Below are 57671 nucleotides of genomic sequence, written 5' to 3' on the forward strand. Positions count from 1 at the left end.
CGCTAAGACTAAACCTGCGAAGGCCGAGGCAGCGCAGGGTGAACCCGCAGAGTCAACGGCTGTCGAGCCTACCCGCGCTCAGCGGGGGAAAAAAGCTACGCTTCTACTGAGCGATGAGCAGCTCCGCACCACCGCCGAGCTGACCGTGCGTGATCTTGCCGCCTACGCCCGCGGCGAGGTGAGCCGCGCCGAACTGAGCGAACGCGCGGCACAGCGCGCCAGCGCACCCTACCGTAAGGCGCTCAAGACGCTCAAACATTCGCTGGGCCCCGCCGCGCACACCATGACCGACGACGCTCTCTACGAGCTGGTCGATATTGCGTTGGCGGCGCGGCAGGCAACTCAGGCGGAGGAGCCCGCACGGAAGAAGGCAACCCGCAAGGCACCCGCTCAGAAGAAGACGGTTCAGAAGGCACCTGCCCAGAAAGAACTAGTTCAGAACGAACCGAGCCCGCAGGAGAGTGAAACTGCCGCGCGGGATATTCCGGCGCGCCCGCAAAAGGTAACGAAGGCAAGCGAAGAGGTCGAGCAGGAGCCTGCGCCGAAGAAGAGTGCGCCCGAGATAGAAGCTGAAAAGTCCGCGACCAAAAAGTCTGCACCCAAAAAGGCTGTAGCGAAGAAGACTGTGCCCGCAGAGAAAGCTCCTGCTTCCAAAGCCTCGACATCGAGAACCCCGGCATCGAAAACCCCGACAAAGCCTAAAACCGCTACGCCGAAAACCGCCTCCAAGAAGGCAACGCCTGCACAGAAAACCCCCGCGCCGAAGAAAGCGTCCGCCCAGAAAGCTTCCGCGAAGAAGACAGCTACTAAGCAAGCTACTACTAAGACAGTTGCGGCTGAGAAGCCCGCATCAGCCGTCGCGGAGGCTAAGAGCCGTGCTCTGGCACGCTACGCCTCCGAAGATCGCATCGAAAATGCGCCGCTCAAAAAGTACCTGCCCGCGCCCAGCGCCAAGGCAATCTCCACGCACCTGGACCTGCACACCGTCGGGGAGATGCTCGAATACTTCCCGCGCAAATACCTGCCGCGCGGCGAGCTCAGCTCCTTCGCCGAACTCGTTGAAGGCCAGGACGTCACCATCATCGCCCGCGTGGTGCACGTGAGCACTCGAACCATGGCGGCGCGCCGCGGCAAAATCACGGAAGTGACCATCACCGACCGGCTCTCCGACGCCACCGGGCAGGACGCACCCGCAGGTTTTGGGGCTGCCGGTTTTGGTGCCACTGGTTTTGGGGCTGGCGGTCCTGTATCCGTGGTGCCCGGGCGCGCTAACCGCCCCGGCGTATCCGGCGTATCCGGTGCATCCAGCGTATCCAGAGTATCCGGTGCGCCCGCGCAGAACTGGCAGGCAACCGGGATGCACAACCCGCGCATTAACGCGCTCGCTAACTCCAGGCAGAACCCAGCTGCCCAGATTCCCCGCGCTCAGAACCCGGCACAGGGCAGGGGAGCGCAACCCGCCTCCTACAGCGGCTACGCAGATAGCTACGGCCAAGATTCGTTCGCGCAGGACAGTTTTGCGCAGGATAGTTTCGCGCAGGGAGGCCTCTTTGGCGTGCCCGCGCCCAGCATGACGAACCCCGGTGCGCTTATTGGCTCGCAGATGAAGCTTTCCTTCTTCAACGCCTGGACCGCCGCCCGAGAAATCCACGAGGGCGAAACCATGATGTTCTCGGGCAGGGTCGACATCTACCGCGGCGAATACACCCTCACCAACCCGCACTACGCCCTGCTCTCGAAGGATGCCTCCGGCGCGGACGTCACCGACGCCGCCACCGCCCCCGTGCCCGTCTACCGCGCCCCCGTGAAGCTGCCCACCGACCGCATCAGCGGCTACATGGTGCAGCTGCTCGAAAAGGTGCCGCTCAAAGAACTCGAAGACCCGGTACCCTACACGATTCGTCGCGCCCGCAAGGTGCCCTCCCTGGAGTGGACGTACCGCGCCCTGCACACCCCCGATTCGGAGGACACCTGGCGTGCCGCGCAGGCGCAGATGCGTTACCGCGAGGCATTCGTGTTGCAGAGCGCGCTCGCCCGCCTGCATTCGGCGCGTGCCGCGCACCTGACTCAGCCGCGCCCCGCCGTGGAGGGTGGACTCGCCGATCAGCTGCTTCAGGTTCTGCCCTACGAGCTAACCGAGGGGCAGCAGAAGGTGGGCGCTGAGATTGCCGCCGATCTGTCGAGCGAATCGCCCATGAACCGCCTGCTACAGGGTGATGTGGGTTCCGGTAAGACCGTGGTGGCTCTGCGCGCCATGCTGCAGGTGGCCGATGCGGGCGGCCAGTCCGCGATGCTCGCCCCGACCGAGGTGCTTGCCGAGCAGCATTTGCGTTCGGTGCTGGACATCCTGGGGGATATGGCGGCGCCCGAAGACTCTGACGATTCAGCCGCCGGTTCTGCCGAGGAAACTCCCTCGAGGAGCGGGGATGAACCCCGCCGTGTGCGCGTGCGCCTGCTGACCGCCTCCATGGGTACCCGCGCCAAGCGCAAGGTTCTGCAGGAGCTCGCCGACGGCACCGCCCAGATTGTGATTGGCACCCACGCCCTGCTCTCCGATGAGGTGAGCTTCCACGATTTGGGTCTGGTCGTCGTGGACGAGCAGCACCGCTTCGGCGTGGAACAGCGCGACGGCCTGCGCGGCACCGACGGCGTTCTGCCGCACCGCCTGGTCATGACCGCAACGCCCATTCCGCGTACCGTCGCCATGACCGTGTTCGGTGACCTGGACGTGTCCGTGCTCGACACCCTGCCCGCCGGTCGCCAGAAAATCTCAACGCACGTGGTACCCCTTGCCGAGAAGCCCGCCTGGGCGTCCCGGCTGTGGAGGCGCGCCCGCGAAGAAATCGATGCGGGCCACCAGGTGTATGTTGTCGTACCCAAAATCGGGGAGGATGGCGACGGCATGGAGGAAGGCGCCGCGTTCTTTGGCGCATCCAGCCTGAACGGTGCGGGTGCGGGCGCGGGCAACTCTGCCCAGGGCTATTTCGGGCAGGGCGGTAGCGCCAGTAGCGACGGCAAGGTTCAATTGACCTCGGTCGCCTCAATGTACTCGTACCTGAGCGCTGAGGACGCCCTCGTCGGCGTGCGTATCGGCACCCTGCACGGCCGCATGGACCCGGCGGAGAAGACCGCCGTCATGACCGCTTTCGAGCGCGGAGAGATTGACCTGCTCATCAGCACCACCGTCATTGAGGTGGGCGTGAACGTCCCGAACGCCACGCTCATGATCATCATGGATGCCGACCGTTTCGGCATCTCGGGCCTGCACCAGCTGCGCGGTCGTGTGGGCCGCGGCGGCTACGCGGGCACCTGCCTGCTCGTCACCCGCCAGGAGGAGGGCGGCGTGTCCCGCGAGCGCCTGGATGCGGTTGCCTCCACCACGGACGGCTTTGAGCTTTCCCGCATCGACCTGGCGCAGCGCCGTGAGGGTGATATTCTGGGTGCTGCACAATCGGGCTCGAAGAGCACCCTGCGGTTCTTGCGGGCGCTCGCCGATGCTGACATTATTGAGCGTGCCCGCGAGGATGCCCGCTCGGTGGTGGAGAAGGACCCGACGCTGGCTAAGCATCCGTCGTTGGCGCGTACGATTGACCGCGCTCTGGACGCTGACCGTGAGGCGTTCCTCGGCAGGGGATAAGCGCCCCACAGGGCAGAACGCTCTGCCAGTTGTGCCCACCAATCTGCCTTGCCCGCCACCGACTGAAACCGTGACTTCAACACACCGCACTAGTTAAGAGGAGAGACCCTATGAGCCGTATTATTTCCGGTGCCGCCGGAGGCGTTCGCCTTGCCTCGGTTCCGGGGGATAATACTCGCCCCACCACCGACCGGGTGAAGGAATCCCTCTTCTCCAAGCTGGAGAGCTACGACATTATTCGTGGCGCTCGCGTGCTGGACGCCTTTGGCGGCTCGGGCGCGCTCGGCTGCGAGGCGCTCTCGCGCGGTGCGGCCTCCGTGACTCTGCTGGACACCTACCCGAAGGCTGTTGCGGTGATTCGCAAGAACGTTGCCGCGGTGGAGAAGGCGATGGGGCGCACCGGCTCTGGTTCTTCTGGCGCTACCGGTTCTGCGGCGCGCGTGCAGCAGTCTCAGGCGCTGACCTACGTAAAATCCGCCTCCGGTCCGTGGGACCTGGTGTTTGTTGACCCGCCCTACGCCATGCCGAACGAGCAGGTCAGCGAGCTGCTGGAGGCGCTCACCCCCAAGCTTGCCGAGGGTGCCGTGGTCGTGGTGGAGCGTTCTTCGCGCGATGCGGAGCCGGTGTGGGGCGAGGGCCTGTACTGTTTTTCGACCCGTCAGCACGGCGAGACGGTGCTCTACTACGTGGAGCCTGACGAGGCGGAGGAGCAGGCGGGCGACGAGTCCGGCGAGAATACTGAGCCCGGCGAGGACGCTGAAGAGCTCGCAGCCTAAGCCCGCGCTCGCGCAACCCTGCGCTCGCGCATCCCCCGCGAGCTCAACCCCTCTAACCCACCCGCCCCCAGCCATTCCAACCTCTGATATTTATTCGTGAAGGGACCGCCATGATTGCCCTCTGCCCCGGATCTTTTGACCCCGTGCACCACGGCCACCTGGAAATCATTGCCCGCGCCGCTCAGCTCTTTGACGAGGTGATCGTGGGCGTGGCGCACAATAACTCCAAGAAGTACCGTTTCTCCCTGGAGGAGCGCGTGCAGCTGGTGCGTGAATCCCTGCAGGAGCTCGGCATTGAGGGCGTGAGCGTGGAGCCGATTCCGCCAGGCGTGCTGCTTGCCGAGTACGCGGCGGAGCGTGGTGCGAAGGTGCTGGTGAAGGGTCTGCGTTCTGCGACGGACTATAGCTATGAGGCTCCGATGGCGAGCATGAACCGTCACCTGGCGCAGGTTGAGACGGTGTTCTTGGCCGGTGAGGACCGCTACGGTGCGGTGTCGTCCACGATTATTCGTGAGGTGGCGTCGCTGGGGGGTGACGTGACTCCCTTCGTGCCGGAGGCGGTTGCCCGCGCCCTGAAGAGCGCCTAGGAAAACGCCTCATCAACCCGGGCACCCCGGGCAACCCATGTGTGCACCCACCCGACACGCCCGACATGCCCACCGGCAGGGCTCCGGTAGAATAACTTGCACCACCGGCCGGGCACTTAAAATCCCCCAGTAGTAGCCCCGACCGGCCGATTAAATGCCGCGCGGCGCCTCCTTAAGGGGATATTTAAGAGGTGAGCGCCACTTAAAGAGATTTAAAAGGCGCTTAATCTTGATTAACGGTGCGAATGACCCCTAAAATGGGACTTTGGTTTATACATTTCGTAAGGAGAAACGCCATTTCACGTGCAGACGCATCGCCGCTGGTGGTATCGGTCACTAACCTGATTCACCGCCCCGGCACCATGGAAACTCTCACTGAGGTTCTGCCCGCACCGGCAGACCTGGGTAACACGCTCATCGGCGTGGAAGAGGGTTCGGATATTGACCTCGATATTCGTATGGAGTCTGTTGTTGATGGTATCCTAGTAACCGGCTCCGTCGTTGTGGATGTACACGGCGAGTGTAGCCTCTGCTTGGATCCGATTGATTACGAGATGTCGGCCAATATTCAAGAGCTTTTCGTCTTTGAGAAGGCCCCGGCTGGCGGCCCCGAAGACGAAGTAGATGAGCAGTACGCCGTTGAGGATGATTCCATCGACCTTGAACCGGCTCTGCGGGACGCAGTAATCCTTCAACTGCCGTTCCAGCCTGTTTGTAGGGACACCTGCCAGGGTCTGTGCGCCGATTGCGGTGCGCGCCTGGAGGATGACCCCGGGCATCATCACGAGGTGTTGGATCCGCGCTGGTCGGCCCTACAGGGCCTGCTCGGTGCAGATACCGAAAACTAAATTGTTGTTACTAGAGATTGTGAGATAGCTGTGGCTGTTCCCAAGCGCAAGATGTCCCGCGCTAACACCCGCGCACGCCGTTCCCAGTGGAAGGCATCCGTGCCCCAGCTGGTTAAGACCGTTGAAAACGGTCGCGTGACCTACAGCCTGCCCCACCAGGCAAAGGTTGTAACCGACGCTGCAGGCAACGCCCTGTTCCTGGAGTACAAGGGCCGTAAGGTTGCAGACGCCTAAGAAGCGGTGAATCCTTATGACTGAATTTCCTAGTGTTGATACTAGGGAATTGCGTAAACGTCTCGGAGTCGATATCGACGCCGAGACGTTTTTGCTATCCCTAACCCACCGCTCCTACGCCTTCGAGAACCCCGGAGTGGAGCATAACGAGCGCCTGGAGTTCCTGGGCGATTCGGTGCTTTCCCTGGCGATCGCTGAAGAAGTGTACCGACGCTACCCCGACCTGCCCGAGGGCGAGCTCGTGAAGCTGCACCACGTGGTGGTGTCTACGGTGGCGTTGGCGAAGGTGGCACGCGACCTGGATCTGGGCCGGTACATCCTGCTCGGTAAGGGCGAGATTCACACCGGCGGCGCCGATAAGGACTCGATCCTTGCCGACACCATGGAGGCAATCTTCGGCCTGACCTACCTGGAGTGCGGTCGCGAGGCGGCTCGTGACCTGGTGCTGCGCCTGATTGCCCCGCTGCTCGATGATGAGAAGGTCCTGAACTCTGGACGCGACTGGAAGACCGAGCTGCTGAACCTCGCCACCGCCCGCGGTTGGGGAGACGTGCGCTACGAGGTGACCGGCGAGGGCCCCGACCACGCGCGCGTGTACACTGCGGTTGCTATTGTGGCGAACCAGCAGGCCGGTACCGGTGTGGGTCCGAGCAAGAAGGAGGCGGAGCGCCTTGCCGCTGAGCAGGCGTACCGCGTTCTGATTTAGGCTCATTCAAGCATCCTGCAGGCCTGTTAGCTCTGCGGGCTCTTGATTCTGTAGCCCCGCTGATTGGAGGGAACCATGCCCGAACTGCCCGAGGTGGAAACCGTTCGCGCAGGTCTAGCCGACCATTCGTTGGGTCGGCCCGTGCAGGCGGTGCGCGTGGTCGATGCCCGTTCGCTACGTAGACACCTGCCCGGTCCCGCCCACTTTGAGGCGGCACTCACCGGAAGGGCGCTGCGCGGCGCCTACCGCCGCGGCAAGTATCTGTGGCTGACCCTGAGCGAGGCGGACGGCACGCTTGCCGACGAGGCGCTCGTGGTGCATCTGGGCATGAGCGGTCAGCTGCTCGTCCGCGATGAGCCGGGCAGCGAATCTGGCAATGAATTGGATGGTGACTCGGGTAATGATGCGGAGGCTCGCGCGGCCTTTGACGAACAGCCGCGGCACCTGCGCGTGGCGCTCGAGCTAGGACCGGCGGGAGCTACCCGTGGCGCGGCGAGCACCAGTCGGGAGAGCACCGGGCAGCGGTTGCTCTTCGTGGACCAGCGCATCTTCGGCGGCATGTTCCTCAGCCCGCTGGTACCGGACGTACCCGCAGCGGTTGCAACGAATAAAGTAGCGCCGGGTGAAGTACCGGAGCGTTTTCTGGTACCTGAAGCGGTCAAGCACATTGCCCGCGACCCGCTGGACGAATTCTTCGACCCCGCGGCGGTGCGCCGAAAGTTCCTGCGCACCTCCAGCGGCATTAAGAAGGTGCTGCTGGACCAGTCGGTCATCTCCGGCGTGGGCAATATCTACGCCGACGAGGCGCTGTGGCGTGCGCGGCTGCACTACGCGAAGCCCGCACGCACCCTCAGCGCCGCCCAAACCCGCGAACTGCTGGAGGCGGTCACGCAGGTGCTGCGCGAGTCCCTGGCGGCGGGCGGCACAAGCTTCGACGCCCTGTACGTGAACGTGCTGGGCGAGTCGGGCTACTTTGAGCGCTCGCTGAACGCCTACGGCCGGGCCGGGGAGCCTTGCCACCGTTGCGCGGAGGCGGGCCGCACAACCCTGATGGTGCGCGAACCGTTCCAGAACCGTTCGTCCTACCGTTGCCCGCACTGCCAGCGGGCGCCGCGTTCTCGCTAGATAAAGGCTCATGCTAGGTGAAGGCTTACGATAGGTACAAGCTCACGCTAGATATGCGAATGACGGCGTAGCTACGTTCCTCCCGTACGGGGGATGTAGCTACGCCGTCATTCGTTTAAAGCTGGGTTGAGAAAGGGGCTGGGGGAACCGACCCAAAAAGAAGCGACTTAGCGGCTGTACCTATCCCCGTAGAACAGGCCCAGACGCTCGTAACCCTCCTCAATCGACACGGCGGGCTCCCACTGCAGAAGCTCGCGAGTGCGGCGCTGATCAAACCAGTGCGCGGTCGACAGCTGCTCGGCGAGGAACTCCGTCATCGGCGGCTCATCACCGGCGGTTACGTTCTTCGGCAGACGCTCCCAGACGCGCTCAATGACCTTACCCGCCAGAGCCGCAACCTTCGCCGGAACCGAGAAACGCGGGGCGGGAGCGCCCACCGCCTCACAGAAACCACCCAGTAGTTCAGCGATAGTGCGCGGCTGACCGTTCGTCACCACCAGCGCCCGGCCCGCAAAAGCGTCGAGGCGCTGATAGCCGCGCACCACGGCATCCGCGGCGTTATCAATGTAGAGCGTGTCAATCAGGCCCGTACCGCCAGAGAGCAGCGGCAGACGGCCCGCGGCGGAACGCTCCAGAATACGCTCGACCAGCTGGGTATCGCCCGGACCCCACATCAGGTGAGGACGCAACGCACCCACGCGCAAAACCCCGCCACCGGGCAGGGCAGCGCCGTTCGCCTCCAGCGCCAAAAGCTCAGCGGCAGCCTTCGAACGCGCATAGTTACCGCGCGCATGCTCCGGGGACGCCACGCCGGCACCATCACCCACAATCGCCGCACCGGCATGAGCCACCGACGGCGACGAAATGTACAGGAACGAACCCACCGAGTGGTTCAGCGCCGCCTGCAACAGGGTGCGGGTGCCCTCAATGTTGATGCGCTCATAGTCAGCCCACTCGCCGCTGACCGAAACCTTCGCCGCGGCATGCACCACGCCGTTCACGCCGGTCATCGCCAGATCCACAGCCTGCGCGTTCGTAATATCGCCGCGCACCTGCTCAAAACGCGGGCGAATCGAATCGGGCAGAAGCGCCGCAATGCCCGAATCACCACGCTGAAAAACGCGCACATCATAGCCTGCACGCAGCAACGCCAGAACGCTCTCACGACCCAGCAGGCCGCTCGCACCGGTAAAGAGGATGCGCTCGCCAATACGCGGCGCGAAATCGGGCTCCTCAATCGGGCGCAGCGAACGCGGGGCGGGGTCGGTGTAGCGTGCCGCCAAAGGCTGCGCAGGCTTGCGGAACCGCGCCGTCGGGGAAGTCACCGCATGCGAAGTTGACAGGCGGGACCCAGACGGGCGGGACGCAGACTGGCGGGGTGCGGGCTCGTGGGAAGAGGACTCACGCGAAGAATGAGGGGACATCATACTCCTTAGACTTAGGGATCCGGCAGGTGCTTACGCCCCCGCAAGGACCTTCGACGCCCACTCACCCAGGGCGGGGCGGTCAATCTTCGAATTGTGGCGAATATCGGTCGGATGCTCGTGCACCACCAGCACCGCGGCAAGCTCCACGCCGGTATCTTCGGCAACCTTCTGACGCACCAGCTGCGAGAGCTCGAAGGGCGCCACGCCCTCCGCAATGGGGAAGCGGCGAGCGCCGGGCACGCGATCGAGCAGGGCACGCTTGAGACCCGATGCCGACTGGCGCGCCTCCAACGCGGCAGTATTCGCGGACGCCTCAATGACCAGCACCGGTGCCGCAGTACCGGCAGGACCCACCGCCACCAGGGCGGCGCGGCGCACCTCGGGCAGGGACTCGGCGGACTGCTCAGCCGCAACCGGGGTCAGTACGCCCTGCGAAGTCAGCAGCACGTGCGCGAGGCGACCCTCAACCCACAGGCGACCCGAAGCGTCCAAGTGTCCGACGTCACCGGTATGATGCCAACCCGGGGTGCTAATGGACTGCTCCTCAGTCACCCACAGGGTGTCGTAGCGGTCCTTCACATGCGGCGCCGACACCAGAATCTCACCGGTCACACCCGGCTCATGGGTTAGCTCATCCGCCACCGAACCGTCCTGCAGCAGCGGCGCAATAGCCACCGCCGCACCGTACACCGCGAAACCAACGCACACGCCGTCACGGGCGAACGGGTCAAGCACCTCACCGGCAGCATTCGGGGTGCCCTCAGCAATCGCCTGGCGAATCATCTCGAAAGACACATCGGTCACCGGCAGACCCTCGGTCATGCCGTACGGGGTGTGCAGGGAGGCGTTCGGCACCAGGGCGGAGAGCGCCTCCAGCAGCGGCACGGGAATCGGCGCGCCAGCACTCAGCACGGTCTGAACCTTAGCCAACGCCGCACGCTGCTCAGCGTTCAGCTCATCGGCGGTCGCCACCACATTCACCAGGGCGGCAGGAGAAGCAAACACAACCGTCGCATCAATAGCCGCCGCAGCCGACGCCAGAGCAGAAGCCGTCAGGGTCTTCGGGCGGGTCACATCCATCGTCGGGGTCACACTGGTAGCACCCAGCGCCGGGCCCAACAGCGCAAACGGCGCGAAGCCAGCCACCAGGCCGCTACCGGGCGCAAAACCGTACGTATTAGCAATGGCATCGCGCATACCCGCCAGCTGACGCTGCGTGTACACCACACCCTTAGCCGGGCCGGTCGAACCGGAGGTGTACAGCACCGCCGCATCAGCATCCGGCACGGGGGAGGGGAACTCCACCACGGTCGGGGTGGGCACCGGCGCACCCGGAGTACCGTCAGCGGCGGGCGCGGTAAACACCGAACCGGCAACGCCCAACAGCTTCTCCTGCACCGAACCCAGCGGCTCCACAGAAATACGCACACCCGGCCACAGCAGGGTACGGGCGGCACTGAGCGCGGCGGGAATACCCACCAGGAAGCTCGGGTTAGCGCCCTTCAATGCGCGAGTCAGACCCGGAATACCCAGGCCGGTATCAGCCACCACAATGACAGCGCCCAGCTTCATGCAGGCGTAAATCAGGGTGGTCAGGCGGGCACCTGGAGGCACCATCAGGTTCACGCGGTCGCCCGGACGCACACCCAGGGCGTGCAGGCGGGTCGCGGCGGCGTTGACCTGCTGGTTCAGCTCAGCCCAGGTCAGGGTTACAGACACGGAGGTGCCGTCGCCCTTGGGGTCCATGTCCACCACGGCGGTGGAGGCGTCATCGGCGCGTTCGGTGAGGGCTGCGAGCATGGGGCGGAACGCCGCGGGAACAGCGCCCTCAGCGGTAGCGCCCTCGCCGGTAGTCAGACTGTGGCGGCGCGCGCGGGCGGCACGATGCTCCGCCTCAACGTTGTGCGGGGGCACCAGAGCGCCATCCTCCCTTGTGCCGAAGGTCTGCGCAAGCCACGAAATCATGGGGGAGGCAATATCGTAATCCTCGATGACCAGGTGCGACGCCTTCTCGTAGCGGTGCACCTTCGCCTGCGGCATGCGCTCCATCAGGTCGAACAGGTAGCGGCGCTGGAACACCGGGTCCTTCGTACCCCACTGGAAGAACGCGGGCACATCCAGACCGCGAATCTGCTCGGCAATACGCTGCATGGGCGCATAGGAGGGAACGTCGGCGCCGGTCGGAATATCGCCCACAAAATTACGCACACCCTCACGCCACGCCGAATGAGCGTACGGCGCACGGTACGTACGGTAAATCGCCTCGTTCAGAGGGCTCGGGTACAGGCGCTTGGGCTGCTGACCCACCGGCTGCGGCAGGGCACCATCAAGCGCCCCGGCACCGGCAGAACCCGGCGCGGGCAGGCGACCCTCATTCTGAGCCAAACCCAAGGTCACATCAATAAATGCGGTCGAATCGTGAGTACCCCACTCGTGCACACCCAACGCCAGGCGCAGGGCGGCAGGGATATTCTCAATGCCGTCATGGTAGACCGCGGTGTTCGTCAGCATCACGCCCGAAAGAATCTCACGATGCTCCAGCGCCCAACCGAAGGACACCAGGCCACCCCAGTCGTGAGCGAGGGTCACGACCGGCTTGTCGGTCTCATCCAGACCGAGCGCCTTCGTGAAATCACCCAGGTCAGCGATACGGTCCTCCAGGCTGCGGCGCTCACCCTCCAAATCCAGGTGAGTGCGCTCCGAATAGCCCATATCAATCTGATCAACCGCAACCACACGCCACGGGGCGCGCTCATTCACGCCCGCATCCAGCACGGTACGCCACAGGTACGACCAGGTCGGGTTACCGTGCACGCACAGAATCGTGCCAATCGGCTCCAAACCCTGCTCGACCAGCACCGGAAGGTTATCCAGGTAGTGCCAACGGCGCGCGCCAGCCTGCTGCGCCCGCTGCTCAATGGGGGCGGAGGTGGGCACCTCCAGAAGGTGGGAGTAGCGCGGGTTCACGCCCGCCCATTCCTCCGGGTTATACGGGGGCTGAGCCTTAGGGAAGTTCAAATGGCGCATGCTGGGGGAATCCTTCCGGATCGAATCGGTGAATGTCTACCGCAAAAGCTAACGGGTTACCGGCTAAAGGTTGCTGGCTAACGGGTTACCACTGAATCTCAAGCAGGGCAGTGTTCAGGCCAGAACCCACACCCATGCACAGAATACGGTCGCCCTCCTTGTAGGTCGGCGCGCACTCGGCGAGAGTCATCGGCAGAGCCGCCGCAGCCACATTGCCCCACTTCGGGAAGGTCATGGGGATGCGCTCACGCTCAATACCGACCGCCTCAATAATGGCGTTTGTGTGGGCGTTAGAAATCTGATGGGTCACGTAGGAGGTCATATCGTTCCACTCCCAGCCGTCCTGATGCGCCTGCTCCCACGCCTGCGCCACCAGCTCCAGGCCGTGCTTGAGCAGGCCCTCGGCGTCAGTGTTCATGCCCTGATCCGCCTCGCCACCGATGCACAGGTTGCGGTGCTCAGTGCCCGCGCGGGACACCGAACCGACGATGCGGTGGCCTTCCGGGTGGCGGTCAGCGCGACCAATCACAGCCGCTGCCGCACCCGAACCGAGGGTCAGGGTCGCGAACTGAGCCAGCACATCCTCGCGGGTCGAATCGGGGTTGTTCAGGATGCGCACCGCGGTACGGTGCCACGGGGAGGGGTCCTCGCCAGCGACAATCAGGGCGTAGTCGATAGCGCCCGCATCAATCATGGTGGAGGCGACAGTCATCGCGTTCACAAAGCCCAGGCAGGCGTTCGTAATATCGAAGTTCAGGGCGTGACGCGGCAGGTCCAGACGGTCGTGCACACCCACCGAAACGGCGGGCTCAAAGTTATCGCGAGTCACCGAAGCGTTAATCAGCAGGCCAATCTGGGAGCGGTCAATACCCGCCTGCTCGATAGCCTTCTCGGCTGCGGCAACAACGCCGTCCTCGAAGGTCTGGCCCTCAGCCCAACCGCGGCGAGTGCTAATACCGGCAAGGCGCTCCAGCAGGCCCTTCGGCATGCGCAGACGCTTATAGGTTTGGGCCAGCTGCTCATCGAAGTAGTCGCTCGTGACGACCTCCGGAGGCAGCTCATGGGTAATAGACAGCAGAGCTGCATTAGCGTGGCGAATGTCAGAGTTCGTGCCGACCTTATCGGCGGATGCATTCATCAATGGTGTGGCCCTTGAAAATAGAAGTCAGTGGGATACATAGAAAAACGCGGGGATGCGAACAGCGGCCCCGCAGAATTCGTGATGCTCATTCCAATCTACCGCACTGACCGGGCGAACCCGTATCCGTAGACCCAATATGAACGCGCCCGTTCACCCCGCGCGTAAGATGATGCAGAATGAGGAACTTTGAACCCCCTTCACCCCGTGCACGTTCACGCCGCCCGCCCGCCGCACCGCGTACACTAGAGGGATGCCGCCACGTACCACAGAACGTGCCCGGCACACACCAGTTCTTCTGCAGAAAGGCCCCTTGTGCACCTGATGTCTCTGACCCTGCGCGGGTTCAAGTCTTTCGCCTCCGCAACCACTTTTGAGTTCACCCCCGGCATTAATGCGGTGGTCGGCCCCAACGGCTCCGGCAAGTCCAATGTGCTGGATGCGCTCGCCTGGGTTATGGGCGAGCAGGGCGCTAAGAGCCTGCGCGGCGGCAGCATGAAGGACGTTATCTTCGCGGGCTCCGGCGAAGCGGGTTCGGGCGACGGCGCCCAGCGTGCACCCCTGGGCCGCGCCAAAGTCACCCTGACTTTCGATAATTCTGACGGCACCCTCAGCATTCCCGCTGATCGGGTGCAGATTTCGCGCACCATGTTCCGCTCCGGCGGCAGCGAGTACGAGATTAACGGTTCCCCGGCGCGCCTTGCCGACATTCAGGACCTGCTCTCGGAGGCGGGTCTGGGTCAGCAGATGCACGTGCTCGTCGGCCAGGGTCAGCTGGATGCGGTCCTGCACGCCACCGCGCAGCAGCGCCGCGACATGATCGAGCAGGCGGCGGGCGTGGTCAAGTACCGCCGCCGCCAGGAGAAGACCAGCCGCAAGCTGGAATCTGTGGCATCGAACGTTACCCGCCTGAGCGACCTGGTTGCCGAGCTGGATTCGCAGCTGCAGCCGCTGAGCGAGCAGGCAGAATCCGCCGCGACTGCACGCCAGCTGCAGGCGCGCATCCGCCAGCTGGAGGCGGTGCTTTTGGCTCGTCAGCTGGGTGTTCTGCAGGCTGAGCAGGCGCAGGCTCTCGCCTCCGAGGCGGAAGGCACCCGCCGCGCCGAAACCCTGAAAGAACAGTTGGAGGCGGCACGTGCAGCATCCGCGAAGCATCAGCAGGAGCAGAACCGCCTGAACGCGGAGGTCACCGCCTGTCAGAAGGCCGTGTCGACCCTGCGCGAGTCCGCCGCGCGCGTGCGCACCGTGCAGTCCATCGCCGCTGAGCGCGTGCGCACCTACCGCGTGGAACTGACCGAGGCGACCGCCGCCGCCCGCGCCGGATACGAACGCGCCCTGGAACTGCTGGAGGAACGCCGCGAAGAGGCAGAGCGCGCGGTGGAAAGCTACGCCAGCTTTGAGGAGCGCTACGATGCGGCGCTGAAGAACGTTGAGAAGGCGGCGTCCGAGGTGGCGCAGACTGAGCGCGCCTCGGGTGAGGCGGCGCAGTCTCGTGCCCGCGCGCAGGCCCAGCTGGATGCCGCCCGCGCCGCTGCGGTGGAGGCGACCCGCGCCTACGCGGCGGCGGCTGAGCGTGCCGCAACCCTGCGTGAGGCGCTGGGCCAGAGCCTGGGTGAAGCATCCGCCGAACTGGACACTGAATCTGCCGAGGCGGTGTTCGACCCCGAGACCGGTGAGCTCGTGGAGCCTTCGAGCGAGAGCGCGAGCCTGCTGCGCGTGCTGGACGCCGTGCAGATTGACCCCGAGTATGCGCGCGCGGCGTCTGCGGCGCTGACCTCGCTGGCGACCGCGGCGTTGAGCGTGCCGGTTGAGGGCGCCGAGGTGTCGCAGCTACGCGGTGATAAGGGTGATGAAAGCAGCGAATCTGCCGCGAAGGAACTTTCAACAGAACTGCCCAAAACCACCCTGCCCGAATCCTGTGCCACCGAGCTGCGCGAGCTGGGTATCCGCCCCGCCACCGAGATGATTGAACCGCTCAGCGAGGACGCCGCCGCGCTCGCCGGCATCGACGAGCACGCCCTGGCGCGCGTCACCGCGGCGCTGGGTGAGCGCCTGGCGGGTGTGCTGTTCGCGCCGGATGCCGCCGCCGCAGAGCAAGCCCTGCACCTGCTCGCAGAGAGTACCCTCGCAGGTCAGCGCACTATGTGGCGTATTTTTGACCCCGCAGGCACCGAGCACACCCGCTACAGCCTGCTCTACCCGGCTGAGGGTGCCAGCCCCCTGGAACTTGCCGCCGCATACCGCGCCGCCTCCCAGGTCGTGACCCTCACCCGCGCCGAACTGGACGAAGCCGAACAGACCGTTCAGCAGGCTCAGACCGCGGCAGAATCGGCGGTCGAAGCAGAACGCGAGGCAGCGAAGGCAGCGGGCGTGGCGAGCGCCGAGCATGCCCGCGCCCGCGCCCAGGCGGAGTCCCTGGAAGCCTCCGCGCAGAACATTCAGAATGAGCGCGCCCGCCTGAACGAGCGCCTCACCGCCGCGGAGGAGTCCGTAGCCGAAGCGCGCACCGCCTACGAGTCGGCGCGCACCCGCGAGGATTCCTACCTGGCGGGCACGGGGGAGCAGGCTCCCGCGGCGACAATTGAGCGCCGCGCCCAGCGTTTGGGTGAGGTGCTTGCCGAGCAGGTGGGCGAGGGTGAGCAGCAGCTGCACGAGCTGAGCGGCGCCCTGAAGAACGCCCAGGAGGGCTTGACCAGCACAAATGATGAGGTGCAGGATTTGCAGGCGGCGCACGCGGCGGCGCTGACCCTGCTGGCGCGCACCCAGACGGAGGCGGCACGCGTGCAGGAGCGTGTGCAGGCGCTGGCTGAGCGTGCCCGCCTGGTGACCGGTTTGACCCTGGAGCAGCTGGAGGAGGAATACTCCGAACAGCTGCCGGTTGACGTGCCCGCAGATGAGGCTTCCGAAAACACCGCTTCCGAAAATACTGCTACCGAAACGGCATCAGAGACTACCGAAGCCTCCACCGAGAGCGTGCGCGCTCGCCTCAAGGCAACCCGCGCCGAATTGGAGGCGCTGGGCGCCATTAACCCGCTGGCGCTGGAGGAGTACGAGGCGCTGTCTGAACGCCACGCCTACCTGAACCAGCAGATTGAGGATTTGAAGGCGACCCGCCGCGACCTGAACACGGTCATGGACGAGGTTAGCAGTCACATTGCGGAGGTGTTCACCGCCGCAATGGAGGACATTAACACCCACTACCGCCGCATCTTTGAGACCCTGTTCCCGGGAGGCGAGGGCCACCTTGAGCTGGACGACCCGTCCGATCCGCTGAATTCGGGTGTGGAGATTCACGCGCGCCCGGCGGGTAAGAAGGTTAAGCGCCTGTCGCTGCTTTCCGGAGGTGAGCGTTCGCTCGCTTCGCTGGCGCTGTTGATTGCGATTTATATGTCTCGCCCGTCGCCGTTCTACGCCCTCGATGAGGTTGAGGCGGCGCTGGATGACCGCAACCTCTCGCGCCTGCTGCAGGTAATTGGTGAGTTGGGGGAGCGTTCGCAGCTGATTGTGGTGACGCATCAGAAGCGCACGATGCAGATTGCGGAGACCTTGTACGGGGTGTCGATGCGCGGTGGTGTGTCGATGGTGCTTTCTCAGCAGATGGAGGAGTTGCGCGAGCTGCTGTAGCCCGCCGCGTGCCCACCCCGGCGAACGTCACATGTCCTAGGAATGGTCATGTGCACCCCGGGGTACTGTTCACTGCCCGTGCCCGGGTACTATAGGGGGATATGTGCGAACACCGCCCACCTATTCGCGGTTGGCGTGGTGTTTCGCTGTGATCAGGCCTGATGCCCCGCCCTACCCGCGGTGCGCATCCGGCGGCAACCATCCAGGGAAGGAATAGTGATGAGCGAGAACCTGGCAGATGCTTTCCTCAACGGCGAGTCGTTGAAGAATGCCCCCGGCCCCTATTTTGGTGAGTACGGCGGGCGGTGGATGCCCGAGTCGCTGATTGCCGCCATGGATGAGCTGGAGGCAACCTTTAATGAGGCGAAGAACGACCCCGAGTTCATTGCCGAGTTCCAGCGTCTTTCTGCTGAGTATTCGAACCGTCCGTCGCTGCTGACTGAGGTTCCGAAGTTCTCTGAGCATGCTGGTGCGCGTGTGTTCCTCAAGCGTGAGGACCTGAATCACACGGGTAGCCACAAGATTAATAACGTGATTGGTCAGGCTCTGCTGGCTAAGCGCATGGGTAAGACCCGCCTGATTGCTGAGACCGGTGCGGGTCAGCACGGTGTTGCGACTGCGACCGCTGCGGCCCTGTTCGGCATGGAGTGCGTGGTCTACATGGGCGAGGAAGACACCGAGCGTCAGTCGCTGAACGTGGCTCGTATGCAGCTGCTGGGCGCGAAGGTGATTGCGGTTCAGAACGGTTCCCGCACCCTGAAGGACGCCATTAATGAGGCGCTGCGCGACTGGGTTTCGAACGTTGAGAACACCCACTACCTGCTGGGTACCGCTGCGGGTGCGCACCCGTTCCCGGCGATGGTGCGTTTCTTCCACGACGCTATTGGTTCTGAGGCGCGCGAGCAGATTCTGGCTGAGACCGGCCGCCTGCCCGATGGTATTGCTGCCTGCGTGGGTGGCGGTTCGAACGCGATCGGTCTGTTCCACGCGTTCTTGGACGATGCAACGGTTGAGATTTACGGTTTTGAGGCTGGCGGCGACGGCGTGGAGACCGGCCGTCACGCGGCGACCATTACTCTGGGCCGCCCGGGCATGCTGCACGGCGCGATGACCTACCTGATGCAGGACGAGGACGGACAGACCATTGAGTCCCACTCGATTTCGGCTGGTCTGGACTACCCTGGCGTGGGTCCGGAGCACTCCTACCTGTCCGATATTGGTCGCGTGACCTACGAGCCGGTGACTGACACCGAGGCGATGGACGCTCTGCGTCTGCTCTGCCGCACCGAGGGTATTATCCCGGCGATTGAGTCCTCGCACGCCCTTGCCGGTGCGCTGCGCGTGTGCCAGCGTTGGGCTGCTGAGGATCCGGAGGCGGCACGTGAGAAGACGATGATTGTCTGCCTGTCGGGTCGTGGCGATAAGGACATGGAGACCGCGCTGAAGTGGTTCGGTCTGGGTAAGGCGATTCCGTCCTCGACCCTGATGACCGGTAATAAGGAAGCTGCCGCATCCGCTGCACAGAACGCACAGGCTGAAAGTGAGGCTAAGTAATGAGCTACCAGGACGCTATTTCTCAGGCGGCACCTTTTACGGTGCTGGATGGTTCTTTCCCCGCTCCGAATGCGCAGTCGCCTCTGGCGGCTCGTCTGGCTGAGTGCGAGAAGCAGGGCCGTGCGGCGCTGATTGGCTACCTGCCGGTGGGCTTCCCGACCCTGGACGAGTCGATTGACGCGGCGATTGCTCTGGGCAATAACGGCGCGGACATTATTGAGCTGGGCGTGCCTTATTCTGATCCGGTCATGGATGGCCCGGTGATTCAGAAGGCTACCGGCGTGGCGCTGGAGAACGGTTTCAAGCTTCCTCAGCTGTTTGAGGCGGTCCGCCGCATTACCGAGGCGACCGACGCGGTGGTTGTCGTGATGACGTACTGGAACCCGGTTCTGGCGTACGGTGTGAAGAATTTTGCGCGTGATTTGGCGGCTGCCGGCGGTGCGGGCATGATTACCCCGGACCTGGTGCCTGATGAGGCGTCGTCGTGGTTTGAAGCTTCTGATGAGTACGGTCTGGACCGTATTTTCTTGGCTGCTCTGTCTTCTTCGCCGGAGCGTCTGGCGACTATTGCGAAGGCGTCGAGCGGCTTCGTGTACGCCGTGTCGGTGATGGGCGTGACCGGTGCCCGCACCTCCGTGTCGGAGGCGGCTCGCACCCTGGTTGCGGACATTAAGGCTGCCGGTGCGCCTCGTGCGTGCGTGGGTCTGGGCGTTTCGACTCGTGCCCACGTTGAGGAGATTGGCGAGTATGCGGACGGCGTGATTGTCGGTACTGCGCTAGTGAAGGCTTTGGCTTCTGGCGGTGTTGAGGCGGTGGCTAAGCTGACCCGTGAGCTGGCGGGGCGTGAAGGCTAATGTCTGATGTGCTGTCGCTGGCGAGCGTGCCGGTAGCTAACGTGCTGGCTTCGATTCCCTCTCCGAGCGTTTCGTACCTGCAGTTGGGCCCGTTCCGTGTGCATTTCTATGCCCTGTGTATTCTTGCGGGTATGGCGGTGTGCTTGTGGCTGGGTTCTCGCCGTTGGAAGGCGGCGGGTGGTACCCCTGAGCGCGTTTTTGACGTGGCGATGTGGGCTATTCCGGCGGGTATTATTGGTGCCCGCGCCTACCATGTGCTGATTACTGACCCGGGTAGCTATTTCGGTCCGAATGTTGCTGATCCGTGGGCTTTCCTGAAGATTTGGGAGGGCGGCATCGGCATTATGGGTGCCGTGTCGGTCGGTGCGTTGGGCGCCTGGTATGGTTGCCGCCGCTATGGCATGAATTTCCCTGCTTTTGCGGATGCGGTAGCGCCGGGTATTCTGCTGGCTCAGGCGTTTGGCCGCTGGGGTAACTGGTTCAACCAGGAGCTGTTCGGCAAGCCGACGACTCTGCCGTGGGGCTTGGAGATTAGCGCGTCGAGCGGTAATTTCCCGACCCAGTATCCGGCGGGTACGCTGTTCCATCCGACGTTCCTGTACGAGTCGCTGTGGAACCTGCTGGGTGTGGCGTTGCTGCTGTGGCTGGGCCGTAAGGGCGTGCTGAAGCTGGGTCAGACCCTGTGGCTGTACGTGTTCTACTACGGTGTGGGTCGCCTCTTCATTGAGATGTTCTTGCGTATTGATACCTCGGAGATGCTCTGGGGCGTTCGTATTCACGTGTGGACTGCTCTGCTGCTGGTTCTGCTGGGTGCTGCTGGTTTTGTGGTGGCTGGTCGTCGTGCTGCGGCGAAGGCTGCTGCGGGTATTGAGCCTGCACCTGCCGAGTTCGCTCCGAAGCCTGCCGCAGATGAGTCTGCAGAGGGCGCTGAGGAGAAAGCAACTGAGAAGGCATCCAAGAAGGCAGAGCCCGCGGAAGGATCTGACTCTTCTGAGTCTTCAACTAAGAGTTCCTAACTCAATCTAAATTTCATAGAAAACCGCCGGATGGGGGAGTGCCCCCGTCCGGCGGTTTTTTATGCCCGCTATTTGTGCTTGCTGTCTGCTTCTTGCTGGTGGATGTTCTCATGGTGGCATGCGCCGGGACCCTGTACGGATTTGGGCTGTTGAGAAGGCATAATAGAGGTATTGCGTGTGGCGGGCACCCGCGTAAGGGGCATGAGGCTCCGTGTAAGGAGTATGAGGCTCTTTGAGTGCCCGTCGCGTCTGCGTTTAGAAACACCCACTCAACGTACAGGATTTTTATCGTGAGCTCTTCTGCCGGCGATTCTTCGCGCCCCGTTTCTCCTTCTTCTCGTCCGGGTCTGACCCGTCGTCGTCTTGTGGCTGGTGCGGCGTGGGCTGCCCCGGTTGTTGTGGCGTCGTCGGTGATTCCGGCGTATGCGGCTTCTGATGAGGAAGGCGAGTGCACCGGACCTTACGAGGATTCGACGATGATCACTGCCGGTGACGGCGTAAAGAAGGTTGCCGTGCTGACGGTTCCTGCGGGCGCTAAGCGTATGCGTTTTACCGCTGTGGGCGGTGCCGGTGGCACGAACTACACTGTGGCTGATGCCGGTTCCGGTGCCATGGTGGAGGGTTCTATGGCTGTGCGCGGCGGCCAGACTATTACTCTGACTGCCGGTTCGGGTGGTATCGGTAATGGTGAGCTGAAGCCCGCTGAGGGCGGCGACGGCTACGGTGTGGGCGGCTCCTCGAAGGCTTCTTCGCCGGTTCCCGCGAATGTTGTTTCTGCGATTAATGCTTTGACCCGCATTTCTGGCGGTGTGACCGGTCGCGGCGGCATGAGCGCTGTGCTGTATTCGGCGTCCGGCGGTGGTTCGTCCGCTATTGAGGTGGATGGCGTGCCGATGATTGTTGCCGGCGGCGGCGGCGGTGCCGGTGTGCTGGCGTCGTATGCGACGGTTCTGCCGAACCCCGCGAATGCGGGTGCTGTGCGCCCAACTGCGCACTATTCGCTTGATAGCTCCGGTGGCGAGCACCAGTTCAGCACCGGTGGTGGCGCTGGTTCGGGTGACGGCGACGGTTCGCCCGGTTTTGTTGGTTTCACCTCGTATGAGGCGCAGTCTGAGCCGATTCTGACGGTGAACCCGGGTTCGGGTGCCGCCGGTGGTGTGGGCGGTGCTGGCGGTGAGAAGCTGAACCCGCCGACTGTTGATGGTTCGGTGATTGGTTTTTCGAGCACCTCCACCCAGAAGCTGGTGAGCACTGCGACTGCCGGTGCGGCGGGTGCGAGCGGTTTCCGCGCGAAGGGCGCCGATGGTGTGGCGAGCTATTCGTACCAGTGGGATCAGACTCCGGAGGGTACCGATAACCGCCCGTCGAACGCTGGCGAGCTGTTTAACGGCTACCAGTCTGTGGTTTCTGGAGGCGGTGGCGCCGGTTATGGCGGCGGCGGCTCCGGTGCTGCGTTGAGCGTTTCGGCTCGTGTGGTGTCGCAGAAGTGGAATAACGATTCGGCTCGTGCCCGCTATGCGGTGGGTTCGGTACAGCTGGCTGGCGGTGGCGCTGGCGGTGGTACGTTCATGGATTCTACGGTGCGCATCATGGATTTGGGTTGGGCGTTGAATGCTCCGAACGGTCCGGGTGAGCGCGGTGCCGGCTATATTGAGGTTGCTTTCTGCTTCTAGGCGGCGGCTGAAATCCACCGTGAATCGTATAGGTGCAGATTGAACCCTTTCTTTAGGGTGGTATGCGCCTCAAACTTAATATTTAAATTTTTTTATGAATGCCCCCAGGCCGCTGGTTTGGGAGGCATTCTCATCTTCTGTGTCGGTTCGTCATAGAGTCATATCAACCTTTAGCGGTTTTTAGCGGTTTAGCGCATTGATTGAAATAGATCTTATCGAAAGCTCATCCTCGCTCGCGTGCCGACCCCTAAATAACCTCTCTGTCATATTCGGGGGTAAACCTTTAGACTGGCAGCTCATCATTGTACTGTGGAAATGTAAAGAATATGCGCGCCCACCCCGCTAGGTTGCAAAGCGCAGATTGCAGATTGCAGCTTGCAGCTTGCGGCTTGAGTGCGGCTACCAATGACAAAGGAGTTTAGATCATGTGCAAGGAAACCATGAAGGCTGTTGTTGTCCCTGAGAAGGTTGACGGTTCGGTTGTTGTCCGTGAGGTCCCCGTTCCGGAGGTTGGTCACGGCCAGGCGCTCGTGAAGATTGAGTACTCGGGCGTGTGCCACACTGACCTGCACGTGGCTGCCGGTGATTTCGGTGAGCTTCCGGGCCGTATTCTGGGCCACGAGGGCGTTGGTCGTGTCGTCAAGGTCGGCGAGGGTGTTGAGTCCCTGAAGGAAGGCGACCGCGTGTCGGTGGCTTGGTTCTTTGAGGGCTGCGGCCACTGCGAGTACTGCACCTCGGGTCGTGAGACCCTGTGCCGTTCGGTCAAGAACGCCGGCTACACCGTCGACGGCGCCATGAGCGAGTACACCCTGGTGCCCGCTGATTATGCTGTGAAGGTTCCCGAGGGCCTTGACCCGGCGCAGGCTAGCTCCATTACCTGCGCTGGTGTGACCACCTACAAGGCAACCAAGGAGTCGCTGGTTCGCCCGGGTCAGTGGCTGGTCGCTTACGGCGCTGGCGGTCTGGGCAACCTGGCTGTTCAGTACGCTAAGAAGGTTTTCGGTGCCAAGGTTATCGCTGTTGATATCAACGACGACAAGCTGGCTCTGGCTCGTAAGGTCGGTGCTGATCACGTCATCAACGGCCGTGAGGTTGAGGACGTTCCGGCTCGTATTCGCGAGCTGACCGGCGGCGGCGCTCACGCTGCTGTGGTGACCGCTGTGTCGAAGGTTGCGTTCAACCAGGCTATCGAGTCGGTTCGTGCGGGCGGTTCCGTGGTGGCTGTTGGTCTGCCTTCGGAGATGATGGAGCTGTCCATTGTGAAGATCGTTCTGGACGGTATCCGCGTGGTGGGTTCCCTGGTGGGCACCCGTCAGGATTTGGCGGAGGCGTTCCAGTTCGGTGCTGACGGCCTCGTGGTTCCGGTGGTTCAGTTGCGTGAGGTTGACGAGGCACCGGCTGTCTTCGAGGAAATGACTGCTGGTAAGATTACCGGCCGTATGGTTCTGGACTTCGCTAGCCTCTAAGCTGGCGGATGGTTCGAGGCGCCCGGTAGGGCTTCAAGGTCTCACTCGACTGGGGTCTTGCCGGTAGTTTCGATGGTTATAGCGCCTAGGGCGCATCCCGTGTGGCGGGGGAGTATGGGTACTCTTTCTGCTGTGCATACGACGCGGGGTGCGCCTTAGTGTTTTAACTAGTGTTTTTTAACTAGATGTTTTAGTGCCGGGTTTTTGAGAGCCGTTATCGTATGGAGCCGAAAATCTCTGTGAGTACTAGGCACCTAAACGTAATATACGCAGGAATTTATTTTTGAAATATTCGGGGAATATCTCAAAATTCTCACTAAATTAGTTCAATAGAGTATCTTGTTTGACATCTATAGGCCTCAAAATGCATACTTGTATTGTAAACATTCAACCACTGGTTGAGGCGTAATATTTGCCGAAGAGATAGGTTTCGCGTGCGCCTACACCTACCCTAGATGTAACGGGATATGACGTGTGAAGGTTTCGGCCCTCCTAGATATCGATTCCTTCTCCCGGAACGCCATACCCGGGTGAATTTCAGCATCTTCGTACCGTGCCGTTATTCACCGTTGAGTCCTTAATTCCGGCCAGGCGCCCCTTTAGACACCTTCGGATTGAGGTCTCACCAACGATTAGTGTGGGCCCCACGGACATAGTCAATGGGGACTATGTCCGCCACACTAATCCGGGGCTTTTAGGACATTGCATGACTTCGAGGCGGCACGCCCGCCACGCCATAAATTTACCTGCCGGCACGGGTAACATAGCCGGGTTCTCTACTCACTCGGTAACCCACCCGCTGCAGAACGCATCTTGATTTTTGTGTTGTTCAGAAGATGCTTCCTGTAGCAAAAGAACGAGGGGCACCTCTGCCAGGTGCCCCTCGTTTTTATATGCACGTTGTAGTGTTTATTAGCTGCCGTGCTGTTGAGTAGATTCCACGCTGTTTAGTAGATTCCACGCTGTTTAGTAGATTCCACGCTGCGCGGTCCAGCGGATCGTGCCGCGCTCAAAGTCCATGTAGTACACGCCGTTCACGTAGGATTCGTCACCGCGTGCCGCACCGTAACGGGCGGTATTCTTCTCCCAGTGCTTGAAGATTGCGCCGTTACCGTTGGTCTCGTACGCACCGTACGCATCCGACCAGAGCAGCACCTTGCCGGAGGCGAATCGCACCTGAGCACCCGTGGAGGTGGCGGTTTCGTCGGTCACCGGTGCACCCCAGGTGCCGCGGTGCTGCAGGAAGCGGTGGTAGAACGCGCCGCCGGTGTGCAGGCGGTGGGTGCCGGTCTGTGCGGACCACACGTAGGTGGTGCTGCCGGTGAATTCCTGCTTGATGAGGCCGTTGCCCAGGCTCTGCTCATCGGTGGTGGGCACGCCCCTCATGCCAGCAGCACGCCAGGTCGCATAGATGGAGCCACGCTCATTGATGATGTGGGTGCCGTACGCGTTGGACCAGTAGCCACCCTCACCGTTAGCGAAGGAGACTGCGATGGTGTCGGAGCGGGTTTCCTCGTTGGTGGTCAGGCCGCGGAATCGTGCCACGTCCGAGCGGAACTTATGATCCAGACCGCCGTTGGTGACCAGCCAGTGCGAACCGTGAGAGTTCGTCCAGTAGATGGTCTTACCGTTGGTGAACTTCTGCGCATACACGCCGTGACCCAGAGAGTACTCGGTGCCAATCGGGTTGCCGTAGAAGGAACGATTCTTATTCCAGAAGTTACCGATGCCGGTGCGAATATCAATGGAGCCGGTCGCGGTGGTCACCACGTTCGAATCCTGAGCGGCGCGATCTTTTGCCGCACGCTCCTCAACCGTGCGGTCCTGGCCGTTCGACCAGTTGCGGTGCACAGCCTTCGGGTTCTTCGCCAGAACCTTCAGATCGTTCACGGTGCCGGGGAAGAAGTTCGAGTCACCCACGAACGGGCCCGAATCGGTGAACTGCCAAATGTCGTAGCCGCTCCAACCCGCCGGAATTGCACCGACCACGGTCGAGTAGCTTGCCAGGTGCAGTGGCAGAACGCCGAACTGCTGCGAACCCACGCACTGCGACCACCAGGAGGTTGCGGTGTACACCATCGGGTCGCGACCGGTCAGCGAACGGTAGGTGTCCACGAAGTCGCGGGTCCAGGCGGTCAGCTGCGCCGGGGTCATGTTGAAGCAGGTGTTGCCGTAGGCGGGGTAGGGATTGAACTCGATGTCCAGCAGGCCGGGCAGGGTCTTGCCGTCGGCAGTCCACGCGCCACCATTCTGCACGAAGTAGCGTGCCTGATCGGCACCCGAGGAGGTGCGGGGGTTTGCGAAGTGGTAGGCGCCACGCACCATGCCGACCTGTGCCGAACCGTTGTACTGCTGACCGAAGTAGGGGTTGGTGTAGTAGCCGCCCTCGGTCGCCTTCACGTAGGCGAAGCGGGAACCTGCGGCGTAGGCGCTCGCCCAGTCCACGTTCTGCTGGTGCGAGGAGACGTCCATACCGAGGGTGCCGCCGGAGGGGGTCCACGCGGAGCGGCCCTGAGCCAGGGACTGACCGGCTGCCGGAGCTCGACCAGCCGCCAGACCCTGCGCGGAGCTCTGGGTCGCGGAAATACCGCTCAGGGTCGCGGTAGAAGCGGGGGAGGTGGCGCCGGTTCGCGCGTTGGCGGTGCCCAGGCGTTCGCGCTCGCCCGCACCCATGGCGGGGTTTGAGCGTTCGACCAGGAATGCATCCGGGGCGGGGGCGTAGGTGAGCTCCTCGTAGGATGCGCCGGGGTTGACCTCTGCGGCTGCGCTCGCGCTGGGAGCGGCGAAGGCGGCGGGAACGGAGGTGAGGGATGCGGCGACCAGGGTGACTGCGGACGCCATGATGGAGCGGGCTGCTGCGGAGCGCGCGGCAGTCTGGAGTTTCTTCATAGATTTTGCCTGTGTTTGAGAGGTGGATGTGCCGATGTGGCCCTGTGCGGGGGCTTCTGGCACGAGTGAATATGTGGGGTATTTGAAGTGATGTGTGTCGGTTGCCGGGTATGTCAAGCGGCTGACACAGCTAACAGCGTACGGTACCTGCACCGATGTGCGCAATGATTTGGGGTGTCATTCTGGCGGCATATCTTTCGCAGAGTGCACAGTAACCTGGAATCTTTGGGGTGTCTGTTTTACTTTGTGGCTTGTCGGTGCATTTATTGGCTCAAGTTTTTGGGACAAAATTTTAGGTGGGTGACACGCCGGGGCATTGCGAATTTCATTCTGTGGACTGCTCTGTCGGAGGTTGAACTGCAGGGGCTTTGGCTTGCGGGCATAAGGAAAGGGGTGGGCCGCACACACAAAGACCCACCCCTCATGTTCCGGGTACTGTATTTGGCGCGGCCTCGCACCGGCACCCGGAGTTGCATGGTCGATGCAGGAGAGATGAAGAGTCATCGACCACGTATATGGTGCCTGTTGGCACGTTTATCTCGGCTCTTCCCGCCCGCTCCTTCAGGTTCTGATGTCCGGCTGAAAGAGACGGGTGGGAAGAGGCGAAAGCTTGTGTTTCCCGAAAGGCTTAGAGGAACTTTGCGATGTCCTCGACCAGCGGCTTGAGGGTCTCGCGATCGATGTACTCAGCCTTGCCGGTCTTGTAGCATTCGAGCATCTGCTGAATACCCTCGTTCGGGTGCGGGTTAGCCATGAGCCATGCGCGCACCGGGCCCTTCAGGGCGGTCTTGTGAGCCAGCGAAATCTTGTCGAAGTCGATGCCGCCACGCAGGTGGTAGACGGGGCGACCTTCGGTGAGTTCGGGGGTGTAGCTCTTGGCGACGGCCTTGTCCAGCAGCTTCTTGGAGTATTCACCGGTGAAGGAGACGGTGAAGAATGCGGTGCGGTTCTTCTTGGGCGCAATAATCGGCAGAATCTTCTTGCGAAGTGCCGGTGCGCCGTTGAGGAATCCACCGTAGTCGCTGCCGGCAATGACGAAAGCGTCGAATGCCTCAGCCTGCTCGGGGGTGACCTTGGAGGCGGGGACAGTCTCAACCTCGGGGGCCTGCGGGAGTGCACGCAGATCTTCTGCCAGCCAGGTGGCGTACTGTTCGGTGTAGCCGTAGGTGGAGCCGAAGATAATCAGCACGCGAGTAGTCATCTGTGAACCTTCCAGATATATTTCGCATTTCAAATACTAATTATGGGTTCCAATATAGGCTAGGCGCGCGAAAATGTGAAATCGCCCAGCTTTTGGATGCCCCATCTATCTTCTCATAGCCCACTCTGAGTGTCTCTATGTTTTTGAAATATGCTCGAATGTTCTCGAACGAGACTAAATATTGCGCAGTACTGGCTAGATATGGGTAAAAAGCACCCTAATTTACTTTCCGGGCGAGGCGGGGGTGGTGGGGGTGAAAATCGACTTTCTGTGGCGTGTTCGATGGAAGAGGGGTGGCGTTCAAAATGCGACGTGAAACACAATTTCTTCGGTGGAAAGAGTTGGGAGAAGCATACCCAAGAGGGCGCAAAACCCCTATAATTGAGAAAGAGTCCCACGCATCCGGCACGTGGCTACATGTTGGAGCACGTGGGAATAATTGGGAATTTGACGTTAGTCTTCCCCGGAAAATCAGTGTGAACCCTCAGGGGTCACACAAAACAACACACAAAGGTTAGGTACATGAGGCGCGCAAAAATCGTTGCAACCATCGGTCCGGCAATCGAGTCCCCCGAGAAGATCTCCGAGGCAATCAAGGCTGGCCTGAACGTCGCCCGTCTGAACATGAGCCACGGTGACCACGCCGAGCACCAGGCACGCTACGACACCATCCGTGACCAGTCTGCAAAGCTCGGTAAGGACGTTGCTATCCTCGCCGACCTGCAGGGCCCCAAGATTCGCCTCGAGCGTTTCGCAAACGGCAAGGAATACCTTGAGCCCGGCGCAGACTTCACCATCACCTCCGAAGACGTTGAAGGTACCGCAGAAATCTGTGGCACCACCTACAAGGGCCTGCCCGGCGACGTAAAGCTCGGCGACAAGCTCCTGCTCGACGATGGCAAGATCCGCCTCGAGGCTATCGAGGTGACCCCCACCCGCGTGCGCACCCGCGTCATCGTGGGTGGCCCCATCTCCAACAACAAGGGCATCAACCTGCCCGGCGCTGCAGTCTCCCTGCCCGCACTGACCGAGAAGGACGCAAACGACCTGCGCTTCGCACTGAAGATGGGTGCAGACATCATTGCACTCTCCTTCGTCCGTACCGGTGCAGACGTTGAGCCCGTCCACAAGATCATGGACGAAGAGGGTATCCGCGTACCCGTCATCGCCAAGATTGAGAAGCCCCAGGCAGTTGAGAACCTGCAAGACATCATCGACAAGTTCGACGGCATCATGGTCGCTCGTGGTGACCTCGGTGTTGAGCTGCCCTTCTCCGAGGTTCCCCTCGTTCAGAAGAAGGCAATCGACATGGCACGCCGTTGGGCAAAGCCCGTCATCGTGGCAACCCAGGTGCTCGAGTCTATGACTGACAACCCCGTCCCCACCCGTGCAGAGGTTTCTGACTGCGCTAACGCAATCCTCGACGGTGCAGACGCTGTGATGCTCTCCGGTGAGACCTCGGTCGGTAAGTACCCGATCCTGACCCTGCAGGCTATGGCTGCAATCGTTCAGGATACCGAAAAGGGTGGCCTGTACCGCGTGCCCGAGCTGGACCGCAAGCCCCGCACCCGCGGTGGCGCAATCACCCGCGCAGCAGTGAACATCGCTGACCAGCTGGACGCAAAGCTCATCGTAACCTTCACCCAGTCCGGTGACTCCGCACGTCGTCTGGCACGTCTGCGTCCCGAGACCCCGATTGTCGCGTTCACCACCAGCTCGAAGGTTCGCTCCTTCCTGTCCATGTTGTGGGGCGTTGAGGCTGAGCAGGTTGAGATGATCACCGATCAGGAAGGTCTGTTCCACTTCGTGGACGAGTACCTGCTGAAGAACGGTCTGGCAGAAGCTGGCGACCTGGTCGTCGTTGCTGCCGGTGCTCCCGCAGGCCGCGCAGGTACCACCAACATGGTTCAGGTACACCGCGTCTACGGTGCTGAGGGCGAGCGCGAGGCTCTGCGTCCTTACGAGGAGAACGAGGTCAAGCGCTAAGCCGCTCACCAATCTTTTTCGATGCGTAGCTGAGGGTAATCCTCAGTCTGTACGCTCGGTATATAGAACCGCCGCCCGGTCGTGAATTCACGGCCGGGCGGCGGTTTCTTGTGCCTTTATTGTTGCCGCATCCGATGTGCGGGTGGGGTACAGGAGCGGATACAGAAAAGCGGCGGGAAAGCTTCAAACTTTCCCGCCGCTTTTGCGTTGGTGCCCGAGGTGGGACTCGAACCCACACTCCGAAGAACCTGATTTTGAGTCAGGCGCGTCTGCCAATTCCGCCACTCGGGCGTATCACGCATTCGTGCGTAACACCTTTAGAATTCTAACCCAGGCTGTCTAGAAAATCTAATCTATCTGACGTGTTGAGCAGGCTGAGGCGGGGCGCGGAACATCTACTGAGGGTTTCTGTCGCGCCTCTATGAGGGGGTAAGTCTGGTACCTGCCACACATTTGCTGAGGGGTGCGGGAGGGGACGTTGAGTGTAAATCCTGAGCTCAGGGTGAACCGGCGCCACTTATCCACAGTGGAGGCGGGGGAGAAAGCGCGCATCCTGTATCCTTAAAGACTGACTAACCATCCCCGTTCGCCTTCGCGGCTGGGGGCCACCTCAACGTTAAGAAAGTGATCACGGCTCGTGTTCAATTCTCTCTCCGACCGCTTGACGGCAACTTTTAAGAACCTGCGCGGCAAGGGCCGCCTCTCCGAGGCAGACATTGATGCAACCGTCCGCGAAATCCGCCGCGCCCTGCTCGACGCTGACGTCGCCGTCCCCGTGGTCCGCGAATTTACCGCCCACGTGAAGGAACGCGCTCTCGGTGCGGAAGTTTCCGAGGCACTGAACCCCTCCCAGCAGATCGTCAAGATCGTGAACGAGGAGCTGGTGAGCATCCTCGGCGGTTCGACCCGCCGCATCAACATGGCGAAGAGCGGCCCGACCATCATCATGCTGGCGGGTCTGCAGGGTGCCGGTAAGACCACCCTGGCGGGCAAGCTGGCTCACTGGCTGAAGGGTCAGGGCCACACCCCGATGCTGATTGCATCCGACCTGCAGCGCCCCAACGCGGTGACCCAGCTGAAGGTTGTTGGTGAGCGTGCGGGCGTGCCCGTGTACGCGCCGCACCCCGGTGTGACCAGCGAGTTTGACGTACCCACCGGCGATCCCGTGCAGGTGGCGCGTGACGGTGTGGCTGAGGCTCGCGCTAAGCTGCACGACGTGGTGATTGTCGATACCGCGGGTCGTCTGGGTGTTGACGCTGAGCTCATGCAGCAGGCACGTAACATTCGTGACGCTATTGAGCCGCACGAAGTTCTGTTCGTCATCGATGCGATGATCGGTCAGGACGCCGTGAACACCGCTAACGCCTTCAACGAGGGTGTGGACTTCACCGGTGTGGTCCTGTCTAAGCTTGATGGTGACGCCCGCGGTGGTGCGGCTCTGTCGGTGGCTTCGGTGACCGGCAAGCCGATTATGTTCGCGTCCACCGGTGAGAACGTCACTGACTTTGAGCAGTTCCACCCGGACCGTATGGCAAGCCGCATCCTGGATATGGGTGACATCCTGACTCTGATCGAGCAGGCTGAAGCTCAGTGGGATAAGGCTGAAGCCGACCGCATGGCGAAGAAGTTCATCGATCAGGAAGACTTCACTTTTGAGGACTTCCTGGCTCAGATGCAGCAGATTCGTAAGCTTGGTTCCATGAAGAAGCTGCTCATGATGATGCCCGGTGCGGCTCAGATGCGTCAGCAGCTTGAGGCTTTTGACGAGCGCGAGATTGACCGCGTGGAGGCGATTGTTCGCTCCATGACCCCGCATGAGCGTGTGGCTCCGCGCATCATTAACGGTTCTCGTCGTGCCCGTATCGCTAAGGGTGCGGGTGTGACCGTGTCTGAGGTGAACCAGCTGATGGAGCGTTTCGCTCAGGCTCAGAAGATGATGAAGAAGCTCGCTTCGGGCAAGATGCCCGGCATGCCCGGTGGTATGCAGATGCCCGGTATGGCGGCTGCGGCCGGTGGCGCTCGTAAGAACGCGAAGAACAACAACAAGAAGAAGAAGGCTCGCTCCGGCAACCCGCAGAAGCGTGCGGCGCAGGAGGCGGCAGCAGCTAAGGCGCAGCAGGCTCGCGCCGGTGCTGCATTCGGTCAGCAGGCTCAGAACCAGGAGATGGATCTGTCCAGCATGAACCTGCCGAAGGGCTTCGAGAAGTTCCTGCAGTAAGAGCAAATATGAGCCCGGTAAGGGGTGGTACGGGTGCGCACGTGGTGACGGGCGCACCCGTACCGGTATGGTGCCCGGTTTGGGTGCATGAATGGGTGTGAAGGGAAGGTATCAATGGCTCAGAACGAGCAGAACTGGGATCGAGAGAACGCGGATGATCAGCTGAATGAGCAGGTCACGCCGTGGTCTCAGCGCGCCTTCGCTGATGATGCTGTAGAGGACCCTGCCGGCGCATCTGCCGCTGAGTTTGTAGAGGAGCCTGCATGCGAGTTCTCGGAAGACCTCGTGGGCGATTTCGACGATGATTCGAGCATCCTTCCCGGGTACACTCCCGTCTGGGCGCGTATTGCCCTCGAGTACGGTGAGCACTCCGCCGAACTGGCTGGCGACCTCGTCTACTCGAGCGAGAGCGACGACCCCGCAGTCGACGACGTTGCCGCAACCATTCTGAACCTGATTCGTGAAGCCCGCAGCATGCACGATGAGGTGAAGGCGGAAGATCCCGATAAGCAGCGCGCCTGGAACGACCGCACGAAGGTTGACCGCCTCGCCGCCGCCCTGGAGAGCGAAGAGTGGACCGTCGATAAGCTCACCGACATGTGGGACGGTGCCCCCGCGCCCGCCGGTAGCGGTGAGTCGGATAGCCCCGAGTACCTGCGCGCCCAGGATGAGGAGCGCACCGCCGAGAAGCAGCGCAATGAGCGCATCGAGCAGACCATGGAGCTGGAGGAGACGATTCAGCGCCGCCGCATCATGGCTCGTTCCACCACCGATGAGGAGCTGATTGCCGCCCTCATTGAGGCGACTGCCGCCTCCCCGGAGCTGATTGCTTACGAGATGGGTGAGCATCAGGTGCAGCTCTACGTGCTGTGCGCCGTGGATGATGAGGGCTACATGAACGTGCTGGAGGTCGCTGACGGCCACCTGCACGTGGGTACTCCCGTTGAGGATTATGTGGCGCAGCTGGTGGATCAGCTGCCGGTTACTGGTGCCGCCCTTGAGGGTGAGGCGACCGTGTGGGAGGAGCTGCCCGGTGGGCAGGGTGAGCTGGAGTTCCTGGTGGACGGTGACGCCGCCATGCTCGTTGACCTGCCCATTGACATGATTACCGGGCTTCTTTTGGCCTACCTTCCTGCCGGTACTCGGCAGGTTGTTGCTGCGCCGGCGGGGGAATGGACCCTCATTTCTGCCGACCCGGTGGACCTGATGGCGCTGCTGGGCCTGCTGAACTGCAACGCCCTGATTGCTGAGGGTAACGCGAACCAGCAGCACCTGGTGGTCTATGAGGAGCCCGACCGCGAACCCTACTCGGATGAGGAATGGTACCTGGAGGCGTTCGGTGAACCCTACGAGAATATCGTGGAGGAGTTCACCTGGCAGCGTGTGCCTAAGCGCCTGAACCGTGCCCTCAGCCGCGAGGAAGTCGCACGTTTTGGCGGCGTGCTGGAGGACCTGCTCTCGGAGCTTCCCGGTAGCGCCCCGGAGCTGGCGGGTTCGAAGATTTTCGGTTCTGATGAGGATGAAATCGAGCAGGGTATCGCTAATGTCATGGCGATGTTTGGTGTGGAGGCTGACTCCATTGCCGGTCGCCGCCTGAATGCGTACCTGCGCGATACGAGCAATACCCTGGCATTGGAGTCGGTGCTGCAGCTACTGGATGTTCCCACGGAGCTGGCGCTGGTGCCGACCACCGGTTTTGATGTGGCGTCGATTAGTACGGCGCGCATCTTCGGCAATGAGGATGAGGGCTTCGCGCAGCCTGCGGCTGACTCTGCTGAGACTAACTCTGCCGACGCAGCTGATTCGGCTGATGAGGCGCAGACTTCTGAAGCCCTGGACGTTACCTTCCCGCTGGATGACTCCGCTGCCGAGGCTACTTTCTCCGAGAGCACCCCCGTAGAGGACGATTCCTTCGAAGATGACGAGGAGATTGAGCCCTACCCGGGTAACTTCCCCTCGCCCATGGAGCGTAGCTACCGACTGGTTGCGACCGGTCGCCGCGTGACCCTCGCCGAGTGGATGGACGCTCTCAACAACGCGCACATCCCCTACGAGTACACGCACATGGGTTCGCCGGAGGACTCTGCGCCGGATTCCTTCGTGGAGACCGAAGAGGGCTACCTGTCTCTTGACAGCGCCCTGCACGAGGCTGACTCTTCGCCTACCGAGGAGCAGGCATCGCACGAGGCAAAGGTAAGCCAGCAGGCTCCCGAGCCTTCTGTCGCGCTCGCACCTCAGAACGAAGCCGCCCCGAGCGTTGAGACCGTGCTCGATGCTTCCTCAAGCTCTGCAGATCAGAGTCCTGCACCCCAGGCTCCCGCACCGCAGACCACCTCCGCTCAGAGTCCCGCGCCTCGTTCGCGCCGCAAGCGCCTGACCCCGGAGCAGATTCGTGCGAAGACCCGCCGTGTGGGTCTTGTCCTGGGTGCGGATGTGACGGCTCAGAGCGCTATCGCTCTGACCTTGGCGAATGTGGCGCGCCGCCGCCGCGCGCAGGGTAAGGCGAGCCGTAAGTTCTCGGTGGCTGCCGCGCTCTTTGCGCTGAACGCTACGGTCGAGTCGGCTCTGATTCCGACGGTTCTGCGTTCTTTCGAGCAGACCCAGTTGAAGAAGCATGCCCGCCCGGTTGCGGATGCTGAGCTGGTGCATCCGGGGGATACCACCGGTGAGCAGCCCTCGACCAAGCGCACTCTCATTGATGACCTACGTGAGGGCAACTACCGCACGGTGGAGGATGCCGCCCCGTCCACGGAGCAGGCACCCTCTGGACTGCGTGAGCGTGCCCTGGGTATAGTGCGTAGCATCAGGCAGCGCGCTGCAAAGAAAACCGACCGCTAAAGGAAAGAAGCCATGAAGGATTCCTATCTGAGCGATGAAGAGCTGAAGGCTTTTATCGCCACCTTGCCCACGCGCCGTTTGGCGGCGGGCGCGCTGATTCGTAATGAGCGCGGTGAGATGCTGCTGGTGAAGCCGAACTATAAGGACGGCTGGATTCTTCCCGGCGGCACTGTGGAGGCTGGCGAGGCGCCCAAGCCCGGTTGTGAGCGTGAGATTGTGGAGGAGTTGGGCCTGGATGTGAAGCTGGGTCGTGTGTTGCTGATTTTCCACGGCTTGTCGCTGGGTGTGTGGGGCGATTCGACCTACTACATGTATGACGGCGGCGTGATTGCAGCGGATACGAAGATTACCCTGCAGGATGCTGAGCTGGTGACCTATGAGTGGGTTGCTCCGGAGAACCTGGAGGGCTACGTGCGCCCGTCGATGGTGGAGCGTCTGCGTGAGTGCTACCGCGCCCTGGAGACGGGGGAGACTCTGGAGATGAGCAACCTCGACTAGTAGCGGCTACACTGCGGTTGCGCAGGGGGCTACCGGGCACAGAACGCTGTTTAAAAGTGATGTTCGGTGCCTGCGGCAATTATTTTTCCGTGTCGCTAGCTTAAAATCTTGGGCTCTGATACCCTAGCTGAGTACCCGGCGACGCGCGACCCCTCTCTTCGCGCGCCGTTGTGTCCATAGAGGCGCCGTGAATGGCCCGCCCCACGGGTGCTGAACCGTGTGCCTCGCACCAAATTATGAAACAGGAGTAACCACTAAAGTGGCTGTTAAGATTCGTCTCAAGCGTATGGGTAAGATCCGCGATCCTCGTTACCGCGTCGTGATCGCTGATTCGCGCGTCAAGCGCGACGGTAAGACCATCGAAGAGATCGGTATTTACCACCCGACCGAGCACCCCTCGCGTATCGAGATCAACTCTGAGCGTGCTCAGTACTGGCTCTCCGTCGGCGCACAGCCGACCGAGCAGGTTCTGGCTCTGCTGAAGCTCTCGGGCGACTGGGCTGCATTCAAGGGCGAGAAGGCAGAGTCCAAGGTTCTGCCCGTCGAGGCTAAGGCTGAGTTCGTTGTTCCCGAAAAGGGTTCCGTGATCCTGCCCGAGGCTATCACCCCCAAGGCTGAGAAGGCTGAAGAGGCTGCTGAGGAAGTAGCTCCCGAGGCTGAGGCTGAGGAAGCAGCTGAGTAATCATGTTGGCTGACGCACTCGAACACCTGGTTCGAGGGATTGTCGATCGTCCGGAGGACGTGAAGGTGCGCCTGCGCACTCAGCGTCACCGTGAGACCCTTGAGGTCCGCGTGCATCCGGATGACCTGGGCCGAGTTATCGGCAGGTCTGGTCGTACCGCCAAGAGCATCCGTCTGGTGATGGACGCTATTTCTGATGGCGAGCCGATGCGTATCGACATTATCGACACCGACAAAAAGCGACGCTAGCTCGTAAACGCTTGAAGCCCCCGCTCCCGGAATTTTTTCCGGAAGGTGGGGGCTTTCGCGTACCCCGGTCCCGGTGATAGTTCGGGCGGCAGAATGCGCCCGTCCTAAGTGCCCGGTAGAATAGTGGGAGCCGTGCACGTGCACGGCGTAGGTTTTTAGCTTGTATCCAGCGGAGGAAAATTATGCAGGTTGTGGTGGCTCGTATCGGTAAGCCTCACGGTATTCGTGGTGAGGTGACGGTTCAGCTCTTTACTGATGCCCCGCAGGAGCGTTTTGCCCGCGGTGAGGTGCTCGGTATCGAGAATTTCAAGCCCGGCTCTGCTGCCGCTTCTGTGGCGCCTACCGGTGAGCTGACGGTTGCCGGTGCCCGCTGGAACAAGAAGATTCTGGTGGTCCGTTTTGATGAGGTGACTACCCGCAACCAGGCTGAGGAGTTGCGCGGCAGCCGCCTGGTTTACGAGGTTCCCGAGGACGAGGGCGATGAAGAGGGCTTCTACGAGCAGGAGCTGGTGAACCTGCCCGTGTACCTGCTGGCGGACGTTCCCGAGGGTGAGAGCCCCGTGGATAACCCGGCTGTGGGTAAGCCGCTGGGTAAGGTGACCGGTCTGCAGACCATGCCGGTTCAGGATTTGTTGCTGATTAAGCTGGCTCGTTCGCCGCGTCTTGCCTCCGGCGCGGGTGAAGAGATCATGATTCCTTTTGTTGAGGAGATTGTGCCCGAGGTGGTTCCCTCGACCGAGGATGAGCCCGGCTTTGTGCTGCTGACCCCTCCGGCGGGTTTGATTGACCTGGTCGAGGACGCTGAGCAGGATTCTGCGCAGGCGACCGAGCAGGCGGGGGAGTAGTCCGTGCGCTACGATGTGGTCACGATTTTCCCCGAGTATCTGGAGCCGCTGAAGCTGTCCCTGCTGGGTAAGGCACGCGAGAAGGGTCTGGTGGATCTGCACCTGCATGATTTGCGTGAGTACACGTTTGACCGTCACCGCACGGTGGATGACACTCCGTACGGCGGTGGCGCGGGCATGGTGATGAAGGCGGAGCCGTGGGGTTTGGCGCTGGATGAGGTGCTTGCCGCCTCCCCGCTGAACGCTTCCGAAGACTCTACTGAGGGTGCCGAGCCTGTCGAACCCGCCGCTGATACCCGCCCGCTGCTGATTGTCCCGTCCCCGGCAGGTGCCGTTTTCGATCAGGCGATGGCGTATGAGCTGGCGGAGGAGAAGCATATTGTCTTCGCTCCGGCGCGCTACGAGGGTATTGATGAGCGTGTGCTGGACTGGGCGCAGGAGAGCTTCCGCGTGATGCCCGTATCCCTGGGCGATTACGTGCTCTACGGTGGCGAGGTTGCGGTCATGGCGATGATTGAGGCTATCACCCGCCTGATTCCGGGCGCGATGGGTAACCCCGCCTCCCTGGAGGAGGAGTCGCATACGGGCGGTCTGCTGGAGTATCCGGTGTACACGAAGCCCGCGGTGTGGCGTGAGCGTGAGGTGCCGGAGGTGCTGCTGTCGGGTAATCACGGTGCGATTGCGCGTTGGCGTCGTGACCGTCAGATTGAGCGCACCCTTGAGCGCCGCCCGGACCTGTTGGAGGCGTACCCGGTGGAGCAGTGGGATAAGAAGGACCGCCGTTTCTTGGCTGAGCGCGGGGTGCATTTTGCGAACCCGCCGAAGGCGGCTCAGAAGAAAGCAAAGAAGAGCCCCGCAGTGCAGGCTGATACCGCCGCTCAGGCGGATACCGCACCTCAGGGTGAATCTACTCAGCCCGATACCGCCCAGCCCGAGGCAAATTCCTAGGCCTCGAATAGGCGCTCGCGAGCGCCTCGTAATCCTCTGAATGGGGGTTAGCGTCATATAACTGTTAGTTGGCGCTGACCCCTATTTTTTGTGCCCGTGAACCGTTATTCTGAGGGTAACCTCGCTAAGAACATAGCCTATCTATAGGTGGCGCGAGGTGGTAATACGCTTTCATCGTTGAAAGCACGTACTCAACAGAAGGAGGACACATGTCCGTTGTTAAGGTTCACCGTCTTGCTGTCGTTGGCGACAACCAGGCTGAGCTGGAGAAGCGCTTCGCAGCTGCCCGCCACATCGCTGACTCTTTCCCCGGCTTTGAGGGTTTTGAGCTGTGGCGCCCCCTGGATGAGGGCGGCGACTACTTTGTGGTGACCCGCTGGGTTGATGAGGCAAGCCACGATGCGTACGCGGCGGCTCGTCGTGAGCGTGACCCGAATACTGTTGTCTCTCACGCTGATGGCACCATGAGCTTCGAGAAGGTGGAGTTCGACGACTAACATCTGTGTTTGTCTGCGTCTGACCGGATTTATGGCTGAAGCCCATGTGAGATAAAGAATTTATCTCATATAGTGAGGGGTCGCACTGACTTTTCTGAATATTGCTTTAAGTGGGTATTAGCCCATGTGGAGGCGGTATAAGGAAGGGTCAGCGTGGCCCCTCCTTGATTTTTCGGGGCATAAAATCTGCAGGTATTTCGTGGTTATTGGATATGTGGGTTCGGCGCTATAAAACACCTGAATTATGGTCAATAAATGCCCTCTATATCCTTCAATCCGAAAGTGACACTTTAATGCAAAAAGGTTATTATTGTTCCCGAGAGCACACTTCGTCCGTGCCGGTAGTTCGGGCGAGGACAGCGATCCCCTCTCGGCTACATCGCATGAGACAGCCGAGTCACTCAAGGGAATATTCAGCGCACCCGTGTGAGTACCTCCTCTGCATAGGAAGGTCTGGCAGGGGAGCCGACTCAACTATCACGTATTCACACAAGTGGTGCATGGTACTGGACCCCGCAATATATGGGATGGGAGCTTGGTGGTTCGAGCGTTCATCGTGGTTGATGACCCTCCCAGTCGCGGATAGAAAAGTGCTTTGCTTAGCGGGTGAGCGATTCGGTGGTCCGGACCGAGGCTCACCCGCTCCGCTATTTAATGACGAAAATTCTGGCGGATTATTCCCACCTGATGGTTTTAGCCTAGTGCTTTTCGGGTACCGGGCGCTCGCGGAACTCGATGGGTCGCTTCGCCTTGGGTAACGAGTACATGACGCGCAGGTACGCATCCTCGACCAGCTCTTCTAGCACCCGCTCGGTGACACCCTCACCGGCACCCACGGAAATCCAGTGCCTCTTATTCATGTGCCATGCCGGGATGATACTCGGGTAGATGCGCCGCAGCACCTCGGATTCTTCCGGGTCGGTTTTGAGGTTCACGATGGGGTAGCCGATACCCTCCGTGTACATGGCGAACATCTTGCCGCCGATGCGGTACACCGTGTGCTCGGGCCCGAACGGCTGGTCGGAGGTTGCCAGAGGCATGGCGAGCGCGAGGCGGTGCAGGGTCTGCTCCAGGTTCTCGGGTCGCAGAAGTTTGGGGGAGGGGTTTGTGCTCATAGCTTCGAGTCTAGTGCCCCGCACGGTACCCCGCCTAGCACGCAACCTAAAACTCTCGTACTGCCCGGCAAATCCACGCTAAAATAGGTAACTATGGCTGAATTTATTTATCAGATGATCAAGGCCCGCAAGACTGTGGGCGACAAGGTCATCCTTAACGACGTGACGATGTCGTTCTTCCCCGGCGCCAAGATCGGTATGGTTGGTCCGAACGGTGCGGGTAAGTCGACCATCCTGAAGATCATGGCTGGCCTCGACCAGCCCTCCAACGGTGAGGCGCGCCTGACCGCAGGCTACACCGTGGGCATCCTCCTGCAGGAGCCGCCGCTGAACGAAGAAAAGACCGTTCTGGGCAACGTTGAAGAAGGCGTGGGCGAAATCAAGTCCAAGCTGGACCGCTTCAACGAAATCTCCGCCCTCATGGCTGAGCCTGACGCTGACTTCGACGCCCTCATGGAAGAAATGGGTCAGCTGCAGGAAGCTATCGACGCCGCTAACGCATGGGACCTGGACTCCCAGCTGGAGCAGGCAATGGAAGCGCTGCGCTGCCCGCCCGCTGACATGCCCGTCACCCACCTCTCCGGTGGTGAGCGCCGCCGCGTGGCACTGTGCAAGCTGCTGCTGCAGAAGCCCGACCTGCTGCTGCTCGACGAGCCCACCAACCACCTGGACGCAGAGTCCGTGCTCTGGCTGGAGCAGCACCTGCAGTCCTACGAGGGTGCCGTCATCGCGATTACCCACGACCGTTACTTCCTCGACCACGTGGCAGAATGGATCGCCGAGGTTGACCGCGGTAACCTGTACCCCTACGAGGGTAACTACTCCACCTACCTGGAGAAGAAGCGCGCCCGCCTCGAAGTTCAGGGCAAGAAGGACGCTAAGCTCGCTAAGCGCCTGAGCGAGGAACTGGACTGGGTCCGCTCCAACGCTAAGGGCCGCCAGGCTAAGTCGAAGGCTCGTCTGGCACGCTACGAGGAGATGGCTGCGGAGGCTGAGAAGACCCGCAAGCTTGACTTCGAAGAGATTCAGATTCCTCCGGGACCCCGCCTGGGTAACGTCGTTATTGAGGCTGAGAACCTGCAGAAGGGCTTCGACGGCCGTTCCCTGATTAACGGTCTGTCCTTCTCCCTGCCCCGTAACGGCATTGTGGGTGTGATTGGTCCGAACGGTGTGGGTAAGTCCACCCTGTTCAAGACCATCGTTGGCCTGGAGCCCCTCGACGGCGGCGAGCTGAAGGTCGGCGAGACCGTGAAGATCTCGTACGTTGACCAGAACCGCGCGAACATCGACCCGGAGAAGAGCCTCTGGGAGGTCGTCTCTGACGGTCTGGACTACATCCAGGTCGGCAACGTTGAAATGCCTTCGCGTGCGTACGTTTCCGCGTTCGGCTTCAAGGGCCCGGACCAGCAGAAGAAGGCGGGTGTGCTCTCCGGTGGTGAGCGCAACCGCCTGAACCTGGCGCTGACCCTCAAGCAGGGTGGTAACCTGCTGCTGCTCGATGAGCCCACTAACGACCTGGACGTTGAGACCCTCGCATCCCTGGAAAATGCGCTGCTGGAATTCCCCGGCTGCGCCGTGGTCGTCTCTCACGACCGTTGGTTCCTGGACCGCGTGGCAACCCATATCCTGGCGTGGGAGGGCACCGACGAGAACCCGGATCAGTGGTACTGGTTCGAGGGTAACTTCGAGTCCTACGAGAAGAACAAGATTGAGCGCCTCGGCCCCGAGGCCGCCAAGCCGCACCGCGTGGTGCACCGCAAGCTGACCCGATAGGGTTTAGTTCGGTAGCGAGCCCCGCCTCCTGCGCTGTTGAAGCGTGGGGAGGCGGGGCTTTGCTGTGCCCGCTAGATGCCATATGCGCTGGATGCCGTACGCGCTGTGTGTACTGGATGCTGCGCGCGTTGGCTGCTGTATGTGCTGGCGAGGGGAGGGTCGCGTGTTCGCCGGTAGAAATAGTTCGCTCAGTGGCGACCGATATATCGTGGCGGACTTCATATTTACGGTTTATAATGGGTATGTGCGTAAGTACAACTGACACATGTGATTACGAAGAGAAGAGCATTATGCTTTCAAAATATAACTGGATGTCCTTGGTTACCGGTCTGTTGCTGATTGCAGCGGCAATCTACATGTTCGCCAATCCCGCTATTCCGCTGGTAGTTCTGGGTTATGTGTTCTCCATTTCGGTGTGGCTTGGTGGCGTGTTTGAACTGGTACGTTACTTCGGCACGCCAAAGCAGGCACGTACCGGCTGGGACCTGGTTGACGGCATCTTGACCGTGGTGGCTGGCCTGATTCTGCTGACTGCCTCGGTGGGTGCACAGGCAACCTTCATCCCGACCATTGTGGGTACGTGGATGATTATGTGGGCGCTGATTCGTCTGATGACTGCCCAGGGCGTGAAATACCTGAGCTACGCCGCCGGACGCCACCTGCAGCTCTCTGCTATTGGTACCCTTATTCTGGGCTTGCTCGTGGTGCTGTTCCCGATAATCTACGGCGTGGCGGCAGTATGGATGGCAGCACTGGGTCTTCTGGTGACCGGTCTGGTATTCGTGGGTGACTTCTTTGTTTCCCGCCGCACCAAGAGCACCGTGCACATTTCCCCGGACGGTGTGATTGACGGCGAAGCTAAATAAGAGCTTCCAAACGGCTTCTAGACCGTACACTAGAACATAAGAAAGACCGTGTGAGACAACCACCTCACACGGTCTTTCTGTATGCTCTGCCAGGTTCGCCTGACGCCTTCCGGTAGTCCTAGCGGTGCTCTGCTTTATCGATATTCCGGCAGGCGGAACATCATTTCCTGCGCCACGGTCGCCACCAGCTCACCGGAACGATTGAAAATCGAACCCTGCGCGAGCATCCTGCCGCCCTGCGCGCTCGGGGAATCCAGCACGTACAGCAGCCACTCGTCGGCGCGCGCCGGGCGGTGGAACCACATCGCGTGATCCAGCGAGGCGCTCTTGAGGCCCGGTTCCAGCCAGAACTTGCCGTGACGACGCAGAGCAGGCTCCAGCGGCAGGTAATCCGAAGCGTAGGCGATAGCGGCGCGGTGCTCCGCCTCCGACGCCTCAGAACCATCAGCATGCACCAGGCGGTCAAAGGTCTTGAACCACACGCAGGCACGCGGCTGTGTCGAGGAGGCATCCGGCTGAGTGTACAGGGGCGCATCCACGTGGCGCATATCAATCGGACGTTCCCACGCTACCGCCTGTGCAATGGGGTGGGGGAGCTGGCCCAGATAATCGCTGACCTTCGGAAGGGACTCGGGGTCCGGAACCTCCGGCATGGTGACCGCGGTGTGCTCCGGGCCGCGGCTATCCGCCTGGAAAGACATAATTGCAGAGAACATGGGCGCCTCATCCTGGAACACCTGCACGCGGCGGGTCGAGAAGGAACGGCTATCATTCAGACGCTGAGCGGCAAAGAACAGTTCACGCTCAATATCGCCGGGACGCAGAAAATAGGCGTGAATCGAGTGGATGTACTTGCCCTCCACCGTGCGGTCGGCGGCAATAATCGACTGGGCAAGAACCTGACCACCGAAAGTACGCGGCTGCTCGCGGGTGAGCGTCACGCCGGTAGACACTTCATCACTACCGAAGGAAGCGGGCGCCGCCTCCACGGGGGAGAGGTCCAGCATCCGCATGAGGTTTTGGGTCACAGTGGGCTTGGTCATGGTTTTATTCTCGCACGTTTTCAATGAACCGGTTTCTGGCGTAGAGTGGGAGAGCATACTCTGAGACAACCACGACAGGTTGATTCGGAACATTGACTAGGAACAACGGCCCGGATTATCGATCTGGATGAACAATCCGGAACGTTCCCCTAACACACCATCGCACGATATCACCCACCAACTTGCCACCGAGCAGGCCAACGCCGAAAAGGAGCAGAAATGACTACGCCGTCTGAAACCACCCCTGACACCGCACAGGACAACGCTCCCGACCAGAACAGCGCACCGAACGCGGCGGCACCCATTGAACTCAAGTACAACCCCCACGAAGGCGTGGAGGAACCCTTCCTGATTCTGCCCGGCGGCGCGCAGGGTGCCGCAGTGGTGAAGGACCTTGCCACCTACATTTCTCGCGCCCTGGCGGTGAACCCGGACGCCGCTATCCGCCTGACCGCGCGCGGCCACGTGGTGGCGGTATTCGCCTGTTCCCTGGAGCCGGAGGACGCCTCCTCGGACACCCCGGTCATCATGGGTCTGCGTGCCCTGCACCTGCTGGCTGACTCCACCCTGGACATGACCGTACAGGCGCAGGCGCTGCTGGACCGTCTGGCGCGTCTGCAGAAGCAGGCAGAAGAACAGGGCAACGAAGAGAACTCGCAGCTGGTGCTGTTCATGCCGCCGGTGACCGTCAACGCTAGCTGGGCTGGCAAGTCAGCCCCGCTCAGCGGCTGGTACGAGGTTGGTACCGTCCCGATTGAAGAGTTCCACCGCGCCACCGCAGAAGGTCTGGAGGCGGTAGAACGCGCCCTGCCCGAGAACCCCGGCGCTGCTGTGCTTTCCACGGTGCGCTCGCGTATTTGGTCCTCCGACATGGTGCTCGAGTACCTACCCGAGTTCGATACCGTGCTAGTACCGACCGGCGCGGCATTCGCCCTGCGCGTGTTCGGTTTCATCCCGGAAGGCTTCACGGGCGATCTGCCGCTGTTCGCTGCGCACGTAGGTTCGGAGGAGTGGCTGCGCATTGTGGCGCCCGCCGGTATGGTGCTGGTGCGCCGCGGTTCCGGTTCGCTGCTCTAACTTTCCTCGAGACATTTCTAGACTTTTTACGCTGGTGGTGTGGGCTCTTAGCCTGCGCCACCAGCGGTTTTTCTAGGGGCAATGAAATAAAGATGACGAGCTTAATATGACGCTCGATGAGGCATTACTTTACAAAAATAGGGTATTCTAGAAAAACTACGCCCTTTCACCGGGGCGTCTTTGACACACCGATTACCAGCCACACCGCACGGGAACTCTTCCGCCGCGCCCTCACCAGGCGCATTCTTCCCGTACGGATCGAAAGTGAGACCTATATGGATCTGATTGCAGTCGACATTGACGGTACCCTTGCCAGCAACCGAGATCAGATGGATAAGTACCTGACCGGTTTCTTCGCAAGCAACCGCCGATTCTTCAAGGCCATCCGCAACGCCACGGTCAATGTTGAAGTTGCCGACCGTGTTCGCGAAATCACAGCAGACACCGGCGCAGAGGTCGTAGTAATTACCGGCCGCGATGGCACCTACATGAAGGAATTGAACCAGTTCATCGCCCGCGCAGGTCTGGAACCCAAGCACGTGTTCGCTAAGCCCGGCAACGACGGCTCCAACAGCCCCGCATGGAAGGACTCCGTCATTGAGTCCCTGATTGCTGACGGCAACCGCATTATCCACGCTTTTGAAGACACCGACCACGAGGTGTACCTGCGCCGCGGCATTCCCGTCACCTGGGTCGCCCCGATTCGCGACTACATTGGCGAATGGCACTACGAGTCGATCGACATTGACCCGGTCGCCTGGGCTGCCGAGCAGCGTGAGAAGGAAGCCGCTCGTGAGCGTCAGAAGCGTCGCCTTGCGGAGGGCGTGCTCGCACACCAGAAGGCCGAGGCGAAGGAACGCCAGGCAAACGTCGCGGCATAAAACCCGCACACCAACTTGAGAGCTGCGGTGGGTAACCCACTCAAACGAATGAGGCGCCGGAAGGATTCAATCCTCCCGGCGCCTCATTCTAATGCTATATGCGTTGATCGAAGCTGATGTACTCGGCTGATTACACAGTTAGTTTACGCGGTGCCGAGCAGTTCACGCAGACGAGTCGCAAAGGGGCCCGCCAGCTTATGGTGCGCCTTCTCCTTCAGATGCACGCCATCAGCCATGTCACCCTCAGCCAGGTAGAGGCTCTGCCAGCCCGAGGTGTCCATGAACAGCACGCCGGTCTCGCGGGCACCCTGCCTTGCCACCTCGTTTGCCACGTGACGCTTATGCGCCACCTGCTTATCCGGTGCAGACGCCTCATTCATAGACACCACACCACCGAACACAATCTTCGACGACGGGTACATACGTCGCAGCTGCTCAATGACCTGAGTCTGGTGAGCGTTCACGTGCTCGCGCGCCTTCGTCTCATCCTCGTGAATGTAAATGTCATTGCCGGAGGCGTCCAGGTAAATCACGCCGGGGTTACCGCTCGGCAGAGCCCAACGGCCACCCATCACACCCTGATAGTAGGAGGGGCACACACCCTCGCGGGCAGTCACAAAACCGATGCCGCCGCAACGGAACAGGTACGGGACGAAACCTGCCTGCTTCAGACCCAAACCAACCCAGGAGGTTGCGGTCACCTGCGAGTCACCAATCACCAGGGCATCCTTAGCGCCAAGAACATTGGTGTTACGCGGCAGACCGTTCGCCTTATCCCAGTAGAGTTCAGCCTTCTCAAACTTGGTGTACAGAACGCCCTTCTTGGATCGCCAGCTCACCGGCAGACCCTCCCAACCGGCAAAGTCGCTGTACCCACGCTGCTTCCACCAGTGCTCGTAGACGCCGGATTCCACCGCAACCGGACCGTACTTGGGGGTGTACATGACCACGCCACCCTTGAACTGCTGAACCAGCATGTCGGCGGCATCAGCGGAGGTGGGGAACGGCGCCTGAATCTCACCGGTTGCCTGCGCACCCTCCTTGCCGAAGGCGTTCTGCGCGGTGCGTTCCATCTTCTGCGCCGGGGTGGTCGGTTCCGGAGTCGGCTCGGGGGAGGGGGACTCGCTGGGGCTTTCCTGGGCCGACTGGGTAGGCTCGGCGCCCGTAGCAGCGGTAGCGGCGGTGCTACCGGGTGCGGTGAAGCCTCCTGCGGAGTACATGCCAAAGGAACCGGCGGCAACCACAGCAAGGATTGTGCCGGTCAGAGAAACTTTCGCGATAGGAGACTTGATAGAAGGCATGCACAACAGTATACGATAGGCGCAACCCCAAGTAGAGAGCTTTTGAGGGATATTCAAATGAAAATAACAAAAAATATGCACCGCAGTGACAAGAATTAGACTCGGTGTGCAAACCTGTATGCAAACCGGTGTGCAACTTGGGGCACAACTCAAAATAGAACCGGCATAAACCCCCATATAGAAACGTCCCCTCCCACCCCGAATCGGGGTAGAAGGGGACGAATAAAAACCTATGAGAGCAGGCAATGAACCCGCCTCAGCTCACAAGCATTGTTAGATGTCAGCCGCCTGAACCTTCAGCGCACGAGCCACGCCGTCGCGTGCCTCCGCAATCTGACGGTACAGAGCCGCAGCATCCTCAGGCAGAGAAGCCAGGTACGCCTCGGTACGCTCCAGCAGCTCAGCGGTCGGCTCGCTCGGGTACATGCCACCAATAATCTGCATGGAAATCTCGTGCGAACGCGAACGCCAAATACCCTCAATCTGCTCGAAGTACGGCTCATCGTACTGGGCAATCAGCTCGGGCTTGCCGGACTTGAAACCGGAAATAGCGTAACGCTGAATCATGTTCGACAGTTCGCCGGTCACCATGATCTTGTTCCAGTACTCAGCCTTAGCCTCCGCGGTCGGAATCGACGCGTATGCCTGAGCGGCGTACTGCTGACCGTTCGCGGTGTTGTCGTTCTCCAGCTCCGCAGCAATCTGCTCGGCGGAGAAACGGCCACCGGTAGCCAGGCGGCACACCAGGTTCCAACGCAGGTCAGCGTCAATATCCAGGCCCTCAAGGGTCAGCTCACCCTCGAAGAGACGCTGCACGTTGTCGTACTGCTCCTCGGTGCGGGTCTGGTTGATGAACGCCTGCAGCAGCTGCAGCTGAGCATCCGAATCGGGCTCTGCAACGCATGCCAGCTCCCAGAGACGGTCAGCGGCACGGTGGCGGGTCTCCTCGCGAGCCTCAGGAGCCACGAAGGAGTGCAGGGTAGCGGACAGGTTGTTGATCTGGGTGCGCAGAGCGGTGGAGTTGGTCTCCTTACCGATGTTGTTCAGCACCAGGTCAACGTACTTACGTGCCGGCATCTGAGCGTCACGCACGGTATCCCAGAGCGAACCCCAGACCACGCCGCGAGCCACGGACGAATCAATGTCGCCCAGGTGCTTGATAGCGGTCTCGATGGAACGCTCGTCCAGGCGAATCTTGGCGTACGCCAGGTCCTCATCGTTCAGCAGCAGCAGGTCGGGGCGCTTCTTACCGAGAGCCTCCTCAACCACGGTCAGCTCGCCGTCAATGTCCAGCTCGATGCGGTCGGTGCGGGTCAGCTTGCCGTCCACCAGGTTGTAGAAACCAATTACGGCACGGTGCGGGCGCAGGGTCTCGAAGCCCTCAGCGTAGGACTGGCGGATACCCAGGTTCGAAATGTTGCCAGCCTCGTCGTTCTCAATCTCAACGGCGAGAGTGTTCACACCAGCGGTCTCAAGCCACTTAGCGCTCCACGCACGCACGTCACGGCCGGAGGTGCGCTCCAGCTCAACCAGCAGGTCGTCAAGAACGGTGTTGCCCCAGCTGTGCTTATCGAAGTACACCTTCAGAGCAGCCATGAAGTTCTCCTGGCCAACCCACGCCACCATCTGACGCAGCACCGAAGCGCCCTTCGCGTACGTAATGCCGTCGAAGTTCACCTGAACATCGGCAAGGTCACGGATCTCAGCCACAATCGGGTGAGTCGAAGACAGCTGATCCTGACGGTACGCCCAGGTCTTCTCCGACGCGGCGAAGGTGGCCCACGCCTCCTTCGCGTAGCGGGTGTTCTCCGCAGCAGCCAGGGTCGACATGAACTCAGCGAAGGACTCGTTCAGCCACAGGTCGTTCCACCACTTCATGGTGACCAGGTCACCGAACCACATGTGAGCCAGCTCGTGCAGAACGGTGATAGCGCGGCGCTCACGCAGAGCCTCCGCAACCTTGGAGCGGAAGACGTAAGTCTCCAGATAGGTCACGCAGCCAGCGTTCTCCATCGCACCGGCGTTGAACTCGGGCACGAACAGCTGATCGTACTTCTCGAACGGGTACGGGGTCTTGAACTGCTCCTCGTAGAACTCGAAGCCCTGACGGGTCAGCTCAAACATGTCCTCAGCATCCACAAACGGCATGAGGGACTTACGAGCGTACACGCCCAGCGGAATCACTCGACCTTCAGAGTTAGTCAGCTCGCTGGTGACCTTCTCGTAGGGGCCAGCCACAATCGCGGTAATGTACGAAGACATGCGCGGGGTCGGCTTGAAGAACCAGGTCTTCGCACGGCCGCAACCGCACTCCTTCTCCTCAACCTTCACCTCGGGCTGGTTAGACACAACCACCCAGTGCGAGGGAACGCGCACAATAAACTCGAATTCAGCCTTCAGGTCGGGCTGCTCAAAGACGGGGAACACGCGGCGGGAGTCCGGCACTTCAAACTGGGAGTACAGGTACACTTCGCCGTCGGCGGGGTCCACGAAACGGTGCAGACCCTCACCGGTGTTGGTGTAGAACATCTCTGCGTCAATGACCAGGGTGTTCTCAGCAGCAAGGTTCGGCAGCTGGATGCGCTCGCCGTCCGCCAGGTCGGTGCTCAGCTCTTCGCCGTTGAGGTTAATGGACTTGACCGAGGAGGTGATGGCGTCAATGAAGGTGGAGGCACCTTCCTGAGCGTCGAAGCGAATTTCAACCTTCGAGGAGAAGACGTCTTTGTCCTTCGGAAGGTCGAGTTCAATACGGTACGAGTGCACGCGCTTAATAATGGATGCGCGTTCGATTGCCTCATTGCGGGTTAGGTTCAGGCCGGGCATACAGCTCCCTCTCCTTAGATGTGAATAGCGTGCCGTGTTGACACGCCCTGTCATGGTGCGCTGGTTCCCGAGGTGCGCGGCTCCTGCGACGCTGCATACGTAGCGCTGGAGGCCTTCAAGCTTGGGCGCGGCGAATCGGGACACCAAAAAGTGCCATATCCCACAGTCTACCGTATAGGTGGGGGTATAGAAGGCTTCGCATTACCCGAACCCGCGCGAATTCGATACAGTTAAGACAGAAAAAACCCAAACGGGGAAGCGTATCCCACCTGATGGATGCGCGGCGCACTCTAGCAACGGCGCTCAGAACTGAGAACCGGCGCCTCCCACGAACGCACAAACGCACGTCACACCAAGACAAAATCACCAGGAGAGTACCATGCGCGTACACATCGCAACCGACCACGCTGGCCTCGAACTGAGCCACTACCTAATCGAGTCCCTCACCGCTGCGGGCTACGAAATGATTGACCACGGCCCCGCCGACTACGACCCGCTGGACGACTACCCCTCGTTCTGCATTAATGCAGCCCTTGGTGTGAAGCGTGACCGCGAGGCTGGCCTGGACTCCCTGGGTATCGTGCTGGGCGGTAGCGGTAACGGCGAGCAGATGGCGGCGAACAAGGTTGATGGTATCCGCGCAGCTCTGGCATGGAACCACGACACCGCGGCACTGGCTCGCGAGCACAACAACGCACAGGTTGTAGCTGTGGGCGGCCGCCAGCACAGCAAGGAAGAAGCACTGGAAATCATCAAGGTCTTCCTGGCTACCCCCTGGACCAACGAGGAGCGTCACGCACGCCGTATCGGCCAGCTGGCTGAGTACGAGCAGACCGGCGACATTGCCGGCAAGCAGATTGACGCTGCCTAAGCTCTAAAATCTGAGGCGCATAGTGCAGGCTATGCGCCTCAGTCGTCTCTGCGCCCCATATAATCCGCACTATTTCTAGCCGCGCTATTTCCAGCCCACAAGTTTTCGAGGAGAACCCGTGCCCGAAGGCCACTCCATCCACCGTATCGCCCGCCAAATCAGCGACGTCTTCACCGGCGAGCGCGTGCAGGTTTCCTCCCCGCAGGGCCGCTACACTGAGGGTGCCGCCCTGCTGGACGGTCACACCATCACCGGGGCATACGCGCACGGTAAGCACCTGTTCGTGACCTTCGAAAACGACCTGACCCTGAACGTGCACCTGGGTATTTACGGTAACTGGAGCTTCGGCGGGGACGAGACGTTCACGGGTGCTTCGAGCATTGGCGCGCCCCGCAAGATTGGTGAGAAGGAATATGCGGCGGGGGAGGAGCAGCCCTACGCCGGTCCTCCCGAACCGAAGAGTACGGTGCGTTGCCGTATTGTTTCGGAGCACGGCTGGGCGGATCTGGTGGGCCCGACTATCTGCCGCACCCTCACCCCGGAGGAGGTGCGCACCGTCCGCTCCAAGCTCGGCCCCGACCCGCTCAACCCGGACGCCGACCCCGAACAGTTCTACCGCGCGGCACGCAAGAGCTCCCGCCCGATTGGTGTGATTTTGATGGACCAGGCGGCAATCTCCGGCGTGGGCAATATCTTCCGCGCCGAGTCGCTGTACCGCCAGGAAATTGACCCGCTACGCCCCGGCAAGAGCCTCAGTGACGAGGAACTGGAGCGACTCTGGGAAGACAATAAACACCTGCTGGTCATTGGCGTGCGCGTGGGGCGCATTATCACCACCGAACCCGAAGACCGCCCCGGCGTACCCGAAACCGAAGCGTGGCCCGACCATGCCAACTACGTGTACATGCACCACGGCGAGCCCTGCCGCCGCTGCGGAACCACCATCCGCATGGAAGAAATTGCCGGCCGTAAACTCTACTGGTGCCCCGGCTGCCAGGTCTGAAAACAGGTCTAAAAACTACTCAAATATTTGACAGCCCAGATGGAACCTCGCTACTATAGTCAAGTTCCATTCCGGGGATGTAGCTTAATGGTAAAGCCTCAGTCTTCCAAACTGATTACGCGGGTTCGATTCCCGTCATCCCCTCGAGATTTAGGGTCTCGACGCTTTCGCGTCGAGGCCCTTTCTTTTTCCCTCGAGGGGATGACGGGAATCCCTTCCGCATGCGGATTTGTTTCCTCGCGCGCTCGGAATCCGCATGCTCCAGCTCGTCATCCCCTCCACCTCGCATCCACACAAAACACCCTACAAAACCAAGGGAGATAGGGGAGTACGCGCTCAGTGGAAATAAACCGCGCACGAGCCGCTGTGTTGGGCATTTAGCGGGAAAACAGGTAAACTAGGGCACTGACTGTGTTAAACACGCAAGTGCGCAACACGGTCGGTTTCACGGGGCGTGGCGTAGCTTGGCTAACGCGCCTGCTTTGGGAGCAGGAGATCGCAGGTTCGAATCCTGTCGCCCCGACGTGAAACGGTTGCCGCGACGCTACAGGGTCGTGGCGCTCTTTCCACTAAGCAACCGCGGCACACACGATTCGTGCCGCACCGAAACTATATGAGGAGATCACGGACGTGAAGACCGCCGTCGAGAAGCTCAACCCGACCCTCGCAAAGATTGAGGTCGAGGTTCCCTTCGCAGAATTCAAGCCCTACCTGGACCGCACCTACAAGAACCTCTCGGGTCAGATCAGCGTTCCCGGCTTCCGCAAGGGTAAGCTGCCCAAGCAGCTCATCGAGCAGCGTGCGGGCTTCGACTACATCGTCGAGGCATCCCTGAACGACGCTCTGAACGACTACTACGCACAGGCACTGGGCGAGAACGAACTCTCCCCCCTGGCACAGCCCGAGCTGGACGTTCAGTCCCAGCCCTCCACTGAGAACCGTGAGGCAGACCTCAAGCTGACCATCACCGTCACCGTCCGCCCCGAAATCGAGCTGCCCAACTACGAGGGCCTCGAGGTTGAGGTTGACGAGGTAGAGGTCACCGCTGAGGACGAGGTTCAGGCACTGGACGCTCTGCGTGAGCGCTTCGGCACCCTGAAGACCGTTGAGCGCCCCGCAGCTGACAAGGACTTCGTGACCATCGACATCGCCGCAGAAATCGACGGCGAGCAGGTAGACGCAGCAAACGACCTGTCCTACCAGATTGGTTCCGGCACCATGCTCGACGGCATCGACGAGGCTCTGACCGGCCTGTCCGCTGGCGAGGACGCAACCTTCGAGACCAAGCTCTCCGGCGGCGAGCACGCAGGCGAGCAGGCTGTCATCAAGGTCAAGCTCTCCGCAGTCAAGGAGCGCGAGCTGCCCGCAGCTGACGACGAGTTCGCACAGCTGGCTTCCGAGTTCGACACCATCGAAGAACTGAAGGAAGACATCAAGAAGCAGGTTGCAGAGGCTAAGGTTGCCGAGCAGGGCACCCAGGCACGCGACAAGGTCCTCGCAAAGCTCGTTGAGCTCGTTGAGATCCCCGTCCCCGAGAAGGTTATCGAGGACCAGCTCGAGCAGCACTTCAACAACCCCAACGCTGAAGCAGGCCACGACACCGAGGAGCACCGCGCCGAGGTTCGCGAGAACACCGAGACCGCATTCAAGAACGAGATGGTTCTCGACGCTGTTGCGGACAAGGAAGAAGTGACCGTTGACCAGGCTGAGATGATCAACTACATCATCACCATGAGCTCCCAGTACGGCATGGACCCCAACCAGTTCGCACAGATGCTGGACGGCTCCGGCCAGGCAGGCGCACTGGTCGGCGAGGTTCGCCGCTCCAAGGCTCTGGCAGCAGTGCTGAAGACCGCAGTGGTCAAGGACACCAAGGGCAACGTTGTTGACCTGTCCAAGTACCTGGGCGAGGGCGAAGAGGCAGCTGCCTAAATCCCGCCACGGTCTGCAAAAAGCCACCCCGCTAGAGGGCGTGCGCTGATTGCTTGAAACGTGTAGCCTCAGCGGGCATCCACCGAATTACCGGTTGGGTGCCCGCTGAGGCTCTTTTTCACCCCAAGTTACTTCGCCCGCAATTCCTCCCCGCAACACCCCGAATGCGCATGCAGGCTCGTCAGTACCGCATATGCTGGGCGCTGTGCTTCACGCTGTGCTTCACCCCCTGGCGAACGAACAACCCGAAGGGAAGCGGGGGAGAGCAACTATCGGTAAGGTAGTAGCAACGAAACTTTTCGCGTGCGCTCCGGCGCGTAAATCGCGCAAAGATGCAGCGAAGACCCATTAGAGAAGAAGAGGAAGAATGTCCAGCTACATGCCTCTGCCCATCGGCGCCTCCCAGGCAGCCGGCGTGGCGCCCGCGCCGTCTATGGCAACCCCCATCGTTGGTGCCCAGGAAGATTACGTCTACAACAGCCTCCTGAAGGAGCGCATTATCTGGCTCGGCTCCGAGGTGCGCGACTCCAACGCCAACCTCATCTGCTCCCAGATGCTGTTGCTCTCGGCTGAAGACCCCGAGGCAGACATCTACCTGTACATCAACTCTCCCGGCGGCTCCGTCACCGCCGGCATGGCTATCTACGACACCATGCAGCTCATCCCGAACGACGTGGTGACCGTGGTGACCGGTATGGCAGCATCCATGGGTCAGTTCCTGCTCACCGCAGGCACCATCGGCAAGCGCTACGCAACCCCGAACGCCCGCATCCTCATGCACCAGCCCCTCGGTGGTATTGGCGGTACCGCATCGGATATCCGCACCCAGGCTGAGCTGATTCTGGACATGAAGAAGCGCCTGGCAGAGATTACCGCTGAGCGCACCGGCAAGAGCCTGGAAACCATCCTGAAGGATAACGACCGCGACAACTGGTTCAACGCGGAAGAGGGCCTGGAGTACGGCTTCTTCGACCACATTGCGACCACCGCCGGTAAGCTGCCCGAATCGAAGAACGCATAAGGGAGATGCACATGAACTACCTGCCGAACGATATCACCACCTCGGCGCCGGCTATGCCGAGCAACCGCTACGTGCTCCCCAGCTTCGAGGAGCGCACCCCCTACGGTTACAAGCGTCAGGACCCGTACGCAAAGCTGTTCGAGGACCGCATCATCTTCCTGGGCACCCAGGTGGACGACGCATCCGCTGACGACATCATGGCTCAGCTGCTGGTGCTGGAGGCACAGGACCCCGAGCGTGACATCACCCTGTACATCAACTCGCCCGGCGGCTCCTTCACCGCAATGACCGCTATCTACGACACCATGCAGTTCATCCGCCCCGAGATCCAGACCGTGTGCCTGGGTCAGGCGGCATCCGCTGCGGCGGTTCTGCTGGCTGCCGGTACCCCCGGCAAGCGTCTGGCACTGCCGAACGCTCGCGTGCTGATTCACCAGCCCGCTCTGAGCGGCCAGCAGGGCGGTCAGGCATCTGACATTGAGATTCACGCGAACGAGGTTATGCGTATGCGTGAGTGGACTGCACAGACCCTGGCGCTGCACTCGGGCAAGACCTACGAGGAAGTTGACCGCTCCATTGAGCGTGACAACATTCTGACTGCGGCTGCTGCTCTGGAGTACGGCCTGGTCGATAAGGTGCTGGAGTCTCGTAAGTTGCGTAAGCCTGCGACCAACACCGCTATTTCCCACACCTAAACTTTAGTTTTGAGGAATATCCCCGAGTATTTTTCGGGGGAGGGGCGGCATTGCCCCGTGTGCGAGCCTTCGGGCTGGTGCGCGGTGCGGTGCCGCTTCTTTTTGTGCACCGTGGGTGTATTTGGTGGGTCTCCGTGTGGTGCTTCAGTAGGTGACTCTGACCTGCACTTTACCCTTGTGAATCACCGTCATATCGGGGTGTGGAAGTTCCTGCCGCCGTCATAAAAGACGCGCTTTGTCATATGCCCGGTAAGTCCGTTCATTTGCGGTGCGTAATTCTTGGTTCCGGGGTGAACTCCGGTAGCCTTAGAAAAGGAGAAAATTCGAGTATTTCATACCGTTTTCTCACTCAAACTAGGGCGCCCACCACCCGCCGGTGCTCCTCCTGAGAAATCACCGCAGACATCAGGTCACTGACCCTTCTGCGCCGATTTCACCACGCCGATCGAAAGGGAATTTTCGTGGCCACAGACGTCATTGTGCCTCCCGAACAGCCCAACGCCAGCATGCGATGCTCCTTCTGCAAGAAGACTCGCGCGCAGGTTTTTAAGATTGTGCTCGGCCCGAATGTTTCTATCTGCGACGAATGCGTGGAGCTGTGCGAAGAGATCCTCGCTGAAGAGCGTCTGAAGGTGAAGGCCCCCGCCGCTGCGCCCGCGCCTCAGCTGGCTACTCCGCGCGAAATTTACAGCTACCTCAACGACTACGTCATCGGTCAGGACGCGGCGAAGCGCACCCTGGCGGTGGCGGTGTACAACCACTACAAGCGCATCCACGATATTGATAACCCGGTGTTGACCTCCCGCATTCTTTCGGCGACCGCGGGGGAGCAAGTGGAGCTGGGCAAGTCGAATATTCTGATGCTCGGCCCGACCGGCTGCGGTAAAACCTACCTGGCGGCAACCCTGGCGAAGAAGCTGGATGTGCCTTTCGCCCTGGTTGACGCAACCACCCTCACCGAGGCGGGTTACGTGGGTGACGACGTGGAGAACATTCTGTTGCGCCTCATTAACGCCGCTGACGGCGATATTGCCAAGGCTCAGCGCGGCATCATCTACATTGACGAAATCGACAAGATTGCCCGCAAGGGTGGCGAGAACCTCTCCATCACCCGTGACGTGTCCGGTGAGGGCGTGCAGCAGGCGCTGCTGAAGATTATCGAGGGCACCGTGGCGACCGTACCCCCGGAGGGCGGCCGCAAGCACCCGGCGCACGCGAACATTGAGATTGATACCTCGAACATTCTCTTCATCGTGGCTGGTGCCTTCGACAATATTGACGACCGCATTGCAGCCCGCGTGGGTGCCGGTGGCATCGGTTTCGGTGCCGAGCTGGGCGGTTCCGTAAAGAACCCGCTGGATCAGATCATGCCCGAGGACCTGGCGCATTACGGCATTATCCCCGAGCTGATTGGTCGCCTGCCGGTCATCTCGACCCTGAGCGAGCTCAACGAAGAAGAGCTGGCTCGCGTGCTGACCGAACCGAAGAACGCGCTGCTCAAGCAGTACCGTCACCTCTTCGCCCTGGACGGCGTGGAACTCATCATCGACGACGCAGCAGTCGCGGCTATTGCGCGCCTCGCCGCCGAACGTGGTACCGGTGCCCGCGGCCTGCGCTCCATGATGGAGCAGATTCTGCAGCCGATTATGTTCGACATCCCGGACCGCACCGACGTGGTGTCTATCGTCATCGGTGAGGACACCGTGCTCAACGGGGCAGAACCCCGCTACGTGCTGCAGGCACCGGACCCCGAGACCACCCGCACCGTGAAGGGGGAGGCGAAGACCGCCTCCCTGAAGGCCGCGAAGGCCGGGCGCAAGGTGGCCTAATCGAATACTTCCGGCCGAAGAGGCCAGGGAATAAAGAAGCCGTCGCCCCGGTTATACGGGGTGACGGCTCACTAGCAGGTGCCGCGCTCAGAAACCGCGGGCTTGGCTGGTGCAGATATTAAAGGTGAACACAGGGTGCCGGGCTGCACGGGCGGTACGCGCATCCGTACAAGAGAGGAACACCCATGGCTGAGAACGCCCCCGCACAGGTTGATTTCTGGTTCGATCCGATTTGCCCCTGGTGCTGGATTACCTCCCGCTGGATTGGCGAGGTGCAGAAGGTCCGCAATATTGAGGTGACCTGGCGTCCCTTCTCCCTGTCCATGCACAACCAGGGCCGCGACCTGCCCGCCGACTACCAGGCAGCGATGGACCGGTCCTGGGCGCCGACCCGCCTCATTACCGCTGTGCGCGAGCTGCACGGCAACGAGGTCATCAAGCCCCTCTACGACGCTCTGGGCGAGCAGATTCACCACAACGACAACAAGGCAGATTCCTACCGCGACGCAATCGTCAAGGCGCTGGAAGAGGTCAACCTGCCCGCAGAGCTGGCGGATGTGGCCTTCACCGACAAGTACGACGAGCAGATGCGCGCTTCTCTGGACCTCGCCCTGAAGACCGTGGGCGGCACCGATGTGGGTGTTCCGCTGATTTCCATTAACGGCACCGCCTTCTTCGGCCCGGTCATCTCCCCGAGCCCTGCCGGTGAAGAGGCCGGTAAGCTCTTCGACGGCGCCCTGGCGCTGGCTTCCTACCCCGGCTTCTTTGAGCTCAAGCGCCCCCGCACCGTGGGCCCGATTTTCCACGGCGAGGACGGCGAAGCCTAAACACAGCGGGAACTGAGGCTCGAAACGCCGGGGACTGAAGCCCCAAGACTCGAAAACCCCGAGCTCGGCAGA

The 57671-nt window shown here is 61.2% G+C and carries 42 protein-coding genes and 3 tRNA genes (1 of these 45 only partly in view); 35 read left to right on the forward strand and 10 right to left on the reverse strand.

Annotation, left to right across the window (positions count from 1 at the left end; translation table 11 throughout):
* From HMPREF2919_RS09020 to mutM, 7 genes are all read left to right on the forward strand, one after another.
* Nucleotides 1-3637, forward strand: partial view of an ATP-dependent DNA helicase RecG gene (locus HMPREF2919_RS09020; protein WP_083311120.1) — the 3' portion only. 71 nt of this gene lie to the left of the window's left edge; only the last 3637 of its 3708 coding nucleotides appear in the window; its start codon lies beyond the left edge, outside the window; its stop codon occupies nucleotides 3635-3637.
* 110 nt (nucleotides 3638-3747) lie between these two features.
* Nucleotides 3748-4413, forward strand: a complete 666-nt coding sequence (gene rsmD, locus HMPREF2919_RS04030; RefSeq protein WP_049349054.1) for a 16S rRNA (guanine(966)-N(2))-methyltransferase RsmD — start codon at nucleotides 3748-3750, stop codon at nucleotides 4411-4413.
* 110 nt (nucleotides 4414-4523) lie between these two features.
* Nucleotides 4524-5000 (forward strand): pantetheine-phosphate adenylyltransferase, encoded by a 477-nt coding sequence (gene coaD / locus HMPREF2919_RS04035; RefSeq protein WP_049349056.1) that lies wholly within the window; start codon nucleotides 4524-4526, stop codon nucleotides 4998-5000.
* A 239-nt stretch (nucleotides 5001-5239) separates the two neighbouring features.
* Nucleotides 5240-5848: a YceD family protein gene (locus tag HMPREF2919_RS04040; RefSeq protein ID WP_012903341.1), complete on the forward strand. Its 609-nt coding sequence runs from the start codon at nucleotides 5240-5242 to the stop codon at nucleotides 5846-5848.
* A 30-nt stretch (nucleotides 5849-5878) separates the two neighbouring features.
* Nucleotides 5879-6082 (forward strand): 50S ribosomal protein L32, encoded by a 204-nt coding sequence (gene rpmF, locus HMPREF2919_RS04045; RefSeq protein ID WP_005505656.1) that lies wholly within the window; start codon nucleotides 5879-5881, stop codon nucleotides 6080-6082.
* Nucleotides 6083-6098: 16 nt separating this feature from the next.
* The gene (gene rnc / locus HMPREF2919_RS04050; protein WP_049349058.1) at nucleotides 6099-6788 is read left to right on the forward strand and encodes a ribonuclease III; all 690 of its coding nucleotides are present in this window, start codon (nucleotides 6099-6101) and stop codon (nucleotides 6786-6788) included.
* 75 nt (nucleotides 6789-6863) lie between these two features.
* Nucleotides 6864-7913, forward strand: coding sequence for a bifunctional DNA-formamidopyrimidine glycosylase/DNA-(apurinic or apyrimidinic site) lyase (gene mutM / locus HMPREF2919_RS04055; RefSeq protein WP_070666353.1), 1050 nt, complete (start codon nucleotides 6864-6866; stop codon nucleotides 7911-7913).
* A gap of 167 nt (nucleotides 7914-8080) precedes the next feature.
* Here the strand turns inward: mutM and HMPREF2919_RS04060 are convergent, their stop codons facing one another.
* The 3 genes from HMPREF2919_RS04060 to HMPREF2919_RS04070 form a co-directional block, all read right to left on the reverse strand.
* A complete protein-coding gene (locus HMPREF2919_RS04060) occupies nucleotides 8081-9337 on the reverse strand; it encodes an NAD-dependent epimerase/dehydratase family protein (RefSeq protein WP_070666356.1) in 1257 nt (418 codons plus the stop codon).
* A gap of 33 nt (nucleotides 9338-9370) precedes the next feature.
* On the reverse strand, nucleotides 9371-12367 hold the full coding sequence (locus tag HMPREF2919_RS04065; protein ID WP_070666359.1) for an alpha/beta fold hydrolase: 2997 nt from the start codon (nucleotides 12365-12367) through the stop codon (nucleotides 9371-9373).
* 85 nt (nucleotides 12368-12452) lie between these two features.
* Complete coding sequence (locus HMPREF2919_RS04070; RefSeq protein ID WP_049342102.1) at nucleotides 12453-13505, reverse strand: 3-oxoacyl-ACP synthase III; 1053 nt, start codon at nucleotides 13503-13505, stop codon at nucleotides 12453-12455.
* Nucleotides 13506-13829: 324 nt separating this feature from the next.
* On the opposite strand from HMPREF2919_RS04070, the gene HMPREF2919_RS04075 reads away from it, so the two are divergent.
* The 6 genes from HMPREF2919_RS04075 (at nucleotide 13830) to adhP (ending at nucleotide 23692) form a co-directional block, all read left to right on the forward strand.
* The gene (locus tag HMPREF2919_RS04075; RefSeq protein WP_083309892.1) at nucleotides 13830-17129 is read left to right on the forward strand and encodes a chromosome segregation SMC family protein; all 3300 of its coding nucleotides are present in this window, start codon (nucleotides 13830-13832) and stop codon (nucleotides 17127-17129) included.
* Nucleotides 17130-17348: 219 nt separating this feature from the next.
* Nucleotides 17349-18683 carry a tryptophan synthase subunit beta gene (gene trpB, locus HMPREF2919_RS04080; RefSeq protein ID WP_070666365.1) on the forward strand — a complete coding sequence of 445 codons (1335 nt, stop codon included), beginning with the start codon at nucleotides 17349-17351 and terminating at the stop codon, nucleotides 18681-18683.
* A complete protein-coding gene (trpA, locus tag HMPREF2919_RS04085) occupies nucleotides 18683-19537 on the forward strand; it encodes a tryptophan synthase subunit alpha (RefSeq protein ID WP_012903349.1) in 855 nt (284 codons plus the stop codon). Before trpB ends, trpA begins: the two co-directional genes overlap by 1 nt.
* Complete coding sequence (lgt, locus tag HMPREF2919_RS04090) at nucleotides 19537-20553, forward strand: prolipoprotein diacylglyceryl transferase (protein ID WP_049352449.1); 1017 nt, start codon at nucleotides 19537-19539, stop codon at nucleotides 20551-20553. Before trpA ends, lgt begins: the two co-directional genes overlap by 1 nt.
* Nucleotides 20554-20843: 290 nt before the next feature.
* Nucleotides 20844-22226, forward strand: coding sequence for a phosphoenolpyruvate synthase (locus HMPREF2919_RS04095; protein WP_070605398.1), 1383 nt, complete (start codon nucleotides 20844-20846; stop codon nucleotides 22224-22226).
* 440 nt (nucleotides 22227-22666) lie between these two features.
* Nucleotides 22667-23692 carry an alcohol dehydrogenase AdhP gene (adhP, locus tag HMPREF2919_RS04100; RefSeq protein WP_049349127.1) on the forward strand — a complete coding sequence of 342 codons (1026 nt, stop codon included), beginning with the start codon at nucleotides 22667-22669 and terminating at the stop codon, nucleotides 23690-23692.
* Nucleotides 23693-24658: 966 nt separating this feature from the next.
* Here the strand turns inward: adhP and HMPREF2919_RS04105 are convergent.
* Nucleotides 24659-26581, reverse strand: a complete 1923-nt coding sequence (locus tag HMPREF2919_RS04105) for a GH25 family lysozyme (protein WP_070666368.1) — start codon at nucleotides 26579-26581, stop codon at nucleotides 24659-24661.
* A 628-nt stretch (nucleotides 26582-27209) separates the two neighbouring features.
* A complete protein-coding gene (locus tag HMPREF2919_RS04110; protein ID WP_049327782.1) occupies nucleotides 27210-27782 on the reverse strand; it encodes a flavodoxin domain-containing protein in 573 nt (190 codons plus the stop codon).
* Nucleotides 27783-28304: 522 nt separating this feature from the next.
* On the opposite strand from HMPREF2919_RS04110, the gene pyk reads away from it, so the two are divergent.
* Nucleotides 28305-29768, forward strand: coding sequence for a pyruvate kinase (gene pyk, locus HMPREF2919_RS04115; RefSeq protein ID WP_049342096.1), 1464 nt, complete (start codon nucleotides 28305-28307; stop codon nucleotides 29766-29768).
* Between the two features lie 208 nt (nucleotides 29769-29976).
* Here pyk and HMPREF2919_RS04120 read toward each other — a convergent pair.
* Nucleotides 29977-30059 (reverse strand) — tRNA-Leu (locus HMPREF2919_RS04120).
* Nucleotides 30060-30405: 346 nt separating this feature from the next.
* On the opposite strand from HMPREF2919_RS04120, the gene ffh reads away from it, so the two are divergent.
* From ffh to HMPREF2919_RS04160, 8 genes are all read left to right on the forward strand, one after another.
* Nucleotides 30406-31986, forward strand: a complete 1581-nt coding sequence (ffh, locus tag HMPREF2919_RS04125; RefSeq protein WP_049342095.1) for a signal recognition particle protein — start codon at nucleotides 30406-30408, stop codon at nucleotides 31984-31986.
* Nucleotides 31987-32100: 114 nt separating this feature from the next.
* On the forward strand, nucleotides 32101-34824 hold the full coding sequence (locus tag HMPREF2919_RS04130) for a hypothetical protein (RefSeq protein WP_070666371.1): 2724 nt from the start codon (nucleotides 32101-32103) through the stop codon (nucleotides 34822-34824).
* Between the two features lie 12 nt (nucleotides 34825-34836).
* Complete coding sequence (locus HMPREF2919_RS04135; RefSeq protein WP_012903358.1) at nucleotides 34837-35322, forward strand: NUDIX domain-containing protein; 486 nt, start codon at nucleotides 34837-34839, stop codon at nucleotides 35320-35322.
* Between the two features lie 259 nt (nucleotides 35323-35581).
* Nucleotides 35582-36004 (forward strand): 30S ribosomal protein S16, encoded by a 423-nt coding sequence (gene rpsP, locus HMPREF2919_RS04140; RefSeq protein WP_070666374.1) that lies wholly within the window; start codon nucleotides 35582-35584, stop codon nucleotides 36002-36004.
* A gap of 2 nt (nucleotides 36005-36006) precedes the next feature.
* Nucleotides 36007-36252, forward strand: coding sequence for an RNA-binding protein (locus tag HMPREF2919_RS04145; protein WP_005505691.1), 246 nt, complete (start codon nucleotides 36007-36009; stop codon nucleotides 36250-36252).
* A 182-nt stretch (nucleotides 36253-36434) separates the two neighbouring features.
* Nucleotides 36435-37097 (forward strand): ribosome maturation factor RimM, encoded by a 663-nt coding sequence (gene rimM / locus HMPREF2919_RS04150; protein ID WP_005505693.1) that lies wholly within the window; start codon nucleotides 36435-36437, stop codon nucleotides 37095-37097.
* Nucleotides 37098-37100: 3 nt separating this feature from the next.
* Nucleotides 37101-38045, forward strand: coding sequence for a tRNA (guanosine(37)-N1)-methyltransferase TrmD (gene trmD / locus HMPREF2919_RS04155; protein WP_070666377.1), 945 nt, complete (start codon nucleotides 37101-37103; stop codon nucleotides 38043-38045).
* 209 nt (nucleotides 38046-38254) lie between these two features.
* On the forward strand, nucleotides 38255-38542 hold the full coding sequence (locus HMPREF2919_RS04160) for an antibiotic biosynthesis monooxygenase family protein (protein ID WP_012903365.1): 288 nt from the start codon (nucleotides 38255-38257) through the stop codon (nucleotides 38540-38542).
* A 698-nt stretch (nucleotides 38543-39240) separates the two neighbouring features.
* Here HMPREF2919_RS04160 and HMPREF2919_RS04165 read toward each other — a convergent pair.
* Nucleotides 39241-39657 carry an MmcQ/YjbR family DNA-binding protein gene (locus HMPREF2919_RS04165; RefSeq protein WP_070593405.1) on the reverse strand — a complete coding sequence of 139 codons (417 nt, stop codon included), beginning with the start codon at nucleotides 39655-39657 and terminating at the stop codon, nucleotides 39241-39243.
* Nucleotides 39658-39750: 93 nt separating this feature from the next.
* Between HMPREF2919_RS04165 and ettA the strand changes: the two genes are divergently transcribed.
* Entirely contained in the window at nucleotides 39751-41430 is a 1680-nt protein-coding gene (gene ettA / locus HMPREF2919_RS04170; protein ID WP_049345637.1) for an energy-dependent translational throttle protein EttA, read from the forward strand.
* Between the two features lie 290 nt (nucleotides 41431-41720).
* Nucleotides 41721-42296: an HdeD family acid-resistance protein gene (locus HMPREF2919_RS04175; protein ID WP_135007788.1), complete on the forward strand. Its 576-nt coding sequence runs from the start codon at nucleotides 41721-41723 to the stop codon at nucleotides 42294-42296.
* Between the two features lie 134 nt (nucleotides 42297-42430).
* Here the strand turns inward: HMPREF2919_RS04175 and HMPREF2919_RS04180 are convergent, their stop codons facing one another.
* Nucleotides 42431-43339: an acyl-CoA thioesterase gene (locus HMPREF2919_RS04180; protein ID WP_049352423.1), complete on the reverse strand. Its 909-nt coding sequence runs from the start codon at nucleotides 43337-43339 to the stop codon at nucleotides 42431-42433.
* Nucleotides 43340-43558: 219 nt separating this feature from the next.
* Between HMPREF2919_RS04180 and HMPREF2919_RS04185 the strand changes: the two genes are divergently transcribed.
* Both HMPREF2919_RS04185 and HMPREF2919_RS04190 read left to right on the forward strand, forming a co-directional pair.
* Nucleotides 43559-44416, forward strand: coding sequence for a DUF8185 domain-containing protein (locus HMPREF2919_RS04185; protein ID WP_070666381.1), 858 nt, complete (start codon nucleotides 43559-43561; stop codon nucleotides 44414-44416).
* A 275-nt stretch (nucleotides 44417-44691) separates the two neighbouring features.
* Nucleotides 44692-45297: a phosphatase domain-containing protein gene (locus HMPREF2919_RS04190; RefSeq protein ID WP_049345629.1), complete on the forward strand. Its 606-nt coding sequence runs from the start codon at nucleotides 44692-44694 to the stop codon at nucleotides 45295-45297.
* A 143-nt stretch (nucleotides 45298-45440) separates the two neighbouring features.
* Here HMPREF2919_RS04190 and HMPREF2919_RS04195 read toward each other — a convergent pair whose 3' ends face one another.
* Both HMPREF2919_RS04195 and pepN read right to left on the reverse strand, forming a co-directional pair.
* A complete protein-coding gene (locus tag HMPREF2919_RS04195) occupies nucleotides 45441-46598 on the reverse strand; it encodes an SGNH/GDSL hydrolase family protein (protein WP_246824047.1) in 1158 nt (385 codons plus the stop codon).
* A gap of 273 nt (nucleotides 46599-46871) precedes the next feature.
* The gene (gene pepN / locus HMPREF2919_RS04200) at nucleotides 46872-49421 is read right to left on the reverse strand and encodes an aminopeptidase N (RefSeq protein WP_049345623.1); all 2550 of its coding nucleotides are present in this window, start codon (nucleotides 49419-49421) and stop codon (nucleotides 46872-46874) included.
* Between the two features lie 379 nt (nucleotides 49422-49800).
* On the opposite strand from pepN, the gene HMPREF2919_RS04205 reads away from it, so the two are divergent.
* The 9 genes from HMPREF2919_RS04205 (at nucleotide 49801) to HMPREF2919_RS04245 (ending at nucleotide 57599) form a co-directional block, all read left to right on the forward strand.
* Nucleotides 49801-50292, forward strand: a complete 492-nt coding sequence (locus tag HMPREF2919_RS04205) for a ribose-5-phosphate isomerase (protein WP_005505713.1) — start codon at nucleotides 49801-49803, stop codon at nucleotides 50290-50292.
* Nucleotides 50293-50410: 118 nt separating this feature from the next.
* Nucleotides 50411-51295, forward strand: coding sequence for an Fpg/Nei family DNA glycosylase (locus HMPREF2919_RS04210; protein ID WP_012903379.1), 885 nt, complete (start codon nucleotides 50411-50413; stop codon nucleotides 51293-51295).
* A gap of 73 nt (nucleotides 51296-51368) precedes the next feature.
* Nucleotides 51369-51439: transfer RNA gene (locus tag HMPREF2919_RS04215), tRNA-Gly, on the forward strand.
* Nucleotides 51440-51743: 304 nt separating this feature from the next.
* Nucleotides 51744-51818, forward strand: a tRNA-Pro gene (locus HMPREF2919_RS04220).
* 107 nt (nucleotides 51819-51925) lie between these two features.
* Nucleotides 51926-53227, forward strand: a complete 1302-nt coding sequence (gene tig, locus HMPREF2919_RS04225) for a trigger factor (RefSeq protein ID WP_049345618.1) — start codon at nucleotides 51926-51928, stop codon at nucleotides 53225-53227.
* Nucleotides 53228-53594: 367 nt separating this feature from the next.
* The gene (locus HMPREF2919_RS04230) at nucleotides 53595-54248 is read left to right on the forward strand and encodes an ATP-dependent Clp protease proteolytic subunit (RefSeq protein ID WP_005505718.1); all 654 of its coding nucleotides are present in this window, start codon (nucleotides 53595-53597) and stop codon (nucleotides 54246-54248) included.
* Nucleotides 54249-54253: 5 nt separating this feature from the next.
* Nucleotides 54254-54943 carry an ATP-dependent Clp protease proteolytic subunit gene (locus HMPREF2919_RS04235; protein WP_012903382.1) on the forward strand — a complete coding sequence of 230 codons (690 nt, stop codon included), beginning with the start codon at nucleotides 54254-54256 and terminating at the stop codon, nucleotides 54941-54943.
* A 461-nt stretch (nucleotides 54944-55404) separates the two neighbouring features.
* On the forward strand, nucleotides 55405-56772 hold the full coding sequence (gene clpX, locus HMPREF2919_RS04240; RefSeq protein ID WP_065425265.1) for an ATP-dependent Clp protease ATP-binding subunit ClpX: 1368 nt from the start codon (nucleotides 55405-55407) through the stop codon (nucleotides 56770-56772).
* A gap of 185 nt (nucleotides 56773-56957) precedes the next feature.
* Nucleotides 56958-57599, forward strand: coding sequence for a DsbA family oxidoreductase (locus HMPREF2919_RS04245; protein ID WP_049345615.1), 642 nt, complete (start codon nucleotides 56958-56960; stop codon nucleotides 57597-57599).
* Nucleotides 57600-57671 lie beyond the last annotated feature (72 nt).

The organism is Rothia sp. HMSC068E02 (genome assembly GCF_001813565.1).
Taxonomy (GTDB): domain Bacteria; phylum Actinomycetota; class Actinomycetes; order Actinomycetales; family Micrococcaceae; genus Rothia.

Bases quoted from the DNA above. Each gene is read 5' to 3' on its own strand.
- rsmD (WP_049349054.1), top strand. From the start codon at position 3,748: ATGAGCCGTATTATTTCCGGTGCCGCCGGAGGCGTTCGCCTTGCCTCG.
- coaD (WP_049349056.1), top strand. From the start codon at position 4,524: ATGATTGCCCTCTGCCCCGGATCTTTTGACCCCGTGCACCACGGCCAC.
- rnc (WP_049349058.1), top strand. From the start codon at position 6,099: ATGACTGAATTTCCTAGTGTTGATACTAGGGAATTGCGTAAACGTCTC.
- mutM (WP_070666353.1), top strand. From the start codon at position 6,864: ATGCCCGAACTGCCCGAGGTGGAAACCGTTCGCGCAGGTCTAGCCGAC.
- HMPREF2919_RS04060 (WP_070666356.1), bottom strand. From the start codon at position 9,337: ATGTCCCCTCATTCTTCGCGTGAGTCCTCTTCCCACGAGCCCGCACCC.
- HMPREF2919_RS04065 (WP_070666359.1), bottom strand. From the start codon at position 12,367: ATGCGCCATTTGAACTTCCCTAAGGCTCAGCCCCCGTATAACCCGGAG.
- HMPREF2919_RS04070 (WP_049342102.1), bottom strand. From the start codon at position 13,505: ATGAATGCATCCGCCGATAAGGTCGGCACGAACTCTGACATTCGCCAC.
- HMPREF2919_RS04075 (WP_083309892.1), top strand. From the start codon at position 13,830: ATGTCTCTGACCCTGCGCGGGTTCAAGTCTTTCGCCTCCGCAACCACT.
- trpB (WP_070666365.1), top strand. From the start codon at position 17,349: ATGAGCGAGAACCTGGCAGATGCTTTCCTCAACGGCGAGTCGTTGAAG.
- trpA (WP_012903349.1), top strand. From the start codon at position 18,683: ATGAGCTACCAGGACGCTATTTCTCAGGCGGCACCTTTTACGGTGCTG.
- lgt (WP_049352449.1), top strand. From the start codon at position 19,537: ATGTCTGATGTGCTGTCGCTGGCGAGCGTGCCGGTAGCTAACGTGCTG.
- adhP (WP_049349127.1), top strand. From the start codon at position 22,667: ATGAAGGCTGTTGTTGTCCCTGAGAAGGTTGACGGTTCGGTTGTTGTC.
- HMPREF2919_RS04105 (WP_070666368.1), bottom strand. From the start codon at position 26,581: ATGAAGAAACTCCAGACTGCCGCGCGCTCCGCAGCAGCCCGCTCCATC.
- HMPREF2919_RS04110 (WP_049327782.1), bottom strand. From the start codon at position 27,782: ATGACTACTCGCGTGCTGATTATCTTCGGCTCCACCTACGGCTACACC.
- pyk (WP_049342096.1), top strand. From the start codon at position 28,305: ATGAGGCGCGCAAAAATCGTTGCAACCATCGGTCCGGCAATCGAGTCC.
- HMPREF2919_RS04130 (WP_070666371.1), top strand. From the start codon at position 32,101: ATGGCTCAGAACGAGCAGAACTGGGATCGAGAGAACGCGGATGATCAG.
- HMPREF2919_RS04135 (WP_012903358.1), top strand. From the start codon at position 34,837: ATGAAGGATTCCTATCTGAGCGATGAAGAGCTGAAGGCTTTTATCGCC.
- HMPREF2919_RS04145 (WP_005505691.1), top strand. From the start codon at position 36,007: ATGTTGGCTGACGCACTCGAACACCTGGTTCGAGGGATTGTCGATCGT.
- rimM (WP_005505693.1), top strand. From the start codon at position 36,435: ATGCAGGTTGTGGTGGCTCGTATCGGTAAGCCTCACGGTATTCGTGGT.
- HMPREF2919_RS04160 (WP_012903365.1), top strand. From the start codon at position 38,255: ATGTCCGTTGTTAAGGTTCACCGTCTTGCTGTCGTTGGCGACAACCAG.
- HMPREF2919_RS04165 (WP_070593405.1), bottom strand. From the start codon at position 39,657: ATGAGCACAAACCCCTCCCCCAAACTTCTGCGACCCGAGAACCTGGAG.
- ettA (WP_049345637.1), top strand. From the start codon at position 39,751: ATGGCTGAATTTATTTATCAGATGATCAAGGCCCGCAAGACTGTGGGC.
- HMPREF2919_RS04175 (WP_135007788.1), top strand. From the start codon at position 41,721: ATGCTTTCAAAATATAACTGGATGTCCTTGGTTACCGGTCTGTTGCTG.
- HMPREF2919_RS04180 (WP_049352423.1), bottom strand. From the start codon at position 43,339: ATGACCAAGCCCACTGTGACCCAAAACCTCATGCGGATGCTGGACCTC.
- HMPREF2919_RS04185 (WP_070666381.1), top strand. From the start codon at position 43,559: ATGACTACGCCGTCTGAAACCACCCCTGACACCGCACAGGACAACGCT.
- HMPREF2919_RS04190 (WP_049345629.1), top strand. From the start codon at position 44,692: ATGGATCTGATTGCAGTCGACATTGACGGTACCCTTGCCAGCAACCGA.
- HMPREF2919_RS04195 (WP_246824047.1), bottom strand. From the start codon at position 46,598: ATGCCTTCTATCAAGTCTCCTATCGCGAAAGTTTCTCTGACCGGCACA.
- pepN (WP_049345623.1), bottom strand. From the start codon at position 49,421: ATGCCCGGCCTGAACCTAACCCGCAATGAGGCAATCGAACGCGCATCC.
- HMPREF2919_RS04205 (WP_005505713.1), top strand. From the start codon at position 49,801: ATGCGCGTACACATCGCAACCGACCACGCTGGCCTCGAACTGAGCCAC.
- HMPREF2919_RS04230 (WP_005505718.1), top strand. From the start codon at position 53,595: ATGTCCAGCTACATGCCTCTGCCCATCGGCGCCTCCCAGGCAGCCGGC.
- HMPREF2919_RS04235 (WP_012903382.1), top strand. From the start codon at position 54,254: ATGCACATGAACTACCTGCCGAACGATATCACCACCTCGGCGCCGGCT.
- HMPREF2919_RS04245 (WP_049345615.1), top strand. From the start codon at position 56,958: ATGGCTGAGAACGCCCCCGCACAGGTTGATTTCTGGTTCGATCCGATT.